We start from the raw sequence: 56397 nt of genomic DNA, 5'->3' as shown, positions 1-56397 counted from the left end.
CGCCGACTTCGCCACGCGCGGCTGGCTCCGGCTCGAGGCCCGCGCCGTGCTCCTGCTCGACGTCGAGCGCCTCAAGCGTCGCGCTCGCTGAGCACTCTCGACCTGCACCGAGCGGCCTTGAGCCGCAAGCACATTCGGCTGCATCGACGGCCTGCGGACCATCGCCCTTGGTGTGGTGCCTGCCCTCGCGCCGTCGCGGCCTCCTCCTCTCGGCCGTGGTGAGACTCGTCGCGCGCGACATCGGGGGACCCCTTAAAAACTTACGTGTTCTTTACCCTCGGCTCCGGGGCGCCGCCGAGCCGAGCACTTGAACCCGTCCCTAGTCTTCGGTCACCTCGCACACTGGCGTGCGAGCGAACGACAGGGAGACACATGTCAATGAAGACACGCGCCATGGCTGTGACCGTGGCGCTCATCGCGACGACGGGCGGAACGGCCCTCGTCGCCGGGCCGGCCCACGCAGCCTGCCCGTCCGAGATCCTCTACTCGCTCACCTCGACCGCCAACCGCATGCCCTTCAGCGGCGTGCCCACCTTCAAGAACGGCCCGGGCGGCACGATGTCGGTGGCGCGCTCCTACTCGGGCAGCGTCTCCTTCCAGGTGACCGCAGGAGCGGAGAGCGAGGTGGGCGCCGTCCTCGCGAAGGCCAAGGTCAGCATCAGCGCCTCGCTGAGCACCTCGAACTCCACCTCGACGACGAACACGTACACGCGCAAGATCACGTCCGGCATGTACGGCCACGCCCAGTACGTCAGCTGGGGCGAGACGGTCAGCTACCGCAAGTCCCGCGTCAACGCGAACTGCACGACGTCGCTGCTCGCGACGGGGACCATCAAGTTCCCGTCCACGTCGGAGGGCTGGTACTACTGGGAGACCTCCAGCTGATCGACATGAGGACGGCGGATGTGGGGGCGGCGCCCTCGCATCCGCCGTTCTTCACGCGGCCGTATACCGTCTGCGCACCTCGGGTGCCCGCGTGCCGCCTCGCGGTCACCGACGGACGAAGGACCACCCTGCTGGGCCGTTGAGCACCAAGCGGTCTGCACTGTCGGCTGCGGCCGCGATGAGCACCGCGTTGGCCTCGTCGGTCTGCTCGACCCAGGCTTCTGCGGCGTCGGGCTCCTTCCCGAAGGTGACGTGGCGCTGGACCAGGCGTGAGCGCCGCAGGTCGTCGTCGCCGGTGACGAACCACACCTGCGCGAGCGCCGCCCGCGCCCGCCGCCACCGATCCTCCGGCAGGAGAAGGTAGTTGCCCTCCGTGACGACGAGCCGCGCTGCGGGTGACACGACCATCGCTGCGGCGATGGGCTGCTCGAGGGTCCGCTCGAAGCCGGGGGCGTAGATCCACGACTCGGGGTCGTCGACGAGCCGACGCAACAGGGCGGCATACCCCTCGGCGTCGAAGGTGTCGGGGGCACCCTTGCGGCCGCGGGAGCCGAGCCGGTCGAGCTGCACGTCGGCGAGGTGAAAGCCGTCCATCGGGACGTGCGCGACCCAGTCGGCACCCTGCGCCCGGGCGACGCCATCGACGAGTGCCTCGGTGAGGGTCGTCTTGCCCGCCCCTGGGGCGCCGGCCACGCCGAGCACGACCCGGCGGCGGTCACCGACGAGGGCGACCGCCGCCGCGACGAGCGCCTCGATGCCCGGCTGGTCGGTCATGCCGAGGGGTTCAGTCCGGAGTCGATGAAGCTGCGGGCCTGGCGGGCGAGGTCGTCGCCGTCGTCCCAGAGGTTGCGCCAGATCGCGAGGTCGTTGGACAGGCCCGGTGCGAGGACCGCCGACGAGAAGGACTCGAACGTCAGGGCGCCGCGGTAGTCGATCTGTCGCAGGGCCCCGAAGAACGACGCGAAGTCGAGGTGTCCGGAGCCGAGGTAGCCACGATGGTTCTCACCGATGTGGACGTAGCCGAGCCGGTCGCCGACCTCGAGGACGGGTGTCACGAAGTCATCCTCCTCGATGTTCATGTGGTACGTGTCGAGGTGCACCATGACGTTGTCGGCTCCGATGTCGTCCGCGAGGGCGAGCGCCTCGCGGCCGGTGTTGACGACGTTGGTCTCGTAGCGGTTGCACACCTCGAGGCCGAGGGTGACCCCGAGTGGCGCTGCCTCCTCGGCCAGCTCGCGCAGCACCCCGACGACGTGGTCGCGGCCCGTCTTCGTCAGCGGCGCCGCAGCCTTGCCGAAGGCGCTGTAGAGCGCCCCGGTGAGGACCGTCGCCCCGATGTCGGCCGTCAGCTGCAGCGACTGACGCAGCAGCTCCTGCCCGCGGGCGACGACGGCCGGGTCCTCGCTCGAGACGTCGGCGTCGGGCGCGAGGCCGCGGGAGCAGGCAGCCCCGAGACCGTGCTGCTCGAGCAGCGCCCGGGTCGCGGCACGGTCGAGGTTGATCGAGTCGTGCAGCGAGAACTCCAGCAGGTCGTAGCCGGCCGCTGCCGTGCGGGCGACGGCGGACTCGACGCTCTCGGGCGAGGTGTCGCCGACGAAGACGAGGGCGTGGACGCCGATCGGGTTGCGTACCCGGGCTTCGCCATTGGCGATCCCGGACGTCGCCGGAGCGGGGGCGGTGGTGTCGGTGGTCTCGGTGGTGTTGACGGTCATGGCTGGTCCTTGGAGAGGTCGGGCACGCGGACCGCGCGGCGGCGGTCCGGGTGCCGAGACGGCATACGGAAAGGGATGAACGGGCAGGTGGCTCAGGCGGGCTCGTCGGCGAGGTCGCCCGCACGGGCACCCGTGATGAGCGCGACGATCTCGTCGCCGTCGGTCTCGGCCGTGCGACGGCCCGCGACGCAGCGACCGGCCCGCATGACCCACACCGCGTCGCTCAACTTGAGCACCTGGGCGAAGTTGTGGCTGATGAGCACGATCGCGTGACCCTCGTCGCGCAGTCGCTGGATGAGCTCCTCGACGCGTGCGGTCTCCTGCACACCGAGCGCCGCGGTGGGCTCGTCCATGATGATGAGCTTGGACGTGAATCCCGCTGCGCGACAGATGGATACAGCCTGGCGCTGACCGCCGCTGAGGCGACGGACACGGGCGCCGACGGCCGGCACGTTGACCGCGAGGCTCGACACCATGCGCTCGGCCTCCTTGCGCATCGCACCGCGGTCGAGGAGCTTCACCGGGCCGATGCCGCGCACGATCTCGCGGTTGAGGAAGAGGTTCTGCCAGACCGTGAGGTCCTCGACGAGGGCGAGGTTCTGGTGCACCGTCTCGATGCCGGCCGAGCGGGCCTCCTCGGGCGAGCGGAAGTGCACCCGCTCGCCGTCGAAGTCGATGCTGCCCTCGTCGGCCTTGTGGATGCCGCTGATGCAGCGGATGAGGGTCGACTTGCCGGCTCCGTTGTCGCCGACGATCGCGGTGACCTCGCCACGGCGGGCGTGCATCGACACGTCGCGCAGCGCCCGCACCTGGCCGAAGGCGAGCGACACTCCCCGCACGTCGAGGAGGGCGTCGGAGGGCACGTCCTGCCAGAGCGGGATCGTGGGGGTGGGGGTGGTCTCGGTCATTTCTGGAACCTCGTGAGGAATGCGGCGAGCACGACGACGATGCCGACCGACAGGGGCTGGTAGAACTGCGAGACGCCGAGCAGCGTGAGGCCGTTGACGAGGGCCGTGAGCAGCAGCGCGCCGATGACGGGCCCGATGATCGTGGCGCGGCCACCGAAGAGGCTCACGCCTCCGAGCACGACGGCCGCCACCGAGTTGAGCAGGAAGGCGGTGTTGGCCGCCGGCTCGGCCGCGCCGACGCGAGCGACGAGCAGGATCGAGCCGATGCCCGCGAGCACGCCCGAGATGACGTAGACCCAGGTCTTGACGCGCTTGGTGCGCACGCCGGTCGCGTTCGCCGCCTCGGCGTTGCCTCCGGTCGCGAGCACGTGGGTGCCGAAGCGGGTGCGGAAGAGCACGATGTGGGCGATGAGCGCGATGACGAGGGCCACGATGACGCTGTAGCCGAAGATCCCGATCGAGCCGGTCGACAGCTTGAGCAGCGGAGCGCTGATGATCGTCGCCGGCTTGCCGTCCGAGAGGATGAGCGCGAGCCCCGAAGCGGCAGAGAGGGTTCCGAGCGTGACGATGAAGTCGGTGATCCGACCCCGCGCCACGAGCAGGCCGTTGACGAGGCCGACCATCGCGCCGGCGACGACCGCCGCCGCCATCGACAGCGGCAGGCCGTGCCCAGCGGTGAAGACCATCCCGAAGACGACGGCCGCGAGGGTCATCGTCGAGGCGACCGACAGGTCGATGCCCGCCGTGGCGACGACGAACGTCTGGCCGATCGCGAGGACGATGAGAATGGCCGAGGCCACCAGCATCGACTGGATGTTGCCGGGGCTGAGGAAGGTCGAGTTGAGCGACTGGAAGATGACGACGAGGACGATGAGCCCGACGAGCGCTGCCCAGTCGGCCCAGTTGCTGAGGTCACGCAGGCCGGCCGCCCGGCTCGGTCGCGCCGGGGTGTGCGGCGCCGCGCCGGCTCCGCGTGAGGTGGAGCCGCCGGAGGCGGTCTCACGGGTTGAGGTCTCGGTCATGGCGATCACTTGAGGAGAGCCGCGAACGGGTCGTCGTACGACTCGCCGGGCTTCGGAGCGGAGGCCAGCGCCTTGTCGACGGTGTCCTTGGTGACGACCTGGACCGGGGCCTTGACGCTGGTCGGCAGGGTCTTGCCGGCCATCGCGGCGCGGCACGCCTCGACACCCATCGCGCCGATGACGTAGGGGTACTGCGCGACGACCGCGTCGACTCCACCGGCCTTGATCGCCTCGAAGGCGTCCTTGTTGCCGTCGACGCTGATCACCTTGATCTGGCCGGTCTTGCCGGCGTTGGCGATGGCTCGCGCGATGCCGAGACCCATGTCGTCGTTGGCGGCGAAGAAGCCCTTGAGGGCAGGCTGGGCGCGCATGATGTCGGTGGCCTTGGTCAGCGCCGTCTGGCGGTCCCAGTCGGCGGCGACGGTCTGCACGACCTTGACGTTCGCCGGGATGCCCTTCTGGAAGCCGTCGAGTCGGGCGCCGCTCGTCACGTCACCGGAGATGCCGCCGATGAGCGCGACGTCGCCGCCGCTCGGGAGCAGCTCGCCCATCGTCTTGCCCGCCATCGTGCCGGCCTCGACGTTGTCGGTGCCGATGTAGGTGGCGATCTTGGCGCTCGCAGCCTGGGCGGCCGCGGCGTCGATCGGGCTGTCGATGTTGACGATCGGCACGTTCTTGGCGGACAGCTGGGCCACGCCCTGGATGAGGTTGGTGCCCGAGATCGGGTTGATGACGAAGCAGCCGAAGTCCTGACCGGCGAGGCCGCTCAGCTTGTCGGCCTGGCCGCTCGTGTCGGTGATCGCCGTGGCGGCCTGGACGGTGACGTCGGACGAGGAGTCGGCGGCGGCGCCCTTGATGCCGGCCTCCATCGTCTGGAAGAACGGGTTGTCGAGACCCTTGATGACGGCGGCGATCTTGCCGCCGCCCGCGCCACCGGTCGCGCTCGCAGCGCCGCCGGCCCCCGTGGAGCCGCCGGTCGCGGCCGGCGAGGACCCGCCACAGGCGGCGAGGCCGATGACGAGGCCACCGGCACCGAGAGCGAGGGCGAGACGGCGGGGCTTGCTGACTGGTGCCATGAGAGGCCTCTCTTCGTTGAGCGGGAACCGAGGATCGGTTCGACTTCTGCACAATGGAAGGCCTATTTCTGTCAACTGTCAAGCAAAAAGAGCGAAATCTCTGATAGAACTGCTCTGGGACGCCCCACCGAGGGCGTCTCGCACGGCCCCACGAGGTCCCGCGAGGTCCCACGGGAGCCCGCGAATGCCAACGAATGCCCACGAGGAGGTGGCGATGACCGACCCGACCGACCTGTCCGGAGCGCTGCCCGGCCCGCCCTACGAGTCGTTCCCCACGCCGCCGCAGGGCAACCCGGGCCAGGTGCTCGCCCTCGTGCGCTCCCACGGCGACGTCACCCGCGCCGAGCTCGTCGAGCGCACGGGCCTGTCGCGAGCCACCGTCGGCGCCCGGCTCGAGGCCCTCCAGCAGGCGGGGCTCATCACGGCAGCCGAGATCACCTCGACCTCACGCGGGCGCCCGCCGAGCCGCTTCCGCTTCCGTCACGAGGGCGGGGCGCTGCTCATCGCCGACTCCGGCGCGACCGGCGTGCGTCTGGCCGTCACCGACCTCGCTGGCGCCGTCCTCGACCAGAGCCGCCTCACGCTCGACATCGCCTCCGGCCCGGAGCACTGGCTGAGCGAGGTGGTCGGCGCCTTCGGGCCCATGCTGACCGAGCTGGGCCTCGGCAGCTCCGACGTCCGCGGCATCGGCCTCGCCCTCCCGGGTCCCGTCGACAGCGTCGCCGGCATGGTCGTGAGCCCGCCGATCATGACGGGGTGGGACCGCTACCCGATCCGCAGCCACCTCGCTGCGCACTTCGCCTGCCCCGTCGTCGTCGAGAACGACGCCAACGCCATGGCCATCGGCGAGCACCGGCTCGCCCACCCGCACGTCTCGTCCATGCTCATGCTCAAGCTCGCGACCGGCATCGGCGCGGGCCTCATCGCCGGTGGCCAGCTCTACCGGGGTGCTGACGGAGCGGCCGGCGACATCGGCCACATCCAGGTCGTCGTGCCCGAGGAGGGTGAGCCCCCGCAGTGCCGCTGCGGCAACCAGGGCTGCATCGAGGCGTATGCCGGGGGCTGGGCGATCGTCCGTGACCTCCGCGCCGCTGGGGAACCGGTCACGTCCGTCCACGACGCGGTGCAGCTCATCGCCACGGGCGACCCGACGGCGACCCGCCTCCTGCGCCGCGCCGGTCGGATCATCGGCATCGCCCTGTCCGACGCGGTGAGCCTGCTCAACCCCGAGGTCGTCGTCATCGGCGGTGAGCTCGCCGCCGCCGAGAACCACCTCTTCGCCGGCATCCGCGAGTCCGTCTATGCGCGCTCGCTGCCCCTCGCGACGCGGCGGCTCCAGATCGTGCCCGCGGCGCAGCGTGACATGGCCGGCGTGAGCGGGCTCGTGACCGCGCTCTGCGACCACCTCTACGAGCCCACCCGCGTCGACGCGCTCGTCGCCGCGTCTGCGACGTCCTGAGCGCGGACGGGGCTGGGCCCGCTCTTCAGGCGTGGGTGCGGAGGTACTCGAGCTGGGCGTTCACCGAGAGCTCGGCCGCCGGCCACACGCTGCGCGGCACGTCCGCATAGACCGTCTCCACGACGTCGTATGCCGTCTTCGCACCTCGGGCGACCGCCTCGCGCACCTGCGCGAGCCGTTCGGCCCGGTGCCGGAGGTAGAAGCTCACGGTGGCGGCCGCATCGCTGACGGCCGGTCCGTGACCCGGCAGCAGACTCGTCACCGTGCCCGCTCGGGTGAGCGCCTCGATGTGAGAGAGGGATTCGAGGTAGGCCTCAAGGTTGCCGTCCGGCCACGCGACGACCGTCGTGCCACGGCCGAGCACCGTGTCACCGGTGAGGAGCGTGTTGTCGGCCGGGAGGACGAAGGAGAAGGAGTCGCTCGTGTGGCCCGGCGTCGGCACGGCGAGGATCTCGAGCCCGCCGACGGTGATCGTCTCGCCCGCGCGCACGTCGTCGTGGCCGCGCCCGAAGCCGCGCACCGGCGCACCGGTCAGCTCATGGAAGCGGTCGGCGCTCTCTGCATGGTCGAGATGGCCATGAGTCAACAGGGTCAAGGCGATTCGCTGGCCCGACTCCCTCACCTGGTCGATGACAGCAGCCAGGTGCTCCTCGTCGAGTGGCCCGGGGTCGACGACGACGACCTCGTCCGAGCCCGGCTCGGCGAGCAGCCACGTGTTCGTGCCGTCGAGCGTCATGGGCGACGGGTTCGGGCAGAGCACGCAGACGGCACGCTCCCCCACCGAGCCGCCGGCCCAACTCGGGTCCGCAGCGGCGCCCTTCATCGTTCGACGACCTCCATCGCGGGCCCGAGCTCGCTGTGGACGACCTCGGGCATGATCAGCGGCAGGTGCGGGGCGTGTGCGACGAACTCGCTTGCGCTGGAAGCCTGCAGGATCTCCTCCACCCACATGACAGTGGGCGGCAGCATGGAAGCCTGCCCGGCGGCATACGCGGAGAGGAGCTCGCGGGGGGCCACCCACGCGGCGTGGTCGGCCTCGCTCGTGTCACCGTCGGCGATCTGTCCACGGGGCATGTGGGCCGCGAAGAACCACGTGTCGAAACGACGCGGCTCGAAGACCGGGGTCAGCCAATGTGCTTTGGCGACAACGAGATCGGAGCGCAGCACGAGACCCTCGTCACGCAGCAGCTCGCCGAGCGACACGTCGCGGGCGACGAGCGCGTCGCGCACGCCACGCCACCGTTCGGGCTCGACCCGCGCGAGCGGCCCGCTTGCCGAGGGGCCGGCGAGCAGCACGCCGCACTCCTCGAAGACCTCGCGGATCGCGGCTGCGACATACATCTGGGCGTCGGTCGGCGAGCAGCCGAGCCGGGCACCCCACTGCACCGGCGAGGGGCCCGCCCACGGCAGGTCCTGCTCGCCGTCGCGGTCGTCGACGCCGCCGCCCGGGAAGACCATGGTGCTCGGCGCGAACGCCATCTGCGACACCCGGCGGAGCATGAAGACCTCGACGGTCGGGGTCCGGACGGCCCCGTCGACGACAGCGTCGGCTCCGACTGCGGCGTCGCGCACGAGCATGACGGTGCTGGCCCGACGCGGCCGGGCCACCTCCCACCGCTCACCGGCCAGCCAGCGCCGCCCGGCATCAGAGATGCCCGGCGTCGTCGTCAGCGGGAAGAGGCGACCCAAGGCGTTCTCGCGATCAGTCCCGCACCGAGACGATGACCTCGACCTCGACCGGTGCGTCGAGCGGCAGCGCAGCGACGCCCACGGCCGAGCGGGCGTGAATCCCCTTGTCGCCGAAGGCCTTCACGAAGAGCTCACTCGCGCCGTTGATGACGCCCGGCTGCCCGGTGAAGCCGGGGTCCGAGGCGACGAAGCCGACGACCTTGACGACGCGCGACACCTTGTCGAGGTCGCCGATCTCCGACTTGATCGCGGCGATCGCGTTGAGCGCGCACGTCTCGGCGAGCGCCTTCGCAGCGTCGGCGTCGACCTCGGCACCGACCTTGCCGGTCGCGGCGAGCGCGCCGGCGACCATCGGCAGCTGGCCGGAGGTGAAGACGAGGTCACCGTCGCGCACGACGGGGACGTAGGCCGCGACGGGCGGCACGACGTCGGGCACGGTGAGCCCCAGCTCGGACAGGCGGTCCTCCACGGCACCCATGGTCAGTTCCCCCCAGACTTGGGACGCTTGAAGTAGGCGACGAGGCTCGAGCCGTCCGGCCCGTTGACGATCTGGACGAGCTCCCAGCCGTCCGCCCCGAAGTTGTCGAGGATCGCCTTGGTGTTGTGGATCAGAAGAGGTGCGGTGAGGTACTCCCACGTGGTCATGAGGCTCACCCTACTCAGTGCTGCGCTCGCTCTCTGCGCCGTCGCCGGGTGCACGCCGGCGCCCGGTGGCAGCATGGCGCCCATGTCGACGACCCCCCGCTCGGAGCCCGCGCCCCTCCCCCCGTCGTCGCCGCCCGCGGCGACGCGTGCCTACGGCGCCGACCCCGCCCAGGTCTACGACGTGCGTCTCCCGCCCGCGGGGGTGACACCCCGCCACGTGACGGTGCTCGTCGTGCACGGCGGCTTCTGGCGGGCGGCATACGACCGCGCGCACGCAGAGCCCGAGGCGCAGGCCTTCGCCGGGGCCGGCTACACCGTCGCGGTGGCCGAGTACCGCCGCGTCGGTATGCCGGGTGGCGGCGTCCCCGGCACCCTCGACGACGTGCGCGGCCTCGTCACCGCGGTGCTGGCCGATCCCGAGCTGCCCCAGCCCATCGTCCTCGTCGGCCACTCCGCGGGAGGCCACCTGGTCACGTGGGCGGCCGCCCAGCCGTGGCTGACCGAGGGGCACCCCGGCGCCGTGGCCGGTGTCGTGTCCCTCGCCGGGGTCGTCGACCTCGGCGCGGCTGACCGGATGCAGCTGGGCGACGGCGCCGCCCGGGCCTTCGTCGGCTCCGACGCGGGGAGCGCCGCGTGGGCGGAGGCCGACCCGATGTCGACGCAACCGAGCGTGCCGGTGCGTCTGATCTGGGGAGATGCGGACGACGTCGTGCCCACATCTGTCGGTGACGCCTACCTGGCGAAGGCCCGAGCCGCCGGGGCCGACGTGACGAGCGAGGTCATCGCCGGGGCCGACCACTTCGCCCTCATCGACCCGACCGCCCCAGCGTTCCGGTCCGTCCTCGCCGCAGTGCACTCCCTCACCCCCACCACCCCCTGATCCGAGCCCACCCACCCCGATTCGAGGTGATCCTGCACCCCACGTCAGTGTCGAGATCACCCCCATTCAAAGGTGGGGTGGAGGTGATCCCGGGCCCCACGTCAGTGTCGAGATCACCTCCATTCAAAGGTGGGGTGGAGGTGATCCCGGGCCCCACGTGGGTGGCGGCATCACCTCGAATCGTCTGTCCACAGCTCCCTGCCTGCGCCTCACCCTCGTCCACAGGCGCCGGATTGGGGGTGGAGCTCGCCTCGGGGCGCCACGACCGTCGATGCATGAGAGGACCCGAACGACGTCACGTGGCCCGCCAGCTCGCCGACGCAAACGACGGGGTGGTGTCCCGCTCCATGCTCCGCAGGGCCGGCATCACCCGCCGACACGTCGCGTTCGAGGTGGCAGCCGAACGCTGGACCGTGCACGGAGACGTGACGGTGGCGGTTCACACCCGGCCCCTGTCCCGACCTGAGCAGCTGTGGCACGCGGTGTGGGAGGTGGGCGACAAGGTCGCCGCGCTGGACGGCGTCACCGCGCTGCACCACGCCGGGCTGACCGGCTACCAGGACGACGCCATCCACCTGTCCGTCGTCCACACGGCACGGGTCAAGGCGCCCTCGAGCGTCACCCTGCACAAGGTGATCCGTCGTATTGACGGCGAGCTCGCAGGCGGGGGTATGCCGCATACGCGCCCTTCCGTCGCCGCGATCCGGGGCGCCCAGTGGGCCGTCAGCGACCGGCAGGCGGCGCTGATTCTTCTCCTGACGGTCCAGCAACGCCTCACCACTCCCGAACTGCTGCTCGAGGCCTCACGGCAAATCCGGGGTCGGCGCAGGCGCGGGTTCGTCAGGCAGGTCGTGCGTGACATCGCCCTCGGCGTCCAGTCCCTCGGCGAGCTGGACTTCGCCGTGCTCTGTCGCGAGCGCGGTCTGCCCGAGCCTGACCGCCAGGTGGTCGTGGAGACGAACAACGGACGCATCTACCTCGACGTCCGCTGGCGGAATGGGCTCTGCGTCGAGATCGACGGTGTCCAGCATCGCGAGGCCCTGATGGTCTCGACGGACAACCTGCGCACGAACGACCTCGTGCTCGGTGGCGACCGGGCGCTGCGCATCGACCTCGTCGGACTGCGCGTCTTCACCGACCAGTTCCTGGCGCAGGTGGCTCGAGGCCTGACCCAGTACGGCTGGCAAGCAGCCTGACCGCACCAGCCCTCGCCCCGGGTCAGGATCAGGCTCACCCTCAACTCCTCGATTCAAGGTGATCTCGGACCCCACGTCAGGGCCCGGATCACCTCGAATCGGGAGGTGGGTCGAGGTGATCTCGGACCCCACGTCAGGGCCAGGATCACCTCCAATCGGGAGGCCACGCGGCGGCATACCCTGCGGGTCGAGGTGATCCCGGACCCCACGTCAGGGTCGGGATCACCTCGAATTGGGGGTGGGTGGAGGTGAAGTCGGGCCCCACGTCGGGGGCAGGATCACCTCGAATCGGGGGTGTCGGACCGTGGGTCATAGGGTGGACGGGTGACGAACGACTGGGCGAAGGCGCGTCTGCACGTCGTCACGGGCAAGGGGGGCACCGGCAAGACGACCGTCGCCTCCGCGCTCGCGCTCGCCCTCGCCGCCCGCCCCGGTCGCGTCCTGCTCAGCGAGGTCGAGGGCCGCCAGGGCATCAGCCAGACCTTCGACGTGCCGCCGCTCGGCACCGAGGAGACGCGCATCCTGCGTCTCGCGACCGGCGGCGAGGTCATCGGCCTGTCGGTCGACGCCAAGGCCGCCCTGCTCGAGTACCTCCAGCTCTTCTACAAGCTCGGCCGCGCCGGCAAGCTGCTCGAGAAGTTCGGCGCGATCGACTTCGCGACGACCATCGCCCCCGGGGTGCGAGACGTGCTCCTCATCGGCAAGATCTACGAGGCCAACCGCCGGCGCCGCGACGGCCGGCACAAGGGCGAGGGACCGCTCGCCTACGACGCGCTGGTGCTCGACGCCCCGCCGACGGGGCGCATCGGCCGCTTCCTGTCGGTCAACTCCGAGGTCGCCGACCTCGCGCGGATGGGGCCGATCCACTCCCAGGCCGGCGCGATCACGCAGCTGCTCGAGTCCGAGCGCACCGTCGTGCACTTCGTGACCCTGCTCGAGGAGATGCCGGTCCAGGAGACGCTCGAGTCGATCGCGGAACTGCGAGCCAAGGGCCTGCACCCCGGGGCGATCGTCGTCAACATGGTGCGCGCGCCGCTGCTCGATGACGCCGCGCTCGAGCAGGCGCGTGCCGGCCGCCTGCACAAACCGTCGCTGCGCACGCAGCTGACCGAGGCCGGTGTGACCGTGACGCCCGAGCTCGTCGACGGGCTCGTCGCCGAGGCGCGCGACCACGCTCTGCGGGTCGACCTCGAGCGCGAGCAGCTCGCGCTCCTCGAGGGCACGGGCCTGCCGATCGTGACCCTGCCCGCGCTCGCAGAGGGGGTCGACTCGGGCTCGGTGCACGAGCTGGCCGGCATGCTCGTCGACCAGGGGATGACGTCATGACCGCACAGACCGCTCAGACGTCACCGTCGCCGCGCCACCCCCCGCAGCTCGACATCGACGCCGTCATCGCCGACCCGAAGACCGAGATCATCGTCTGCTGCGGCTCCGGCGGCGTCGGCAAGACGACGACCGCAGCGGCGCTCGGCCTGCGCGCCGCCGAGTCCGGCCGGCGCGTCGTCGTGCTGACGATCGACCCCGCGCGCCGCCTCGCCCAGTCGCTCGGCCTCACCGAGCTCGACAACACGCCCCGCCCCGTCACCGGCATCGACACGTCGGCGGGCGGCAGCCTGCACGCGATGATGCTCGACATGAAGCGGACCTTCGACGAGGTCGTCATCGCCCACTCCGAGCCCGGCAAGGCCGAGCAGATCCTCGCGAACCCCTTCTACCAGGCAGTCAGCAGCTCCTTCGCCGGCACGCAGGAGTACATGGCGATGGAGAAGCTCGGCCAGCTCAAGGCGAGCGCCGGCACCCCGGACGCACCGTGGGACCTCATCATCGTCGACACCCCACCGTCGCGCTCGGCCCTCGACTTCCTCGACGCGCCCAACCGCCTCGGCAGCTTCCTCGACGGCCGCTTCATCCGCCTGCTCACCGCTCCCGCCAAGGCCGGTGGCCGCGCGGGTCTCAAGGTCTTCGGCATGGGGGTGCAGCTCGTCACGAGCACGATGACCAAGATCCTCGGCGGGCAGATGCTGAGCGACGTGCAGACCTTCGTCAACGCCCTCGACACGATGTTCGGCGGCTTCCGCGAGCGCGCCGACGAGACCTACCGCCTCCTCTCCGAGGAGGGCACCGCCTTCCTCGTCGTCGCCGCACCCGAGCGCGACGCCCTCCGCGAGGCGTCCTACTTCGTCGAACGCCTCGAGGCCGACGGTATGCCGCTCGCCGGGCTCGTCGTCAACCGCATCGGTCGCGTCTCGGCGCCGGGCCTGACCCCGAGCAAGTCGCTCGCCGTGGCCGAGTCGCTCGAGGACGGCAACGGGCCGCGCTCCGCCACGACGGCGGCGGGTGTGCTGCGCCTGCATGCCGATCTCGTGCGCACCGCGGAGCGGCAGCGCGACCTGGCCGACCGGTTCTCGAGGTCGCACCCCACCATCCCGGTCGTGCAGGTGCCGGCTCTCGGCCGCGACGTGCACGATCTCGAGAGCCTGCGCGAGGTCGGCTCCTCGCTCGCCGGCGCCTGAAGGCACACCGACTCACGTCGAGGCCAGGCACACACTGTCTTCGAGGTGCAGACGACCTCGAGGTGTGCGGCTGTCACACGCGGCGGGCAGCCGAGAAGACCCGTCCTCGAACGGGCCCACTCGATGCCCCCCCGACACCCCCCGGCGTCAGATTGCGTCAGTCCCTCATCGGACTGGTCGAACTGGTCGAACTGTTCGGCCCTGGTCGGACCTGGTCGAGCGTCAGTGGGTCGGGTGCGAGGCCATACCGGCTCGCAGCGCCGACTTCCACGACGTGATGTCCGGACGGCGACGGAGCAGGGCCCGGCGCTCACGCTCGGTCATCCCGCCCCACACCCCGAACTCGGTGCGGTTGTCGAGGGCCTCGGCGAGGCACTGGGCCAGCACCGGGCACGCCTTGCACACCGCTTTCGCGTCGTGCTGGGCCTTGCCCCGCACGAACAGTGCGTCCGGGTCCTGGCTGGAGCAACGAGCCTGGCTCGCCCACTCCTGCGTCCACTCTTCTGTGACCGCGGCAATGCTCATGACACTTACCCCTCCCCGCCCGGGCCTCCCACGACTCCGAGCTGACTGAGACCGTCCCACCGATCTCGGCTTGGGCCACCCCCCGGCTGACCCAAAACAGACATTACGAGCGTCGGGCCCGGCCCGACATAGGCTCTATGGACCATTTAGTGAGACGGGTGACTAGTCACCTGATACGTCGGAGACCCCCGCGTGCCGCATACGGGAGGGGTGGTGTATTGGAGCCACGTCGCTCAAGTCAGGTCGAGACAGTCTCAGCAGTTACCCTTGGGCCCATGTCTTCACGCACCACGTCGATCGGTGGCGTCATCAGCCTGCTCGGAGCCTTCCTCGCGTCGGCCCTCGTGCTGGGGCTGCTCGCCGCCGGCCTCGTCATGCCGGCCGTCGGTGCCACGGGCGCCCTCGCGCGCAGCGGCGTGGACGTCTTCAACGAGCTGCCGAGCGAGTTCCGCACCGACCCGCTCGCCCAGACGTCGCGGATCCTCGCCTCCGACGGCAGCGTCATCGCGACGCCGCAGGAGCAGAACCGCACCATCGTGCCGCTCGACAAGATCGCGCCGATCATGCGTGAGGCCCAGGTCGCGATCGAGGACCACCGCTTCTACGAGCACGGCGGCATCGACCTGCAGGGCACGGTCCGCGCCGTCGTCTCCAACCTGCGCAATGGCTCGTCGGTCGGCGCGTCGTCGCTGACGCAGCAGTACGTGAAGATCTCGCTGCAGTACTCCGCCCTCAGCGCCGGCAACGAGGAGGCCGCCGCCGACGCGGTGAAGAAGGACTACATGCGCAAGCTCAAGGAGCTGAAGTACGCGATCACCCTCGAGAAGAAGCTGAGCAAGGACGAGATCCTCGAGGGCTACCTCAACCTCGTCTACTACGGCGACCGCGCCTACGGCGTCGAGGCCGCGTCGCAGCACTACTTCAGCGTCCACGCCTCGCAGCTCAGCCTCTCGCAGGCGGCCCTGCTCGCGGGGCTCACGCAGAACCCCGGCACGACCGACCCGGTGAACTTCCCGGAGCGGGCGCTCGCGCGCCGCAACGTCGTGCTCGACCGCATGCACGAGCTCAACCGGATCACCGACAAGCAGTGGACCGACGCCCGCAAGCGCACGCTCAAGCAGGACATGAAGGTCACCAACCCGAAGAGCACCTGCCTGGCCTCGCCGTACCCCTACTGGTGCGAGTTCATCATCAACTACGCGATGACGATGCCCCAGCTCGGCAAGACGGTCGAGGAGCGCAAGCGCACCCTCTACCGCGGCGGCATCACCATCAAGACGACGCTCGACCCGCGGGTGCAGCGCCTCTCGCAGGCCGCGATCAACAAGAAGGTGCCGATCGGCAACGACGCCCGCATCGGCGCCGCCTCCTACACCGCTGACCCCAACACCGGTCAGGTGCTCGCCTTCGCCCAGAACACGAAGTACACCGTCGACACCGAGTCCCGGGGCAAGACCGGCATCGGCTGGGCGCTCGACAAGAAGTACGGCGGCTCCGGCGGCTTCCAGTTCGGCTCGACGGCCAAGGCCTTCGCCCTCGTCACCGCGATGGAGTCGGGCATGAACGTCAACTCCAGCGTCGACGCCAAGGCTGCCGGCGGCAACCAGCAGGCCACCTACACCCCGAAGGACTGGCCGGGCGGCATCGCCAACTGCGGCCCCGGCGGCCCGTGGAAGGTCTTCAACGACTCACCCTTCGCCGGCGGCCAGATCTCCCTCAAGGAGGCGACGGCCAAGTCGACGAACACCGCCTTCATCGCCCTCGCCGAGCAGCTCGGCGGCTGCAAGGTGCGCAGCACGATGCTCCGCCTCGGGCTGCACCAGGCCGACGGTCAGCCCGTCGGCCGCTACGCCCCCCAGTACATCCTTGGCGCCTCCGACGTCTCGCCCCAGGGCGTCGCCCACGCCTACGGCGTCCTCGCGGCCGACGGCAAGAAGTGCCCCATGGTCGTCGTCACGAAGGTGACCAAGGACGGCAAGGACATCGCGCTGCCGAAGACGAAGTGCGACCAGGTCGTCGACCCGGACGTCGTCCGCGCCACCGACAAGTTCCTCGAGTACAACATGACCAACGGCTCCGGCATCCGCAACCAGCTCTCGGGCGGTGACCGCGAGTCGGCCGGCAAGACCGGCACGGCCAACAACAACAACGAGTCGTGGTTCGTCGGCTACACCCCGCAGCTCGTGACGGCCGTCTGGGTCGGCACCCCCTACGACCCGATCAGCCGCGTCATGAAGAACGTCCGGGTCGGCGGTCAGTTCTACCCCGTCATGCACGGTGCAGCCATCGCCGCTCCGATCTGGAAGCAGATCATGAACGGCGCCCTGCAGGACGCGCCGATCGTCAAGTTCAAGGAGCCGTCCGACAAGTACCTCAAGGGCAGCGGCACCGACATCCCCGGTGTCGTCGGCATGAGCGTCGCCGACGCCATCGCCACCCTCTCGGCCGCGGGCTACCCCTCGACCGTCGGCGGCACGATGAGCTCCGGGGTCCCGAGCGGCCTCGTCGCGGGCACCAGCCCCTACGGCAAGGCGCCGGCCGGCACCCAGATCACCATCTACACCTCGCGCGGAGGGTCGCGGCAGGCCCCGGCCGGCACGAGCCCGCAGCCGACGGCACAGCCGACCGTCTACACGCCACCGGCTCCTGGCCCCGGCACGCCGGGAAAGCCTGGCAAACCCGGCAAGCCGCCGAAGCCTCGAGGCTGACCGAGGGCTGACGTGACGAAGGGCCGACGCGCACCGCGTCGGCCCTTCGTCGTTCCCCGTCAGACCCGTCGTTCCCCGGCAGACCCGAGAGACCCGTCAGACCCCGACGAGCAGGTATGCCGTCCGGTCGGCTCAGCCGGCGAGGACCGTGCGCACGACGGCGGCGACCCGCCCACCCTCGGCGCGCCCCGCCACAGCGGCGTTGGCAGCCTTCATCGCGAGGCCCATCTGCGGCATACCGGAGGCGCCGGACGACGCGACGGCCTCGCGGACGATGTCGTCGAGCTCCTCGTCGGTGAGCTGCTTGGGCAGGTAGCCCTCGAGGACCGCGAGCTCGGCCTCCTCCTGGGCGGCGAGCTCGGCGCGGCCGGCGCCGGTGTAGGCCGTGGCGGCCTCGCGGCGCTTCTTGGCCTCCTTCGTGAGCACCTTGAGCACGTCGTCGTCGGTGAGCTCGCGGTGCTCCGTGCCGGAGACCTCCTCGGTGGTGACGGCGGTCAGGGCCATGCGCAGCGTGCTGGCGCCGACCTGGTCTCGCGCGCGCATCGCGGCGGTGAGGTCGGACTGCAGCTGCTCCTTGAGGGTGCTCATGGGGCCAGTCTCTCAGGCGAGCCACCCACCGCTCGCACGGATTCTCGGCGGTGCCGCGCAGGGTGCGAGGATGTGCCCCATGCGTGCCGTGACGAAGACCGTGCTCGGCCTCGGTGCCGCCGGGGCCGGCGTGCTCGGGTGGGCCTCCCTCGTGGAGCGAAACGCCTTCGTGCTGCGGCGATTCGAGGTGCCGGTGCTACCCGAGGGCGCGCAGCCGCTGCGGGTGCTGCACCTGTCTGACATCCACCTCCTGCCGCGCCAGCGGGCCAAGGCCGCGTGGGTCAAGAGCCTCGGGTCGCTCGATGCCGACCTCGTCATCAACACGGGCGACAACATCGCCGGGCCCCACTCCGTGCCGGGCCTGCTCGACTCCTTCGAGTGGCTCCTCGACGTGCCGGGCGTCTTCGTCTTCGGCTCCAACGACTACTTCGCGCCGAAGCTGAAGAACCCCTTCAAGTACCTCACGCGCGACCACGCCAAGTCGGTCGGCTCGACGCCCCGGCTGCCCACCGCCGAGCTGATGCACGCCTTCCGCTCCGCCGGCTGGGTCGACCTGACGAACCGCCGCGACACCCTCGAGGTCCGCGGCCTGCGGCTCGACTTCGTCGGCGTCGACGACCCCCACCTGGGCTACGACCGCCTCGACCTCGTGCGCGGCGCCGCGTCGCCCGACGCCGACCTCACGATCGGCGTCACGCACGCGCCCTACCAGCGGGTGCTCGACGCGTATGCCGCCGACGGCGCCTCGCTCATCATCGCGGGCCACACGCACGGCGGGCAGGTCTGCGTGCCGGGCTACGGCGCTCTCGTGACGAACTGCGACCTCGACACCCGGCGCGCCAAGGGCCTCTCGCGGTGGTGGCCCGGAGCTGGCCACACGCCGTCGTCGGAGGCCCCCGAGGGCGCCGCCTGGCTCGAGGTGTCGGCCGGCCTCGGCACCGCCCCGACGGCGCCGGTGCGGCTCGCCTGCCGCCCCGAGGCGACCCTGCTGACCCTCGTCCCCCGCTCGTAGCCGCCGGCGCTGACGGCTGGTCGCCGTCCGATTCGGAGATGGGCAGGGGCCTGCGCTAGCATCTCTGCTTGCTGCCTCCGGTGCATTCCGAGGGCAGGTGCAGCACCGGGGTGTGGCGCAGTTTGGTAGCGCGCTTCGTTCGGGACGAAGAGGTCGCAGGTTCAAATCCTGTCACCCCGACCAGTGTGATGTCTGAGGACATCGGCGACAGTGGCCCTACGGAAACGTAGGGCCGCTGTTGTTCCTCGGTGGCGGTCCGGGTGGCCGTCCGGTGGGTTGGTAGTCGCTGGTGGGGTCGAGGGCGAGCTCTCGCAGGATCTCGCCGGCAGCGAGGTCGGCGATGGTGATGTCGAGGTCCTGGACGAGCAGCCGAACCTAGGTTCCGGCGTGGGTTCGTCCGACCTGACTCGTGCCACTTTTGGCGATCTCGGCGATTGGCCGAGCGTTTGTGCTGGTCAAGGCGGTGCGCTGAGTCGCGTTGACACACTAAGCGGGCCGGTAGGGTCGCGCTCGTGGTGTTCGTGCGGAAGGTCCGAACGGCTTCCGGGGCGACGGCGGTGCAGATCGCTGAGCGTCTGGACGGACGAGACCGGGTACTCGAGCACCTCGGCTCGGCGCACACCGAGGCCGAGCTCGCCGCCCTCGTCGCGGCCGCCCGCCGCAAGGTGTACCCGGGACAGGGCGAGCTGGACCTGAGCGCAGGCGCGGTCCCGGCCGGGCACGCGGTGATCACCTCCAAGTCCAGCGCGGTGCTGTGGCAGGTCCTGGCGGGCGCGTACACGCGGCTCGGGTTCGATGCCATCGACGATGTGGCGTTCCAGCAGCTGGTGCTCGCCCGGATCATCGAGCCGACGTCCAAGGCCGACTCGCTGCGCGTGCTTGAGGAGGTCGGGGTCGCCCACGCGTCGTTGCGCACCATGTTCCGGTCGCTGGCCCGTGCCCAGGAGCGCGGCTACCGCGACGTGCTCGCGGGCGCGTGCTTCACCCACGCCACCGCGAGCGGGGATGTGTCGCTGTGCCTGTACGACGTCACGACGTTGTACTTCGAGGCAGAGAACGAGGACGAGCTGCGCAAGGTCGGCTACTCCAAGGAACGCCGCGTCGACCCGCAGATCGTCGTCGGCCTCCTCGTCGACCGGGGCGGCTTCCCGTTGGAGATCGGCTGCTGGGAAGGCAACACCGCAGAGACGACCACGATGATCCCGATCATCCGTCAGTTCCAGCAGCGCCACTCCCTGTCGGACATGGTCGTCGTCGCCGACGCCGGGATGCTGTCCGCGTCGAACCTGAGAGATCTGGACTCGGCGGGGCTGCGGTTCATCGTCGGCTCCCGGGTGACGAAGGCGCCGGCGGACCTGGCGTCGCACTTCCGGTGGCACGGGGACGCGTTCACCGACGGGCAAGTCATCGACACCATCACCCCACGCGTCGCCACCACCGCCGCCCGGGGCGTCAACGACGTCAACAAGAAGACGGAGCCGACCTGGGACCCGGCCGTGCACGACCGGTCCTGGCGGGCCGTGTGGGCCTACTCCCGCAAGAGGGCCGCCCGCGACGGGAAGACCCTGACCCTGCAGGAGAACCGCGCCCGTGCCGTCGTGGCCGGGGAGAAAGCCGCCCGCACACCGCGGTTCGTCACCACGAAGCACGGCACCCAGTCACTGGACGAAGCGTCCCTCGCCCGAGCGCGGCGCCTAGCCGGCCTCAAGGGCTACGTGACGAACATCCCCGCGGACGTGATGCCCGCCGGTGAGGTGATCGCGAGCTACCACGACCTGTGGCAGGTCGAGGCCTCGTTCCGGATGAGCAAGAGCGACCTGCGGGCTCGGCCGATCTTCCACCACACCCGCGAGTCGATCGAGGCCCACCTGACCATCGTCTTCGCGGCTCTTGCCGTCGCCCGCTACCTGCAGGACGCGACCGGGATGAGCATCAAGAAGCTCGTGCGCACGCTCCGGCCGCTGCAACTGATGACCCTGACCATCGCCGGGCACGAGCACACCGCAGCCGACCCCCTCACCGACACTGGCCGCGACATCATCATCGCTACCGGCACGAACTGGCCGACACACTAAAGCGGCACGACTCGGGTCCTGGACGAGCAGCCGAACCTAGGTTCCGGCGTGGGTTCGTCCGATGCCGACGTGGTACAGGCGGCCCTAGTGGCGCAGGATCAGGTTGCCGTTCTTGGAGACTCGGTCCTCGCGGACCCGGTCGACCTGTTAGGCATCAAGGCACGGCTTCGCCGCAAATCGGCCTGCGGGCGGCTGGCCTTCCCGCCCTCGGCCCGCCTTTGGTTTAGCGGAACTAGAGCGACTTCCAATGTTTCCGAGCAGCCAGGCGAACGGAGCTTCGTCGCTGAGCGTCGCCCAGCAGACTCTGTCGAGTGGGTCCACCCTCTTGGTCCGACACCCGCAGCCACTCGTGGCATTCCTCCCAGGCTCGACGACGATCCACCGCTTGGGACTCGCGCGCCTCCGCCCAGTCCTCGGTAAGGTCGCACTCCTCATAGGGACCATGAGTCACGTCGTCGAAGTCGAATGTTGGCACGACCACGCGGCTGTTGTGGTGGACCCAACGCTGAAGCAAGAGATTGACACCAAGTGGCGATAGGCACGCGTCCCTGCGCCCCAGTCCATCTGGGTCAATCACATGCACCTTTTCGAAGAACACCGCCTGATCGCGCCTACGCGATGCTACGTCCGGATATAGATCCGGCAAAGGCATCATCCTCGCGTACCCCCGCCAGTCGGCCGGCGGAAGCGGCTTGTGAGGACGCACCTCGGCCACGAGAAGCCGTCCGACGAGGTCGACACCGTTCGACCTGAGAGCGCAGGGATGCTGAAGCACGATAACGGTCTTGACTTGCACCTCTGCGCCAACGGAGACGTTCGTTTCGGCGAACACATCGCCCGTCAAGACAGGGCGCGATTCGACGACCTCATCGCCCCGAGCCCGGTACAACGCATCCCAAGCAGGCGCATCCTCCGGGCACGGAGCCTCGAGGTCGTGCGCCACTAGTCCCCCTTCACACGCAACGATCGGTTGCCGTCGGCCGCAACGAAGGACTCAAACCTCGAGCGGTAGTTGTCACGCCAGTCCGGCTGGAACTCAGTGAGTATGGACTCTGGGTCCGCGTGACCGCTGGCGTAATCGAATACTAAATCCACCTGCTGCTCTGCGTACAACACCGCCGGCGTCACCGGAGCGCCATCCACGAGGGGCATCTCGAACCAAGACGCCGCCTCCGAAACCAGGTAGTCATCCGCCACCTGGTCACAAGCGGCAACCAGGCCTGCCAGGTTCCTACGATTCTCACCAGTCAGCTTTTCCCCACGACGCCACTTTTGGACAGCAGGGACGCTAACCCCGAGCATTTGCGCTACGTCACGCCAGGCGAAGCCCAAGTCGTCGAGGACCCCAAGGAGGTCTGTGGGAGCCTGCTTTCCCCTTGTGGCCGTACGGGCACGCCACTCGGTCATTTGCGTGCTTCGGTGAAGGTCGCCAGACTTACTGCTGAGGTCCTTGGCGACGCTTCGCAACATGCCAACATCCTCGGTGAGAATCTTGGCAGATGTCTGGGTAGAGGTCGGCGTTGGCACAATCGTCAGTTCGGCTGCGAACGTGCCGGTGTGGTAACGGCTATCTACTGACATCACGTAGGACGTCCTCTCTCAGTCGGTCAGTAATGAGGGATTCGAATAGCGCCCTTACTGGGACGTGAAGTTCACTAAAGATTTGATGGATTTCAGCCGGTTCGAACGCCGGAATGACGTCAGAGGCCGTCCAATAACTGTCGATATCTACGAGGAAGAAGGGGCCAGAAGGTGGCGTCGGCCTTCGCAGATCCGCAGAAGGATCAACCGCATACCCTTCTCCTGGGCCGTACCGCAAAGAAACCGCTTGACCGGCACGGGACGCATCAGGGGTGAAGGTCCCGATCGCCTGCCACGGTCCAACGTTCAGCCCGACCTCCTTCGCGACCGGGGCAAGACCCATCATCGTGGGATTCACCCACGCACCCCAGTCCTCGAGCGATTCACTCAGGTCGGGCACCCGAATCTCGTCGATATACCGAATGCCAACGCGTTCCACTCCATCGACGGCGGCAATCTCCTGGCGGATGGCGGTCGCGCGATCGATCACCTCAAGAAGCGCCTCGAAGTGGAGGTATGAAGTTGTCTCCACAACTACAGCTTCGGGACGCATGGTGACACTGACCGTCCGGTCCCGACTCATCATTCGAGGATGTGTCGTTTGAGTCATCTGAGTCGGTCCGCCCATGCTGGCCACCACATTGGTCGTCACCAACGGGCGTGAGATCGGGAAATCCGGCCGGAGGGCCCGCTTGAAGGCAGCCTCCATGGCCCCACTCATCGCCGACGCTTCGCTGTGTCGGATCTCAGCTGCAACCAGCACCAAAGGTGCATTTGGATAGATCTCGCGGTCGATCACACCGGAAACTTACCGCAACTACGCGGTCGATGATACCAAAACGACAACCAGACTGATACTCACAGGAGAACGGGACCGACTCACAGGATCCATCGCCCCGGGCGGCTGGCAAGGGATGGCCAAGGCTGCTCTTCGGTAGTGCTCACTCCCCGTCCGCTCGGAAGAAGTCGCCGAGCCCCTCCGACGGGCTCCGCGGGGCCGTCACCGTGGGCCTCTAGATGACGAGGTGTCGCGACCGAATGGGGGCTGCGTGGCGTCGAGCACATCGACGGTGGACACAGAACAGAGGTACAGCAGTGGTGCAAGGCGGCAACATCCGTCATCGACCGTTCAACCACGAGCAGGAGGCGATCCCATACGGCAACTGTGCGCGGAGTTCGGGACGAAGAGGTCGCAGGTTCAAATCCTGTCACCCCGACCAGCTGACTGAGGGCTCTGAACTGCGCACGCGCGGTCAGGGCCCTTCGTCATCTCCCGGGGACTCGGCCCGGCCCCCTCGGCCGGCCGGACGGCATGCGCCCTCGGTCGCGGGCACGCTCGCGCTCACCCCGTCGGGGGGATGCCGCGCCCACGAGGGGCGCCTACCGTTGCACAGATCGGAGGGCGACCACGGCCCCGACCCCTGTCGTGAGGAGTGCCCGTGACCACGAACCCGGACAGCACCCAGCCGCAGCCCGGCAGCCGGCGGCTCATGGTGCTCCTCGCGATGGCGATGTTCGTCCTCGTCGTCGACACCTCGCTGATGAACGTGTCGATCTCGGCGGTCGTCCGAGACCTCGACACGACCGCCAGCGGCGTGCAGTCCGCCATCGCCCTCGAGGCGCTCGTGTCGGCCGCGTTCATCCTCATCAACAGCAAGGTCGGCGACCTCATCGGGCGCAGGCGGGCCTACGTCCTCGGCCTGCTCGCGTATGCCGTGGGCGCCCTCGCGATGACGCTCGCGCAGAGCCTCACCGCCATCGTCATTTTCTGGGCGATCATCGGCGGGCTCGGCGCATCGCTGCTGCTGCCCGCGATGCAGTCGCTCATCCACGGCAACTTCGCCGGCGCCGCGCAGAAGCAGGCCTACGCCCTCATCGGCGCCGCGGCCGCCATCGCCGCCGCGGTGGGCCCGCTCATTGGCGGCTTCGTGACGACCTACCTCTCGTGGCGCGTCGGCTTCGCGCTCGAGGTCGTCATCATCGCGGTCGTGCTGAGCCAGATCCGGCTCGTCAAGGACGTCGCCTACACCGGCTCGCGCGAGGTCGACGTCGTCGGGGCGGCTCTCTCGGTGGTCGGCATGGGCGGCGTCGTGCTCGGCATCCTCGTGTGGCAGGAGGGCGGGGAGTTCGTCCTGCTGCTCATGGCGGTCGGCGCCGTCGCGCTCGGCTCGCTCGCGTGGTGGCTCGTCCGCCGCAAGCGGAGCAACCAGGTCACGCTGCTCGACCCCGGCCTCTTCGCCTCGGCGAACTTCACGACGGGCGTCCAGGGTCAGATGCTCCAGCAGATCGCCCTCGGCGGCGCGATGATCGTCCTGCCGCTCTTCCTCCAGATGACGCTCGAGTACAACGCCATGCAGGCCGGGCTGTCGCTGGCGCCCTTGTCGCTGACGATGTTCGCCGTCGCCCTGGTCGCCGGCAAGAAGGCGGGCGACCGGCGCCCTGCGGCCCTCATCCGCACCGGCTTCCTGCTCGCGGCGATCGGCACCGCCGTCATCATCCCGATCGTGCCGCGGGTCGACAGCGGGTGGTACCTCGTCGTCCCGCTCATCATCACCGGCAGCGGCCTGGGCCTGCTCGTCTCGCAGCTCAACAACTACACGCTGGCGCCGATCGAGGAGGAGCGGATCAGCGAGGCCGCGGGGGTCAACTCAGCAGCCGGCTCGTTCGGGTTGTCCTTCGGGCTCGCGGTCGCCGGTGGGCTCATGCTCGCCGTGCTGGCCCTCAGCTTCACCAACCTCACGGCCAGCAGCACCGTCATCCCGCCGGCGCAGCAGCAGCAGATCGCCCAAACCCTCGAGCAGGACGCCGAGATCATGAGCACGAGCGCGCTCGACGAGCAGATCACCGGTCAGCCACCCGAGATCGAGGCCGCGGTCCTGGCCATCAACGACGAGGCCCGGAGCCGCTCGCTCCAGGCCGCGCTGCTCATCCCGCTGCTCGCGAGCCTGCTCGGCCTCGCCAACTCGTTCCGGATGCTGCGGCTGCCCGACATCAAGCCCTCCGCCGCGATCGAGGGCCTGGGCGCCGGCTGAGGCCTCACCCGGGCGGGGCCTCGCGGGTGCCGTCGTCGTGCTCCTGCACCATCCGGAGCAGGGCGTCGCGCACGGATCCGGGCCGCTCCCACCACACGAAGTGGCCGGCGCCCTCGACCCGCTCGAGCCGGGCGCCCGGGATGCGCTCCACCGACCGGGCTGCCGCGAGGTCGGCCGGCATCGGACTGCCGGCGCCGGCCACGACGGCGACCGGGGTCCGGATCGCGCCGAGGCCCGCCTCGAGCTCGGGCAGCAGCGCCACGAGGTCGTCCCAGAGCCCGACGTGCGCCTCGGCCGACTGGGTGAGGGTGGGGCGCGGCATGACGTGACCCGGGTCGGCGAAGTAGGCGGGCCAGATGAGGTCCCACTCCTCCTCCTGCTCCTGCGGCGTCGACGTGCCGTCCATGTCCTTGGCGTCGAGCTCCTCGACCCGGGCCCGCGCCTCCGGAGGCAGGCGAGCGACGATCGCGGACCAGAAGGCATCGGCCCCGCCGTCGCCGACCGCGCCGAGCGGGTCGACCGCCAGCACGCCGTGCAGCCGGTCCGGGATCGCCTCCGCGACGTGGAAGCCGAGGTGACCACCCCACGAGTGCCCGACGAACCAGGCCCGCTGCCAGCCGAGGTGGTCGAGCACGGAGACGACGTCGCCCACCGCCTCGGCCACGGTGAACTCGCCGTGCGGGCACGACGGGGCGAGGCCCCGCTGCTGGAAATAGGCGACCTCGAACTCGCTCGCGAGCTCCTCGACGAGCGAGTCCAGGTGGTCGTAGCCCAGGCCCGGCCCGCCGTGGGCGAGCAGCACCGGTCGGCCCGACCCGGTGACATAGCCGACGAGCGTGCCCCCTCGCGCCGGGGCCTCGAACTCGCGTCGTTCCATGCCTCGACCGTATGCCGCCCCGCCGTGCCGCGGCGCCCGTTCCCGACACCGATCGAGAGGGATCGAGACCGATCGACACGGTCGAGACTCATCGCGACCGCTCCGGCGCCGATCGCAAAAGTCCTCCGTACGACGCACGCGAGGGTGACACTGGGAGACGGCCGGGCAGGCGACACCCCGTCGGCTCCGCATCCACAGAGGAGGCCGCATGCCCGACGGCGAGGAACCCCGCCACCCGCTCGACGCCGCAGCCCCGGGCCTGCCCGTCTACCTCTCCACCGAGCACTGGAGCCTGCTCGGCACGCGCTCGCTGACGTGGAGCGAGGTGATGAGCCGCATCACGATCCACCTGACCGTCGTGTCGGCCTTCCTCGTCGTGCTCGCGCTGACGGCCCAGGCCACCGGCTTCGGAACGGCGTTCAGGGTCATGTCGATCGGCTTCGCCTCGGCCGCCCTCGTCATGGGCACCCTGACCGCCATCCGCGTCAACACCGCGAGCCGCGAGGACGCCGACCTCGTCCGGGCGATGAACCGCCTCCGCCACGCCTACCTCGAGCTGGTGCCCGAGCTCGCTCCCTACTTCACTGCGTCGATCCACGACGATGCCGCCGGGCTCATGCACACCTACGCGTTGGGTCGCCCCCGCCACCGCGTCCTGCACGTCATCGGTGGCACGTCGATCTTCCTCATGGTCGTCAACGCGCTCGTCGCGGGCACCCTCGGCGCGCTCGTCGCGAACGCCGCCGGAGGCGGTGCCGCCCTCGTCACGCTGGCGGGCGTCCTGCTCGGCGCCGGCTACACCCTCGCCCACCTCCTGCTCGCCCGCCGGGTCTTCGCGAGCGCAGGCCCCGACGTCCGCTTCCCCACGCCCGGCACCCCGTGAGCTGAGCCGCGAGCAGGCGTATGCCGTCCGGCCGGCTCCCCCAGCCGGCTCAGCCGGCCCAGCCGGCTCAGCCGGCTCAGCCGACTCAGCCGGCTCAGTCGACTCAGCCGGCTCAGTCGGCGCCGTGGGCCGTCGAGCGCACCGACTCGGCGACGACGTCGACGAGCTGACCCGTGCGCTCGACCATCCGTCGCTGGCGGATCGCGCCGTTGCCCTCCTCGCGCAGCCGGGCGAGCCCCTCCCGCACCGGCTCGAGGTCGCCGACCGCCTCGAGGGCGGGCCGGACGTGCTCGACGAGGTGGTGGACGACGTCCCAGCACGGCTTCGGGCGCCCGGTGAAGGGGTCGAGCAGCTGGCCCGACAGCCCCTCGCGCGCGGCCTGCCACGTCGCGAGCCGCAGCATCGCCGTCGACACGTCGGGAGGCTCAGCGCCGGAAGCCCACTCCTGCGCAGCGGTCTCCACGAGGCCGCGACAGATGGCCGCGAGCACGATCGCCTCGTCGACGCTGAAGCACACGTCGGCGGCCCGGATCTCGACCGTGGGGTAGTGCTGCGCCAGACGCGCGTCGAAGTAGACCATGCCCTCGTCGAGGATGACCGAGGTCAGCACCATCTCGCGCACGAGCCGGTGGTAGGCCTCCGGCGACCCGAAGCGGTCGGTCGGGCCCCAGGACGGCCAGCGCACGAGCGACTGCGTGCGATAGCTGGCGAAGCCCGTGTCCTCACCGTCCCAGAAGGGCGAGTTCGCCGACAGCGCGAGCAGGACGGGCATCCAGACGCGGATCCGGTCGAGCACCGCGACACCCTCCTCGTCGCTCTCGACCGACACGTGCACGTGGCAGCCGCAGGTCAGGTGCTCGCGGGCGGTGCGCTGGTAGCGGTCCTCCATCCACGCATACCGCGTCGACTTCGCCGCGATCGGGGTGACGGGCAACGGTGACGTGCCGAGGGCGGCGACGCTCGAGCCGCTGTCGCGGGCGGCGGCGAACGCCTCACGGCGCCAGCGCAGCACCTCGGTGCGCAGGGTCTCGAGGTCGGCGGCCGGAGCCGTGTGCGTCTCGATCTGCTGCTGCTGGAACTCCCCCTCGACCGCGCCGTGCACCCCGAGACCCGCGACGGGCGGCGGCTGGCCCTCGGCCCGCACCAGCAGCTGTCCCGAGACGGAGCGGGGCCGCCCGTTCCTCACGTCGACGAGGAGCATCTCCTCCTCGACTCCCATGGTGCGGGCCACTCGCGCTCCTCTCTCTACGACTCTCAAAGAGACGTATGCCGCCGGACTGGGTGGTGTTCCGGACGAACCGGAGCGAGCCCGGCGGCATACGCCGACTGTGGCGTGCGCGACCGCGAGCGGCCGGCACGGCGGGTGCAGACGGTGGTGCTGGCGTTGCTTGCCAGGGCACGTACCCACCCGCTGCGGATTCCGCACCACCTCGCTCGCGCAGGCCGCGTCGGGAATGAATGCCGTCCCGTGACGTTGCACACGAGTATCGCGCGGGCCTCGCCGACCCTGCCGTCCTGGAGCCAGACGAATTTGCATCAGAGATGCAGCCGAACCCCGAGGAGCACCGTGTCCACCTCGACGACCGTGGGACTGCGGTCCGAACGCGGCCCCATCCTGCTCGCCCTGATGCTCGCCACGGCGCTCATCGCGCTCGACGCCACCATCCTCGCGACCGCAGTGCCGTCCATCGTCAACGACCTCGGGGGCCTCACGCAGTTCCCGTGGCTCTTCTCCGTCTACCTGCTCGCGCAGGCCGTGTCGGTGCCCGTCTATGCCAAGCTCGCCGACACGGTCGGGCGCAAGCCCGTCATCCTCTTCGGCATCGGGCTCTTCCTCGTCGGATCAATCCTGTGCGGATTCGCTTGGAGCATGGGCTCGCTCATCGCCATGCGCGCCCTGCAGGGCCTCGGCGCCGGCGCGGTGCTGCCGCTGACGACGACGATCGCCGGTGACATCTACACCGTCGCCGAGCGCGCCAAGACGCAGGGCTACATCGCGAGCGTCTGGGCCGTCTCGTCCGTCGTCGGTCCGACGCTGGGCGGGGTCTTCTCGCAGTTCGGCTCGTGGCGGTGGATCTTCTTCCTCAACATCCCCTTCTGCCTGCTGGCCGCCGGCATGCTCTGGCGCAACTACGACGAGTCGGTCGAGCGTCGCAAGCACCACATCGACTACGCCGGCGCCGTCGTGCTCACCGTCTCACTGACCCTGCTCATCCTTGCCGTCCTCGAAGGTGGGCAGGCGTGGGCGTGGGGGTCATGGCAGAGCATCGGCGCCTTCGTGGTCGGCGGCGCGCTGCTCGTCGTCTTCGGATTCATCGAGCGCCGCGCAGCTGAGCCGATCCTGCCCCTCGAAGTCTTCTCGCGGCGGCTCATCGTGGCCACCTGCCTCATCTCGATCGGAGTCGGCGCGGTGCTCGTCGGCCTCACGTCCTACGTGCCGACCTTCCTCGAGCGCTCCACCGGCGTCACGCCGATCGTCGCCGGCCTCGCGGTCGCCGCCCTGACGATCGGGTGGCCGATCTCGGCAGCGCAGTCGGGCCGGCTCTACCTGCGCATCGGCTTCCGCCCGACGGCCCTCATCGGGCTCGTCATCGCCGCGCTCGGCGCCCTCGCGCTGTGGCTGGCCTCGGCGACGCCGACGGTCTGGGCGACAGCCGGGTCGGCCTTCGTCGTCGGCCTCGGGCTCGGCCTCGTCGCGACGCCGACCCTCATCGCGGCCCAGGCCTCGGTGCCGTGGAGCGAGCGCGCGGTCGTGACCGGCACGAACATGTTCATGCGCTCGGTCGGCTCGGCCGTCGGCGTCGCCATCTTCGGCGCGGTCGCCAACGCGATCATCGCGGCCAACGGCGGCCCGTCGTCGGCCAGTGCCGTGCAGGCCGGCTCGACGGCGGTCTTCCTCGCCGTCTTCATCACGGCCGTGATCGCCATCTTCGCGGGGCTGCTGATGCCCGCCGTGCGCGCCGAGGGTCTCGAGCACGACGCCGCCGAAGCCGAGGCCGCAGCCGCCGAGCCCGCCCCCGCCTGAGCCTCCCCCCAATCGAAAGAGCACTTCGTCGGCACGCTCCCCGACCTGAGGCCGCCCCGCCGAGCACTCCATCGGCACCCCGCCCCGCCGGGCACTCCGTCGGCACGCTCCGCAATCCAAAGAGCGTTCCGTCGGCACCCTGCCCACTCGCTTGCCCACTCCCTCGTCAGGGCAGCCGAGACCGGTTTGGGTACGACGACATGGTCGCGATCCTCGTGACGAACCGAGACGGACCACGTCGACTGACGAAGGAGAGCGCCATGAGCCATGACGACGACACCCGCAAGGTGGCCGAGCTCATCAAGGACATCCGGGTGGCCATGCTCACCCACACCGACGCGACGGGTCGCCTCGTGAGCCACCCGATGGCCACCCAGGAGGTGGAGTTCGACGGCGACGTCCTCTTCATCGCCGAGCGCGACAGCCACAAGTGCCAGGACATCGCCGCGCAGTCGCCGGCGAAGGTCAACGTCGCCTACAGCTCAGGCGGCTCATGGGTCTCGCTGTCGGGCACTGCCGAGATCGTCGACGACAACGCCAAGCTCGAGGAGCTGTGGAACACCTTCACCGACGCGTGGATGGAGGGCGGCCCGGAGAACCCGAACAACGTCCTCATCAGGGTCAACGCCGACTCCGCGGAGTTCTGGGACACCCCCGGCTCCAAGGCGACCCAGGTCCTCAACTTCGTCAAGGCGAAGGTCACCGGCGAGCGCCTCGACGACGGCGACCTCGTCGACAACAAGGTCGTCGACCTCTGACGCCAGGCTGATCGGCGGGCTACCAGCCCGTCCGACACGCCGGTATGCCGGTGGGTCACCTTCCACGAGAAGGCAACCCACCGGCATACCTCGTTGGGAGCACTCAGGAAGCGGAGCCCTTGACGAGCCGCATCACGGCACGCTCGAGGGCGTCACGATCGCGCACACGCACGAGGTCGCCGTTGCGGAGGCGCTCACGGTCGGCCCTGGTCATCTTGCGCAGGCTCGGGGCGATGGTGCGACCCACGGCGTACTCGTCGAGCACCCGGGGGTCGACGTAGGAGCGGCGCGCCACGGCGGGCGTGTTGCCGAGGTGCTCGGAGACGACCTTCATGGTGTCCTTCTCGGCGCGCTTCAGCTCGCGCTCGGTCTGCGACGGACCGATCTGGGCCAGTGACACCGCTGCCGTCACCGTCGCGGCCCAGGTGCGGAGGTCCTTGACGGTGAACTCCTCGCCGACGATGTCCTTGAAGGCCGCGTTGAGGTCGCTCGAGTGCAGCTCGTGCCAGCCGAGCTTGTCGCGGTAGGCGAGCAGCCGCTCTCCCGGGTAGTGGGATCGCTTGAGGGAGAGCACGATTCGTGCCAGCAGCTGGTCGCTCATCACTGCCTCGCGCAGCTGGCCGGACTTGGCGGGGAACTCGAAGCTGATGTCCTCGCCGCTGACCGATACGTGGCTGCGGAGCAGCGTGGCGACGCCGTGCGAGCCGTGCTCGGTCTCGTACTCGTCGCCGCCGCTGCGGAAGAGGCCGGCATCGAGCATGCGCAGACCAGCCGCGGTGACCCGGCGACGGGTGAAGCCTGACTCGCGCAGCTCGGAGGCCACATGCTTGCGAGCGGCCGGCAGTCGTTTGGCGAGCTGGAGCACACGGTCGTGCTTCTCGCGGCCACGGGCCTCGTGCCAGGCGTCGTGGTAGAGGTACTGCCTGCGGCCCGCGTCGTCGGTGCCGACGGCCTGGATGTGGCCGTTGCGATAGGGGCTGATCCAGACGTCCTGCCACGCGGGTGGGATGACGAGCGTCTTGGCACGCTCGCGGTCCTCGGGGCTGATGGCCTCGCCGTTCGCCCCCACGTAGCCGAACCCCTTGCCCCGACGCACGCGCCGGATGCCGGGCCCATCGATGTCGCTCCGTCGCAGTCTCACGACTCATCCGTACCCGGAAGGCGGCTGGGAGCAGCCGGGGAGCCGCCGGGAGGGCGCAGGCAGCCGTGCTCAGTCGCGCTCAGTCGTCGGACACGCGGGGCGGCGCGGCTACTCCTCCGCGTGGTCCGGACCGTCGGGGTCCGTCACCGGAACGATCTCGGGGACGAAGATCTCGTCCAGGCCGGGCGGCCGCGGCGGGTCGGGGGTGACGGGCGGGAAGACCGATCCGTCGTCCTGGAGGTGCGACTCGTACGTGCTCATAGCGTCATTGCCAATCCCCCCGAGCGAGGAATCTCTTGCACTGGCCCCTTACCCATCCTCCGGGTCGATGTACCCGCGCGTTTCATGGCGCGCGAAGATACATCGACCCGATGGTGGGTCAGCGGGTCAGGGTGGCGACCCGGCCCTGCTCGCCCGAGGCCCAGCAGGCGCCGTCGTTCGTGCACTCGACCGAGTCGAAGCTGCCGGTGTCGAACGGGGCCCACGACCGACCGCCGTCCGTGGACACGTCGGAGCCGGTGGGCCCGACGGCCAGCACGGTGGCCCGGGTGCCCAACACCCAGTCGGAGCCGGAGCGGTAGCCGCCGGGGTTGCTCGTCGGCTTGCTCCACGTCGCGCCGCCGTCGGCGGTCCATGCCGCGTTGTCGACCGACTTGGTCGGGTCGGTGTAGTCGCCGCCGATGAGCACACCGCGCCGCGCGTCGCGGAAGGCGACGGAGAAGATGCCGGCCGCTCCGCCACCGGCGACGGGAGTGTCGGCGACGGTCCACGTGTGGCCGCGGTCGGTCGAGGTGAACAGGCGCGCCGGGTCGACGCCGCCGCTCGCGAGGTAGGTGCGGTTGCCCGGGCCCGTCGCGAGGCACGTGCCCGAGGCGGCGAAGGCGAACTCACCGGGCAGCGCGTCCGGCATGCCCGCGGGGTCGACGAGCGACCACGTGTGGCCGCCGTCCGCCGTCTCGACGAGCCGGAAGCGCCCGTCGACCGGGTCGCTCATGGCGAGCCCGCGCTGCGGCGAGCTGAAGGCCATGCAGTCGTAGAACGCGGCCGGGTCGGTGTTGCGGAAGGTCTCGGTCCAGCTCGCGCCGCCGTCGTCGGTGACGAGGATGCGCGAGTCCTCACCCTCGCCGATCGAGAGGATGACGGCACGCCGGGCGTCGAACGCCTCGATGTCGCGGAACTGCAGCGTCTCGGTGCCCAGCCCCTCGGGGCTGACGTCGCTCCACGTGGCGCCGCCGTCGGTCGTGCGCAGCACCGTCCCGTTCGTGCCGCTCACCCACGCCACCCGCGACGAGACGGGAGCCAGGCCGCGGAAGCGCTCCGTCGTGCCCGTCGGCGTCAGGTTCCAGCTGTATGCCGTCGGCTCAGCCCCGCTGGGAGCCTGACCTCGGGCGGGCGCTGAGCTCGCGGCATACGCGCCGGCGGCCCCAGCGAGGAGTGCGATCGTGGTGGCGGCGACGAAGAGGGTGCGGGTGGGTGGCTTCATGCCTCCTCAACCTAGGGTGCCCGACCCGCGCTCGCTCGCTGAAGGGACGTCCTCGGCCGTGGACCACGGCGCGCCCTCGATGGGAGTCCAGTCGTCGACGACGAAGTCGAGGTAGGTGAAGCTGCCTTCGGGCTCGGGGGCGTGCCAGCGTGCCTCGCCCTCACGGCATACCCGGTGACCCGACCACTCGCCCTCGGAGCGGACGGGCGTCGACCAGCGCTGCGGGACGAAGCTGCGCCCGTCGGGCGAGGCCCGCAGCCTGTCGTCGGAGACGAAGTCGGTGACCCGGCCCTCCGCATCGATGGTCAGGGTAGCGGAGACGACCTGACGGCCCACGGTGAACTCGGCTGTGGCAGTGGAGGTTTCGCTCTCGGGCGGAGCCCACACGATCGGCGCGCCGACGAGCGCCGCGGGAGCGAGGAGACAGAGGTCGTTGAGCACGGTCACCGTCTCGGCGCGGTCCATCTCGGCCCCGGCTGCGCTGACGATGGGCACGACCGACGCGAGACGGACGCGCATCGTGGCACCCTGCCGGTCGAAGACGTGCAGCACGTCGACCGGCAGGCCGAACATCGTGGCGTCCATGAAGAAGACGCGACAGGGCTCGGGGCCGTAGACGTTGACCTGCTCGCCGGTGAAGGGCATCCACGGCTTCGCGGGGCCGCCACGGATGCGGCCGTGGATGGTCGCTCGGAAGCCGATGACGGCGGGGCGGTTGACGGCGCCTGCGTGACGCAGGAGCCGCGCGACCGGGGCGGGGAGGGTAGCGAGGTGGTCCTCGGTGACGAACCCCGACTGCCGGGTCTGCGCGAGCGCCGCCTCGACGTGGTGGGCGTAGCCGGCGCGGAGGCTCCGAGGGCCCGTGCGAGCCCACGCATGGGCGGCCACGACGAGCAGCAGCACGTTGACGGCGGTGCCGGCACTCGCGTCCTGCCACGCCGAGACGATGAGTGCCTGTGACGCGACGGCGGCAGCGAGCGCCAGCCACCAGGGGCAGCGGCGTCGGGCGAGCAGGACGGCCACCGCCAGCATGAGCATCGCGACGACGAGCCAGGCGAGGCCCAGCCACGGTCCGATCGGCGTGCTCAACGCGGGCACGACCGCCCAGCCGAAGCCCTTGACCGCCCCGAGCAGGTGCAGCAGCCCATGGACGGCCACGACGACGATGACGAACCACCGGATGACACGCCGAAGGAGCATGGCGGTCACCTCCCCTCCCACCCCATGCTCCTCCTGCGAGCGAGGCCCGCCCCGGAGTCGTCGCCAAGGTCACGTGCGGACGACAGAGGGGCCACGCCCGCGGTGGGCGTGACCCCTCAGGGAGGACGGGAGGCTCAGCGGCCGGTTCCGCCGTAGACGATGGCGTCCTCGGTCGAGTCGAGGCCGAAGGCGGTGTGCACCGCGCGCACGGCCTCGTCGAGGTCCTCGGCGCGGGTCACGGCTGAGACGCGGATCTCGGAGGTCGAGATCATCTCGATGTTGATGCCGGCCTCGGCGAGGGCGCCGAAGAACTTCGCGGAGACGCCCGGGTGGCTCTTCATCCCGGCGCCGACGAGGGCGATCTTGCCGACGCCGTCGTCGAAGCGCAGGTCGGCGTACTCGACGTCGCTCTTGATCGACTGGAGCACCGACATCGCCTTGGGACCGTCGGCCTTGGGGAGGGTGAAGGAGATGTCGGTCTTGGCCGTCTCGGCGGCCGACACGTTCTGCACGATCATGTCGATGTTGAGGCCGGCCTCGGCGATGGCCCCGAAGATCTTGGCCGCGATGCCGACGCGGTCGGGCACCCCGACGATCGTGATCTTGGCCTCGCTGCGGTCGTGGGCGATGCCGGCGATGATCGGTGCCTCCACGGCGCCTTCTCCTTCGTAGGGGTTGTCCTTGATCCAGGTGCCGGGCTTCCGCGACCACGACGAGCGCACGTGGATCGGGATGCCGTAGCGGCGGGCGTACTCGACGCAGCGCAGGTGCAGGATCTTGCTGCCGTTGGCGGCGAGGTCGAGCATCTCCTCCATCGAGAGCACGTCGAGCTTGCGGGCGTTGGGCAGCACGCGGGGGTCGGCGGTGAAGACGCCGTCGACGTCGGTGTAGATCTCGCACACGTCGGCGCCGAGCGCAGCCGCGAGCGCGACCGCGGTCGTGTCGGACCCGCCGCGACCGAGCGTCGTGATGTCCTTCGAGGTCTGGCTCACGCCCTGGAAGCCGGCGACGATCGCGATGTGACCGGCGTCGAGGGCGCTCTGGATGCGCCCGGGCGTCACGTCGATGATCCGGGCTGCGCCGTGCGCGTCGTCGGTGATGACTCCGGCCTGGCTGCCCGTGAAGGAGCGCGCCTCGGCACCGAGCTGGGCGATCGCCATCGCCACGAGCGCCATCGAGATGCGCTCACCCGAGGTGAGCAGCATGTCGAGCTCGCGGGCCGGCGGGGCGGGCGTGACCTGCTCGGCGAGGTCCATCAGCTCGTCGGTCGTGTCGCCCATCGCGGACACGACGACGCAGACCGAGTGGCCCGCGCGCTGCGTCTCGACGATGCGCCGAGCCACGCGCTTGATGGCCTCGGCGTCGGAGACGGACGACCCGCCGTACTTCTGGACGACGATGCTCACACTGGCTCCGAATCTGGTCACGGGGGCGGTTTCGTGCGGGTCGAGTCTAGGCTCGCCGCCCGGACGCCCACGGGGGAGGTCACCATGCTGAGACGTCCGGCGACGGGCGCGCGCGGGCGCAAATCCTGCGGGCGTTCAGGGGTGCAGGGCGTCGAACTCCGCCTCGCCGACGGCCTCCTCGTCGGCGTCGAGCCGCAGGTGGCCGAGGATCGAGTGCAGCGCCCGCAGTGACGCGAGGGCGCGGTCGCCCCACTCGGACAGGTAGCTGAACTGCCACCACCACAGGGCCTCGAGCCGCCGGCCGGCCGAGTAGTGCTTGAGCCCGTGCGAGAGCGCGAGGGCGACGTCGGCGAGGTCGCCCGAGATCGAGCCGTCGGCCCGCTCCCCGGAGGTCACCGGGTCGATGACGTAGATGTAGTCGTCGATGCCGGCCAGGGCGTTGGCGAGGCCGTCGCGCAGCGGGTCGGCGTCGTCGTCGACCCCCGGGTCGGGCTCGAAGCGCTCGGTCGGCACGACGTCCTGGATGGCCCCGAGGCGGGCGCCGGCGACGAGCACCTGCGAGAGCGCCAGCGTCAGCAGCGGAAGGGCCGTGTCGGGCGAGCTGCCCGAGGCCACCTCGGTGACAGAGGTGAGGAAGGCGCTCGCCTCCGCAGCGGTCAGGTCGGCGAGCCCACCGAGGTCACCCACGTCATGGGCGCCCTCGACATCCGTCGCGTGCGTGGACATTGCTCAACCCTTCGTCGTATGCCGCAGCGCCTGCTTCGCTGCCCACCACAGTCTGCCGCGTGGCCGGTGCACCCGTCGACCGGGACCCACCCCGACCCAGTCGAGTGGCCCCGCAGTCACACTCGAGTGGCCCCGGAGTCACAGTCGAGTGGCCCCGCAGTCACACGAGCCCCGTCTCAGGTGTGACGACGGGGCCACTCGACTGTGGGAGGACGCGGCGGCATACGGCGGCGGTGTGACGACGGGGCCACTCGACGGTGGCAGGGCCGGTCAGGCGTTGACCTGGCGGCGGCCTTCGAAGGCGCGGCCGAGGGTGACCTCGTCGGCGTACTCGAGGTCGCCACCGACCGGCAGCCCCGACGCGAGCCGGGTCACGGTGACTCCGACGTCGCGCAGCAGGCGGGAGAGGTAGGTCGCGGTCGCCTCGCCCTCGAGGTTGGGGTCGGTCGCGATGATGACCTCCTGCACCTCGCCCGATGCGAGTCGCGGCATGAGCTCGCGCACCCGCAGGTCGTCGGGGCCGATGCCGTCGATCGGGCTGATCGCGCCGCCGAGCACGTGGTAGGTGCCGCGGAACTCGCGGGTGCGCTCGATGGCGACGACGTCCTTGGGCTCCTCGACGACGCAGATCGAGGTCTGGTCGCGCCGCGGGTCGGCACAGATGCGACACCGCTCCGCCTGGGCGACGTTGCCGCAGACCTCGCAGAAGCGCACCTTGGCCTTGACCTCGGTCAGGGCGGTGACGAGCCGGTTCACGTCTTCGGAGTCCTGCTGGAGCAGGTGGAAGGCGATGCGCTGCGCGCTCTTGGGACCGACCCCGGGGAGTCGGCCGAGCTCGTCGATCAGGTCCTGCACTGCGCCTTCGTACACACGACCACCCTAAGCCCGGCCACCGACGCCCAAAGCGGTGACGCGGTCGCCGCGCCCAACTACCGTGGAGAGACTGGCGCGAGGAGGGTTCATGGACGAGCAGGTGGCGTCGCGGCGCAGCGCACTCATCGGGGGCGCCGGCCCGTTCCGGATGCTCGTCGACTTCCTGAGCCGCTCGGGCTACGACACGAGGCGCCGCGAGCCCGGCGTGCTCGACTTCACCTTCGGCGACCCGCACGAGATGCAGATGCCGGCCTACGTCGACGCGCTGCGCGAGGCCGCCGTGCCGCGGGACGAGCTGTGGTTCGCCTACAAGCAGAGCGAGCAGCCGGCGCAGGACGCCGCCGCCGCGTCGTTGCGCCGTGTCGTCCCCCTGCCCTGGACCGGTGACGACCTGCGCATGACGACCGGCGGATTCGGGGCGATCACCGTCACGATGAAGGCGCTTGCCGACCCGGGCGACGAGGTCGTCTACGCCCTGCCGCCGTGGTTCCTCTACGAGGCGCTCGCCCTCGAGGCGGGACTCGTGCCCGTCAAGGTGGCCGCGATCGCGCCGAGCTTCGACCTCGACCTCGACGCCATCGCGGCCGTGCTCACTCCGCGCACCCGCATCGTCGTGGTCAACACCCCGAACAACCCCAGCGGCCGCATCTACCCACCCGAGATGCTGACCGCCCTCGCACACCTGCTCGAGGAGGCGTCGGCGCGCTTCGGCCGACGCATCTGGATCGTCTCCGACGAGCCCTACAACCGCATCGTCTTCGACGGCATCACCTTCCACAGCCCGGCGCAGTTCTACCCCTGCACGGTCATCTGCTACTCCTACGGCAAGACGCTGCTCGCGCCCGGGCAGCGGGTCGGCTACGTCGCCGTCCCGCCCGGCGTGCCGGGGCACGACGAGCTGCTCGACGCCGTCGACACGATGCAGATCGCCGGCGGCTGGCTCTTCCCCAACGCGGTGATGCAGTATGCCGTCCCCGACCTCGAGGCGCTCTCGCTCGACATCGCGGGGCTGACCGCCAAACGCGACCGCCTCGTCGGCGCACTGAGAGCGCTGGGCTACGAGGTCAGCTCGCCCGAGGGCACCTTCTACCTCTGGCCGCGCTCACCGATCCCCGACGACGAGGCCTTCGTCGCGGCGCTGTCGCGGCGAGGCGTGCTCGTCATGCCCGGCACCCTCTTCGAGACCCCGGGGTGGTTCCGCATCTGCCTCACCGCGACCGCCGAGTCGATCGAGGCGGCCATCCCGCACTTCGCCGGCGCCCTCGATGACGTCGCAGCGGCCGACGGTCAGGCCGAGATGTCGCCGCTCGGGACCTCGTTGTAGTAGTCGACACGCTCCTGGCCGCTCAGCTCGGCGATGGCCGTCATCACCTCGTCGGTCAGGAGGCGACGTGCCTTGCCGGCCGGCATACCGGCATACGGCTCGACGGAGATGGGGGTGCCGAAGCGAACCGTCACCTTCGCGAGGCGGGGGAAGCTGGCCCCCACCGGCTGGATGTCCTCGGTGCCGATGAGCCCGACGGGCACGATCGGCACCTGGGCCGTCAGCGCGAGCCAGGCGACACCCGTGCGACCGCGATAGAGCTTGCCGTCGCGCGAGCGCGTGCCCTCCGGGTAGATGCCGAAGGCGTCTCCCGCCTTGAGCACCTCGAGCGCCGTGTCGAGGCTCTCCTGGGCCGCCGTCGGCGAGTGCCGGTTGACGGGGACCATGCCGACCGCCGTGAAGAAGCCCTTGCGCAGCGCCCCGCCGACGCCGGCGCCGGTCCAGTACTCCTCCTTGGCGAGGAACCGCACCTGCCGGGGGGAGGCGAGCGGGATCGCGAAGGAGTCGATGAAGGAGAGGTGGTTGCTCGCGACGATGACCCCGCCCTCGCGCGGCACGTTCTCCTTGCCCTCGATCGTCGGGCGGTAGAGGGCGTGGGACAACGGATAGAGGACTCCGCGCCCCAGGCTGTACATCATGGGGCCAGCCTAGAGGCGCTGTGGCCGGCATGGCGGTCGGCGTCTCACGCCGGGGAACGCCTCAGGCGCGGGCACGCACCGCCCACACCTGGGCCGTGACGTCGAACGAACCTTCGGGCAGCAGCTCGCGGCAGTGGTCGCGCAAGGCGGTCCGCTGCTCCTCGTCGAGCCCCACGACGTAGGCGCCGGCGGGGCCCACGCCGAGGGTGTAGGGCTCCCACCACTGCTCGAACCCCTCGTGGTGGACCGACACCGTCAGCTCCCCCCGCTCGACGCGGGCGAGGCCTGCGGCGTGGAAGAGCCGCTCGAGGTCGCCCTCGCGGGCACCGGGCAGGTCGTTCTCGTCGACGACACCCGGGTCGAGGTCGCGCGCCGCCCGCCACAGCAGGCTGATCGGACCGCGCTCGCCCCCGAAGTCCCACACGCAGGCCGAGACCGTGCCACCGGGGAGCGTCACCCTGCCCATCTCCTGCAGCCCGCCCACGGGGTCGGTCATGAAGTGGACGACGAGCTGCGCCAGCGTGTGGTCGAAGAGGTCGTCGGGGTAGGGCAGCCGCTCGGCGACCGCCTGCTGCACGTCGAGGGTCGGGAACGCCTGCCTCAGCGCCGCGACGAAGGGCGGGGACGGGTCGACCGCCGACACCGCATCGACGCCGAGCCGCTCGATGAGCACGCGCGTCAGGGCTCCTGGGCCGCAACCGACATCCAGGGCTCGCTCTCCGGCACGCACGCCCGCCCAGTCGGCGAAGTCGCTGGAGAGCGGCCCCGAGTAGCGCCCCATGAAGCGGTTGTACGCGTCCGCCGCAACCTCGAAGGACACGCTCCGACCGTACTGCCGCCGCGTCGTCGCGAGGACCGTTATCCCCAACCCCGCTGACAGCCGTATGCCGTCCGGCGGGGGCCCGCGACATCACCGGCTCACGTGCGGCATCGGCCCGGTCGCGGGACTCGCTGGTGCGGCGGGGGTACTGTCGCGCTCACCGAGGGAGGGACGGTCACGTGGGGTTCACCGAGATCATCGAGATCGCCGTCAAGGGCTTCGACACCGCCGGCGTCGCAACGATGGTCGTCGGCGCGCTGCTCGCCTGCGTCGCTGCCGCGAGGACGGTGCGCACGGACCGGACGGGGACCTACAGCCGCTTCCGGCAGCAGCTCGGCCGGTCGATCCTGCTCGGCCTCGAGCTGCTCGTCGCGGCCGACATCATCCGCACGGTGGCCATCACCCCAACCCTCGACAGCGTCCTCGTCCTCGGCCTCATCGTCATCATCCGCACGTTCCTCAGCTTCTCGCTCGAGCTCGAGATCACCGGCCGCTGGCCGTGGCAGACCGCGAAGAAGGCAGCAGCCGACACCCCCAACTGACAACCCAGTCGAGAGGCCACACCTGGCCGCCCCCACCCAGTCGAGAGGCCACACCTGGCCGCCCCCACCCAGTCGAGAGGCCACACCTGGCCGCCTCCACCCAGTCGAGAGGCCACACCTGGCCGCCTCCACCCAGTCGAGAGGCCACACCTGGCCGCCTCCACCCAGTCGAGAGGCCACACCTGGCCGCTCAACCTCAAGTGGTCGGTGCCCTGACGACGGGCACGACCTCGGTGCGGACCGGCGTCAGTCGACCGTCTCGGAGACGACGCGACCGCCCAGCACCTTCTCGATGACGGTGCGCCCGACGTCGCCGGACTGCTCGATGTCCTCGTCGTCGTCGCTGACGGCCGAGTCATCGGTGACCGGGGCCATCGGTGCGGCGTCCTGGCGGTTGCCGCCCTGGCCTGCGACTCCCCCGGCCTCGCGGCGAGCCGATGCCGAGCGGGCAGCGGCAAAGGACTCACGCACCGCGCTGGCACCCCGGGCGTGCCGCGCGTCGGCGCCGGCACTCGAGGCGGTGGCTGCGGTGTCGGGAGCTGCGGCAGGAGCCGGCGGCGCGGCGGCGAAACCCGCAGTCGACGGTACGCCGCCGGCCACGGGTCCGGACGATGCGGCCGGTGACTGCGAGGAGGTGTCGGCAGGCGCGGTCGCCCAGTCGGGAGCCGGCCCGGCAGGGCTGCCCCACCCGGCGTTGTCCTGGAGTGACCGCGACGAGACGGGGCTCAGACCGGCCTCGGCGAGGGCCATTCCGCCCGAGCCGGGTCCAGCGCTGTCGCGGCTCGCGCCGCGCGGATCATGCCCGGCGCCCGCATCACCCCACGACCCGCCACCGCCGCCAGAAGCCCTTGCTGCCGAATCGCCTTGTGAGACAGGCGCTTCCGGCTGCGCCGGCTGAGGCGCCTGACCCTGGCCACCTGCGTGGTCCGGCGGCGAGTCGATCTCGGACGGCACCGCGCCCGCGGGCGGCGCAACGGCCGGCTGCTGGGCGATGTCCTCCACATGCACCCCGTCGACGACGGCGTCGACGCCGAGCTCGTCGATGAGGGCCTGCCGCACGACCTCGGAGTGGTTGCCGGAACGGAAGGTCGTCGTGAGGCCGGCCGTCGCGATGCCGAGCGTGAGGGTGCGCCCGTCGAAGCCCATCACCTGGGCGTTCTGCGAGACGAAGGTCCACGTGAGACGTCGCATGGTGAAGATTCGCCCGAGCACCGTCGGCCACGCGCGCCGGATGGCATCGGTGTCGAGGCCGCCCGAGGGGGCAACGGGGGCAGAGCCTGCCCCGCCCGCCGACGTCGCGTGACCCGCCGGCGAGTCGACGACGTCACCGACCGAGTCGACGCCAGTCTCGACGACGGATGGCCCTCCGACCGACTCGTCGGGCACCGCGACCACCGGGGCTCCGGCGGAGGCTCGCGCCGCCTCGGCCTCGGCTCCGGGCGTCGACGGATACCCACCCCGAGCAGAGCCTCCCGAACCTCCCGAACCTCCCGAACCTCCCGAACCTCCCGAGCCTCCAGAGGCGTCGGCTCCGAGGGTGTGCGACAGGTCGCGATCGCGGCCACCACCCATGCCGCCGGCAGCGTGCGACGAGCCGCTCGATGCGCTCTCGCGTGACGGCGCCGACGCCCCCGACCTCGGCGGGGTGTAGTCCGACACGGTGCGGCCGGGCGCTTGGACCGCCGCAGGCTCGGCGCCAACGGCAGGAGTCGAAGAAGTCGCTGCGCCCGGGCCACCGAGGGCACCCGCCTGGCCGGACGGCATACCGCTGGGGGGTGCGACGGGAGCCGGGCCACGCGCAGCGCTCGGGACGCCCCCGACGTCGAGGCGGCGCTCGAGACGGTCGAGGCGGGCGGCATACCCCTGCTCACCCGACGCGGCGGGCAGCAGGATGCGGGCACAGATGAGCTCGAGCTGGAGGCGGGGCGCCGTGGCGCCCGTCATCTCGGTGAGCCCGGAGTTGACGATGTCGGCGGCGCGCGACAGAGCACCCGGCCCGAAGGCGGCCTGCTGCACGCGCATGCGCTCGAGCTGGTCCTCGGGGACGCCGCGCAGCACCTGGCCCGCGCCCTCCTGCACCGCGGCGACGATGATGAGGTCACGCAGGCGCTCGAGGAGGTCCTCGATGAAGCGGCGCGGGTCGTGACCGGACTCGATGACCTTGTCGATCTGGCGGAACGTCGCGGCGCCGTCGGCAGCGGCGAGCGCGTCGACGGTCGCGTCGAGCAGCTCGCCGTCGGTGAAGCCGAGCAGCGACACGGCACTGTCGTAGGTGAGGCCCTCTGGCCCCGACCCCGCGATGAGCTGGTCGAGCACCGACAGCGAGTCGCGCACGGAGCCACCGCCGGCGCGCGTGACGAAGGACAGCACTCCGGGCTGGACCGCGACGTGCTCGGACTCGAGCAGGCGCTCCATGTAGGCCGACAGCTTGAGCGGCGGCACGAGCCGGAAGGGGTAGTGGTGCGTGCGCGAGCGGATCGTGCCGATGACCTTCTCGGGCTCGGTCGTCGCGAAGACGAACTTCACGTGCTCCGGCGGCTCCTCGACGATCTTGAGCAGCGCGTTGAAGCCCTGCGGCGTCACCATGTGCGCCTCGTCGATGATGTAGATCTTGAAGCGGCTCTGCGCGGGGCCGTAGCTCGCGCGTTCGCGCAGGTCACGCGCATCGTCGACGCCACCGTGGCTGGCCGCGTCGATCTCGATGACGTCGACGCTGCCGGCTCCCCCGCGCGCGAGCGCGACGCACGAGTCACACACCCCGCACGGCGTCGGCGTCGGGCCCTGCTCGCAGTTGAGGCAGCGCGCGAGGATGCGCGCGCTCGTCGTCTTTCCGCAGCCACGCGGGCCGCTGAAGAGGTAGGCGTGGTTGACCCGGCCCGTGCGCAGCGCCTGCATGAGCGGCTCCGTCACGTGCTCCTGGCCGATGACGTCGGCGAAGCTCTCGGGCCGGTAGCGGCGGTACAGGGCGGTGGCCATCCCCGAACCCTAACCGCCGGGACCGACGACGAGGTATGCCGCTTGCCACCCTGGGGACGGACGCCGGGAGGTGGGGGGTGGGGCGCTGTGGTGGGGAGCGGTGGCTGGTGCCGTGGTGGGTGCCGGCGGCGGGGACGGGGGGTTAACAGCTGCTTACGAGTCGCGCGCGGACAGGCGGTTGTCAGTGCCAGTGCCTAGGGTCGAGAGAACCGGTCCGGGGCACCGTGCCCATGGGCCGCACGGAGGAGGTCACCATGCCCGACCCGACCCGGCAGGACCAGTGGGACGCCGACACGCTCGTCGCCCGGTACGACGAGGTGCGCGCCCACACCGAGACGCTCGCCGCGCCGCTGTCCCCTGAGGACCAGACCGTCCAGTCCATGCCCGACGTCTCACCGACGAAGTGGCACCGCGCGCACGTCACGTGGTTCTTCGAGACCTTCGTGCTCGCCGGCCACGAGCCGTCCTTCAAGCCCTACCAGGACCAGTACTGGTTCCTCTTCAACAGCTACTACGAGGGCGTCGGTCCACGCTACGCACGAGCCGAGCGCGGCTTCATCACCCGGCCCGGGGCGAGCGACGTGGGGCTCTACCGCGCCGACGTCGACGCGCGCATGCGCGAGCTCGTCACGACGCTCGACGGGGGCTCGCTCGAGAAGCTCGCCTCGACCATCGAGCTCGGCTTCCACCATGAGCAGCAGCACCAGGAGCTGCTCCTCATGGACATCAAGCACGTCCTCTCGGTCAACCCCCTCCAGCCGACGTATGCCGGCCGGCCCCTCGCGCCGTCCGAGCCCGACCCGTTGGGCTGGGTCGACGTCGAGGGCGGGCTGGTCGAGGTCGGGCACCGCGGCGGCGGGTTCGGCTTCGACAACGAGCTGCCGCTGCACCAGCAGTGGCTCGAGCCCTACCGCCTTGCCGACCGCCTCGTCACCAACGGCGAGTGGCTGGAGTTCATGACCGACCGCGGCTACGAGCGGCACGAGCTGTGGCTCTCGGACGGCTGGGCACGGGTGCGCGGCGAGGGGTGGCGAGCGCCGTTCTACTGGACCGAGGTCAACGGCGCCTGGTTCGAGCACACCCTGAGCGGCACGCGTCCGGTCGACCCCGGCCTGCCGGTGAGCCACGTCAGCCACTACGAGGCCGATGCCTACGCCACCTGGGCTGGCAAGCGGCTGCCGACCGAGGGCGAGTGGGAGCACGCCGTCGTCGCCGACGGCCAGGCCGACGTGTCTGCAGCCACTGGCAGCAACCTCGCCGACACGGAGACGTTCCACCCGCGGGCTGCGGGGCCGAGCACCGGTCACCTGCGCCAGGTCTACGGCGACTGCTGGGAGTGGACGAGCTCGGCCTACCTCGCCTACCCGGGCTACCACCCACCGGCAGGAGCCATCGGCGAGTACAACGGCAAGTTCATGTCCGGCCAGATGGTGCTCCGAGGTGGGTGCGCGCTCACTCCCCCGGGTCACGCGCGGCTGAGCTATCGCAACTTCTTCCCACCGGGGGCACGCTGGGCCCTCTCGGGCGTGCGGCTCGCCGACGGGGGTGCGCGCTCGTGACGGGCCGGGAGCCGGTGGTGACCGTGGCTCTTGACCCCGAGCGGGCCTCGGGCGCTCTCGTCGACGACGTGCGCCGCGGCCTCGGCTCGCAACCCCGCTCGCTGTCGCCGAAGTGGCTCTACGACGACGTGGGCTCCGAGCTGTTCGACGAGATCACGCGCCTGCCCGAGTACTACCCAACCGAGCGCGAGCGCGCGATCCTGCTCGACCACGCCGGCGACATCGTGCGCGCCTGCGACGCCACGACGGTCGTCGAGCTCGGCAGCGGCACCAGTGACAAGACGCGAACCCTGCTCGACGCCTTCACCTCTGCCGGCACCCTCGAGCGCTTTGTGCCGGTCGACGTCTCCGAGCAGACGCTGCGCGACGCAGCGGTGATGCTCTCCGAGCGCTATCCGTCGTTGCAGGTCGAGGCGCTCGTCGGCGACTTCACCCTCCACCTCGGCCACCTCCCTCGCGGTGGCCGGCGGCTTGTCGCCTTCCTCGGTGGCACGATCGGCAACTTCTACGTCGAGGAGCGGGCGGCCTTCCTCGGGGCGCTTCACGACAGCCTCGAGCCCGGCGACTGGTTCCTGCTCGGCACCGACCTCGTCAAGAGCAGCGACCGGCTCATCTCCGCCTACGACGACAGCCGTGGTGTCACCGCCGCCTTCGTGACGAACTGCCTCCACGTGCTCAACCGCGAGCTCGGGGCCGACTTCGACATCGAGGCCTTCTCCTACGTGCCCTTCTGGGATCCGCGGCAGGAGCGGATGGACCTGCGCCTGCGGGCCGACATGCCGCAGCGGGTGACGATCCCGGGCGCCGGCCTGACCTTCGACCTCGCGCACGGTGAGGAGATCCGCGTCGAGATCTCGACGAAGTTCCGGCCCGAGCGCCTGCGCGATGAGCTGGCTGCGGCCGGCTTCGCCGTTGAGCGCGCGTGGACCGACGACGACGGCGACTTCGCCCTGACCCTCGCCCGGCGCAACCCCTGACGCGTCGACACCGCAAGGTCGGTCGCCCCGGTCGGATCGGGCTCCCGACCCGGTCACCGATCGCGAACACACCGAGTAGTCGTCAACTCCCTGCGGTATGCCGCACCGAGTTGGCGATTGCTCGGTGGGTTGCGCAGGATGGGGGCTCGCCGTCGTACGACAGTCCGTAGGAGTCACCATGTCACCCCGCACCCTCTACCGCCGGATCGCTGCCGCGGAGGTGGTGACCTGGGCGCTGCTGCTGCTCGGGATGTTCCTCAAGTACGTCACGCGGACGACCGACCTGGCCGTCACGGTGTTCGGTCTCGTGCACGGCGTGGTCTTCATCGCGTTCTGCCTCGTCACCCTGCTGCTCTGGGTCAACCAGCGGTGGACCCTGCGCGAGGCCGCGCTCGGCCTGCTCAGCGCTGTGCCGCCCTTCCTCACCGTCTGGTGGGAGCGCCGTCTCGAGCGGCGCGGGCGCCTCGAGGGCGGCTGGCGCCTCGGTCGGGGCGGCGACGCCCCCGAGAACCCGGCCGAGCGAGTGGTCGCCGCCCTGCTGGCCCGGCCTGCCGTCGCCGTCGCCGTCGGGCTCGTCGCCGTCGCGGGGCTCACCGGCCTCGCGCTCGTCCTGGGCCCGCCCGTCAGCACCCAGGGCTGACCCGCCTCCGGCATCCTCGTGGCGTGTCCCACCCGACCTCGATCGGCCACTCGACGCGGTGGAGGCGACCAAGAGCGGCCACTCGACCGGGTAGAGGCGACCACGAGTGGCCACTCGACGAGGTGGAAGCGACCACGAGTGGCCACTCGACGTGACGGAGGCGACCACGAGTGGCCACTCGACGCGGCGGAGGCGACCACGAGTGGCCACTCGACGCTGATCTCAGGCGGGCGGCATACGGTGGCTCCCGAGTGACTCACGGTGTGGTCGAGGAAGGGTGGGGCGGATGAGCGCGGTCGCGACTCTGACGGGTGAGGTGCGCGCCGACGGCGTCGGCAAGACGATCGACGAGACGACGCTGCTGCTGCCGACCGACGTGCACGCCGACCCGGGCGAGTGCATCGTGCTGCGCGGCCCGAACGGCTCGGGCAAGACGACGCTGCTGCGCATCATCGGCGGCCTGCTCGTGCCGAGCGTCGGCACCGCTCAGATCGGAGGCCGCGAGGCCGACGAGCGCGACCGAGCGGTGCGGGCCGCCGTCGCCGGCCTCCTCGGCGCTCCCACGACCTACCGCGACCTCACGCTCATCGACCACCTGGTGCTCGTCGACTCGACCTGGGGCGGCGAGCCGGCGACGTCCGACGACCGCGCGCAGGCACTTCTCGGGCGGCTCGGCATCGCGGCCCTGCACGACCGCTTCCCGCACGAGCTCTCCTCGGGCCAGCAGCAGCTTTTCCGCCTCGCCCTCACCCTCGCGCGCCCGGCCAGCGTACTGCTGCTCGACGAGCCAGAGCAGCGCCTCGACACGGCGAAGCGCCAGGTCGTAGCCGGCATCATCGGCGAGCGAGCGCAGTCGGGTGTCACCGTCGTCATGGCCTGCCACGACCCCGACCTCACAGCGGCCCTCGCCACCCGCATCGTCGACATCGTGCCCGCCCGCTGAACGATGGCTGAACGATGACCACCCCACCCTCCCCGCAGCCGGACGACGACGCCCTGCCGACCTTCGAGGTCGACGACCACGAGTGGCTCGGCCAGGCCGACTGGATCATCGGCGGTGAGGCCGCAGCCAAGGCACGCGCCCAGGGCCGGTATGCCGCCTACGTCCTCATGCTCATGGCGGCCGTCTACGGCTTCCCGATCGTGCAGGCGACCTTCAAGACGAGCGACAGCGCGACCCTGCGCGACCAGCTTCACTCGGCCGTGGCATACGGCGTGGGGCTGGCGGCGGTGGGCGCGATCTTTGCAGCGGCGGTCTGGGCGGGCCGCTTCCGGGGGCCGGTCGTGCCGCCGATGCCCTGGATCGACCTCGTGCTCGCTGCTCCCGTCGACCGCGCGCTCGCCGTGCGTCGGTGGTGGCGGTATGCCGTCGTCGGCGCCCTCTTCGTCGGCGGCCTCGGGGGGCTGACCCTGTCGGCCGGCCTCGCCTACGCGGGGGTCGTCGGCCCCCTCGTCATCCCCATCGCGCTCGTCGGTGGGCTCGTGCTCGGGCTCGCCGTCGCGCGTGTGTGGCTGTGGGCCCAGGTGCGTTCGTGGCCCGGCCCCGACCGCGGGCTCTCGCTGCTCTGGCGCGTCGACGACGCCCTGCGCGAGCTGCACGGGGAGTCGCTGCGCCAGCACTCCGCCAACACCTCGACCCTCGCGGGCTCGGCGATGACCGGCAACCTGCGCACCGCACGCCTCACGTTCGCGCGCCCCGTCCGGCGCGCGCGGACTCGACGTCTGCGCCCGGGGCGGCCCTTCCCCGTCCTCGTGCGCCGCGACGTCCTCGGGCTGCGGCGCCAGCCCTCCTCGATGCTCACCGGGCTCGGCCTCTTCCTGCTCGGCTCCGTCGTGCTCGCCTGGGCGCTCACCCAGCCCGCGGCACCCGGCATCGCGGTGCCCCTCGCGATCGTCCCCCTCTATCTCGGCTACGGCGCCTGGGCCGAGGGGCTACGGCTGCAGGCCGACAACATCGGCACCCCTTCGCTCATCGGTTCGGGGCCGCTCGAGGAGGCGGGCGCCCACCTCGTCGTGCCGACCGCCCTCGCGACCCTCGTGCTCGGCGGGTCGTATGCCGTCGCCGTCGCTCTCAGCTCCGGCGGAGTCGGCGTGGGGGCTGTCGCATCGATCGTCTGCGCCCTCGGGGCCCTCGCGGGTGGGCACCTGCTCGCAGCCTTCCGCGGTCAGCCGGCGCTCGTGTCCGGGCCGCAGATCCTCATCGCGTGGTACCTCATGCCGTCGGTCGTCGTCCTCATCGTCGGCTCGCTGCTGCCGCTGCTGCTGCGCGCCGGCAAGGAGGGCGGCGCCGGGATCGCGGTCTGGCTCGTCGTCGGCGTCGTCGCCTGGGGCCTGCACCGGGTGCGACGGCTCACCCACCTGCACCGGACCTGACCGAGGACCCTGCAGAACGGTCAAGCCCCCACCGCGCTCGGCGCGATGGGGGCTTGCTCGGTGGCGGAGGATGGGGGATTTGAACCCCCGAGGGTTTTATCCCAACACGATTTCCAATCGTGCGCACTAGGCCACTATGCGAATCCTCCGTGGGGGAGGCTACCGGAGGACCGGCGTCCTCAAGAAATCCGGGAGGCCGGTTTCGGCCGGAGGGGGCTTGCGGCATACACTCGTCGTCGGCACCCCGCGTGGTGGTACCTCTCCGAACTCCCCCAGGGCAGGAATGCAGCAAGGGTAGGAGAGCTCTTCCAGGTACGTGGGGTGTCCTCTTTTGCCCCGGCCCCTCCCGGACGAAGTGCTCTCTCGACTGCACTCTGGGACGCGGTCGCCGACCTCCTGAGCGCGAGCGCTGTTGCCGCCCCGACGAAGTGCTCTCTCGATTGCGTCCCGATCGAGAGAGCAGTTCGTCGGCCGCTGCGCTGCGGTATGCCGTCCGGCGCGGTCGGCAGGGCCGGCTCAGCCGCGCGGTGGCGCGGTCGTCGTGCCCTCGCGCAGCGTGACCGGCTGGGTGATGCTGCGCGGCCGGCCTCCGGCGAGGGTGCGTCGCACGAGGGTGCCGAGGATGCGGCCCTTCTCGCGGCCCTGCTGGTCCATCGTCGTCAGGCGGTGCGGCAGCCACGGCAGGTCGACCCCGTCGAAGCCGGTGACAGACAGATCGGCCGGAACCGTGAGGCCCAGCTCCTCGGCCGCGATGACGACGCCTGCGGCGATGACGTCGGACTGAGCGACGATGGCGGTCGGCCGCTCGGCGACCGGCACGTCGAGCAGGGCCCGACCGGCCGCGATGCCGCCCTCGACCGACGAGCCGTCGCCCGTCTGCAACGCCGCCCCGTCAGGGAAGACGTCGCGGAAGCCGAGCAGCCGGCCGACCGACGGCACGCTGGCGCTGCGGTGCGAGACCTCGCCCTCGGGCACCGGGCCGGCCACGCTGCTCGGGAGCATCGGCATCGCAACCGTCGCGACCCGGCGGTGACCCAGCCGGTGCAGATAGCGGGCGATCTCGGCGGCCGCGCCGCGCTCGTCGACCCGTACCTGGGTGATGCGCCGGTCGGCGGGCACCCCGGTGCTGAACATCGGGATGCCGCGGGCAGCGAGGTGCTCGACCGCGGGGTGGTCGCCCGGACCGCACAGCGAGAAGACGACAGCGTCGAGGGCGAGCCCGGCCAGCCGCGGCACGGTGGACTCAGGCGACCCGGAGGGCTGCCCGATGAGGAGCATGCCGGTCGGGATCGACTCGAGCTCCTCGGCGAGCCCGTCGAGCACGGCGATGGCGAAGGGGTCACGGAAGGCCATCTGCAACCGGCCGTCGACGAGCACCCCGACGGCTCCGGCGCGGCCCTGACGCAGCGACGAGGCGAGCGGGTTCGGCCCGGCGAACCCGAGCTCGGCCGCCGCCTCCTTGACCCGCTCGGCAGTGGCCGTCGCGACCGGGCCCTTGCCGCTGAAGACGAGAGAGGCCGTTGACACCGACACCCCGGCCCGCTCGGCCACGGTGCGCAGGGTCGGCCGGGCTTGACCTCGGGACACCATGGGAGGCATCCTATCGAAACGGTTCGGTCGAATCGATTCGAGCAGACGCCGACCACGCATCGACCCCACCGAAACACCCCCGACTCACCAGCAAGGCGCGAGAGGCTTCACCCATGGACACCGCCGTCACCACCCCACCCCAGTCGGTCGTGCGGACCGCACGCGCTGCGGTGTTCACGGCCTTTGCCATCAACGGCGCGGCGTTCGCGGCCTTCGCATCGCGCGTGCCCGACCTCAAGCACGAGCTGTCGTTGTCCGCCGGCGAGCTCGGGCTGACGCTGCTCGCGGCGTCGCTCGGCTCCGTCATCGGTCTGCCCATCTCCGGCTTCATCGTCCACCGGCTCGGTGCGGCCCGAACCCTCATGGGCGCGGCCGTCGTCCAGAGCGCGGGTCTCGTCGGTCTCGGCCTGGCGGTCTCGGTGGCCCACAGCCGTCCGCTCGCGATGGCGGGCCTCTTCCTCGTCGGGCTGGGCACCGGCATCTTCGACGTCGGCATGAACCTCGAGGGCACCCAGGTCGAGCAGCACCTCGGGCGCGCGATCATGCCGCACTTCCACGCAGCCTTCAGCGGCGGCACGGTGGTGAGCGCGCTTGTGGGAGCGGGACTTTCGGCCCTGCACGTGCCCATCGCCGTGCACCTCGGTGGCGTCGTCATCATCCTGCTGTCGGTCACACCGTGGTTCCTCCGCGCCTTCCTGCCCCGCACGGTCGAGCTCGACGAGCACGGCACGCAGGTGCACGAGAAGGCCGGCATCGGCCGGGCCTGGCTCGAGCCGCGGACGCTGCTCATCGGCATCGTCGTCTTCGCTGCGGCCTTCACCGAGGGCACGGCCAACGACTGGATCGGCGTCGCGCTCTCCGACGGCTACGGCATGCCTCGCTGGGCCGGGGTGCTGGGCTTCGCGGTGTTCCTCACTGCCATGACGGCGGGCCGCCTGCTCGGCACCCGCGTGCTCGACCGCCGGGGCCGCGTGCCCGTCCTGCGCGTGCTCTTCGTCGCCGCCGTGGTCGGGTGCCTGCTCGTCGTCTTCGGCGGGCCGGCCCTCGCCTTCGTCGGTGCCGCAGTCTGGGGCATCGGCGCCAGCCTCGGCTTCCCGGTCGGCATGAGCGCAGCGGCCGACGAGCCCCTGCGGGCCGCCGCGCGCATCAGCGTCGTGACGACGATCGGCTACACCGCCTTCCTCGCCGGGCCCCCGCTGCTCGGCTTCCTCGGCGACCACGTCGGCGTGCTCCACTCGCTGCTCGTCGTCGGCGGCCTCGCCCTCGTCGCGATCTTCGCGGTGCCGGCCGTGCGCCCACCCCGCACCCCCTCGAGTGGCCCCGTCGTCACTCCTGCCCCGTGACACCTGGGACCACGCGGCCACTCGAGCGATAACAGACCGCCTCCGCCCGTCGAGTGGCCTCGTCGTCACTCCTGCACCGTGGCGCGTGGGACGACGCCACTACGGTCGACGCATGACCCTGCACCTGCGCGACATCACGGAAGCCGACCTGCCGGCGGTGCTCTCCCTCCGCAACAGGGCCTTCGGCCGCCTTCAGTCGGGAGACGGCGGCACGTGGTGGGAGCGCGTCGCCGCCGAGACGCTCGGCGGCCGATGGCTCGGCGTGACCGACGAGGGCGGCCAGCTCGTCGGGGCGGGGCGGATCCGCCCCTACGAGCAGGCGTGGGGAGGCCGCCAACTGCAGATGGGGGGCATCGCCGGCGTCTACGTCGAGCCGAGCGCTCGGGGGCAGGGCGTCGCGACGACCGTGACGCGCGGGCTCATCGCCCGGATGGGCGAGCTCGGTGACGTCGTGTCGTGCCTCTTCCCCACGACCGTGAGCCTCTACCGCCGGTCGGGCTACGAGGTGGGCGGGGTGCAACAGCGCACGACGTATGCCGGCCCGACCCTCCGCGACCTCGGCTCGCGCCCGATGGGGCGGGGTCAAACACCGTCCCCCGCGCCTCGGCCACGCCGAGCCCGTCCCGACGACGCGGAGGCGATCCACCGGATGCTGCGCGACGACGCCGCGACACACGGCCGAAGCGGACCGATGCCGCCCAGCGTCGAGAAGGTGCGGCGCATGATCGAGCTCGACCAGCTCATCACCTACGTCCTGCCCGACGGTCTCGTCATCTACGACCTGGCCACCGAGGCCCTCACCGTCGAGCACCTCGTCGCGGCGACGCCCGAGTCTGCCGCAGCCCTCTGGGGTCTCGTCGGATCGGGCTCGGCCGCGGTGCAGACCGTGCACACCTACCTCGACCCGCGCGATCCGCTCACCCTGGTGCTCGGTGGCCTGCCCTCCGAGGAGGTGCACCAGGTGCCGTGGATGGCCCGCGTCATCGACCTCGAAGCCGCCTTCGGGGCCAGGGGTTTCGCCCCTGTCGTGCGCGCCGGGGTCGACCTCGTCGTCCACGACGACGAGGCTCCCCGCAACAGCGGCCGGTGGCGGCTGTCTGTGCGCGACGGCTCCGGCCGTGCCGAGCGAGCCGACGCTGACCCGACCGACGACGGGCGCCCCGCGCGAGTGGGGGCCCGCGGCCTGGCCGCGCTCTGGTGCGGCTGGTCCGCGTCACGGCTGAGGCTCGCGGGTCTGCTCACCGACGGCTCGCCCGACGACGACGCCGCCCTCGACCTGGTCTTCGCGGCCTCGCCCTACATCACGGAGTACTTCTGACCGACCCAGACCTGCAGCCCCCGACGGGTCGGCATGAGATCGCGTTGCCGCTCGCGAGCGGCACCTGACAGCATCGGGCGATGACTGCCGGCAGCATCCTCTCCGCCCTGCACCAGCGCAGCCTCCTGCGCGAGACCGACCTCTCGGTCGACGAGCTGCGAGCCCTGCTCGACCTCGCCGCCGACCTCAAGGCGGCCAAGCGCGAGGGGCGTGAGGAGCGCCGGCTCGTCGGTCGCAACATCGCGCTCATCTTCGAGAAGACCTCGACCCGCACCCGCTGCGCCTTCGAGGTCGCGGCCGCCGACCAGGGCGCGAGCACGACCTACCTCGACCCGAGCGGCTCGCAGATCGGCCACAAGGAGTCCGCAAAGGACACCGCGCGCGTCCTCGGCCGCCTCTACGACGGCATCGAGTACCGCGGCACGCGCCAGGACGTCGTCGAGACCCTCGCCGCCCACGCCGGTGTTCCGGTCTGGAACGGCCTCACCGACGACTGGCACCCGACGCAGTCGCTCTGCGACGCCCTGACGATGCGCGAGCACGCCGGCAAGCCCGACGACGAGATCGCCTACGCCTACGTCGGCGACGCCCGCTTCAACGTCGGCAACTCCCTCCTCGTCACTGGTGCCATGCTCGGCATGGATGTGCGCATCGTCGCCCCGCGCTCGCTGTGGCCCACCGACGACGTCGTCGCCGTCGCGAGGCGGTATGCCGCCCAGACCGGTGCGCGCGTGACGCTCACCGACGACGTGGCGAAGGGGGTGCGCGGCGTCGACTTCGTGCACACCGACGTCTGGGTGTCGATGGGCGAGCCCAAGGAGGTGTGGGCCGAGCGCATCGAGCTGCTCACGCCCTACCAGGTCAACGCCGATCTCCTTGCGCTGTCAGGCAATCCGCGTGTGAAGTTCATGCACTGCCTGCCTGCCTTCCACGACCTCGAGACGCAGGTCGGGCAGGACGTGCACGAGCAGTTCGGACTCAAGGAGCTCGAGGTCACCGACGACGTCTTCGAGTCGGAGGCCTCGATCGTCTTCGACCAGGCCGAGAACCGCATGCACACGATCAAGGCCCTCATCGTCGCCACCCTGGTGCGTCTCGACGCCTGACGTTCACGCGTTGGTGGTGGCGCCGTTCCACCACGGTGCGAGAGAACGGGGGTCATGCAGATCTCTCGCACCTCCGCCCTCGCGGCCGCCGCCGCGCTCGCCGTCCTTCCGGCTCTCGCCTCGGTTGCGTCGGCCGCCACCGACGCCCCCGGACAGTCCAAGGACGGCCACTACCAGTTCGCCGTCATCGGTGACGTGCCGTACGGCGATGCCCAGGTCGCGGCCTTCCCGAAGTGGGTCGACCAGATCAACGCGACGCCGAACCTGTCGTTCACGATCCACGTCGGTGACATCAAGAACGGCTCCTCGAAGTGCACAAACGAGTACTTCGGGATGATCCGCGCCCAGTTCGACCGGTTCACCATGCCGCTCGTCTACACGCCCGGTGACAACGAGTGGACCGACTGCCACCGCACCAACAACGGCACCTACGACCCGCTGGAGCGCCTCGCGGCCATCCGCTCGACGTTCTTCACCCGACCCGGCCACACCCTCGGCGCTGACATAACCGTCGCGTCGCAGCAGTCCGCCGGCTTCCCGGAGAACGTCTCCTTCCGCAGGCAGGGCATCGACATCGCGACACTCCACGTCGTGGGTAGCAACAACGGCCTGCTCCCCTGGCCCGAGCTGGGCCACCCGACCCCGACTCCCGAGCAGGTCGCAGAGGAGACGGCACGGATGGACAACGCTGTGGCACAGGTGCGCTCGACCTTTGCCGACGCGCGTCAGCGGCATGACCGCGCCGTCGCGCTCTTCCTCCAGGCCGACATGTTCGACCCGACGTATGCCGTGTCGTGGGCCGACGACTCGGCCTTCCAGCCGCTCGTGCGAGAGCTCGTCGCGCAGTCCACGGCGTTCGACGGCGAGGTCTACCTCTTCAACGGTGACAGCCACGTCTACAACTCCGACAAGCCGCTCGCGGCCGGGTCGAAGTGGCTCGACTTCTACGACGTGCAGGGCTCGGCCGACAACCTGACTCGCGTCACGGTCGACGGCTCGAGCAACAACAAGGACTTCCTCGAGGTCACGGTCAACCGGCCGGGCGCCGACCACGTGCTGTCCTGGGAGCGCATCCCCTACACGTCCTGAGCCCCACCCCACGACGACGTATGCCGTCCGGCGCGGTCCGCGCCGGACGGCATACGTGCGCCCGGGTCCCGCTCAGGCGCGACGCGGCACGTAGCGGTGCTCCGGACGGCCCGTCGACCCGTAGGTGAGGTCGAGGTCGAGCAGCTGCTTCGTGACGAGCCCCGCGAGGTAACGCTGGGCGGTGGGCCGACTGGCGCCGAGGATCTCGGCGACCTCGGCGGCCC

The 56397-nt window shown here is 70.8% G+C and carries 52 protein-coding genes, 2 tRNA genes and 1 other RNA gene (2 of these 55 cut by a window edge); 27 read left to right on the top strand and 28 right to left on the bottom strand.

The window, feature by feature from the left end:
- Both FHX52_RS21925 and FHX52_RS21920 read left to right on the top strand, forming a co-directional pair.
- Positions 1-91: the 3' portion of a Crp/Fnr family transcriptional regulator gene (locus FHX52_RS21925; RefSeq protein WP_141824458.1), read on the top strand. It extends 587 nt beyond the left edge of the window; 91 of the gene's 678 nt are visible here — the last part of the coding sequence; its start codon lies beyond the left edge, outside the window; the stop codon is at positions 89-91.
- 281 nt (positions 92-372) lie between these two features.
- Positions 373-885: a hypothetical protein gene (locus FHX52_RS21920; RefSeq protein WP_141824457.1), complete on the top strand. Its 513-nt coding sequence runs from the start codon at positions 373-375 to the stop codon at positions 883-885.
- Positions 886-990: 105 nt separating this feature from the next.
- On the opposite strand, the gene FHX52_RS21915 is transcribed toward FHX52_RS21920, so the two are convergent.
- From FHX52_RS21915 to FHX52_RS21895, 5 genes are all read right to left on the bottom strand, one after another.
- Positions 991-1659: a nucleoside/nucleotide kinase family protein gene (locus tag FHX52_RS21915; RefSeq protein ID WP_141824456.1), complete on the bottom strand. Its 669-nt coding sequence runs from the start codon at positions 1657-1659 to the stop codon at positions 991-993.
- Positions 1656-2597 carry a sugar phosphate isomerase/epimerase family protein gene (locus FHX52_RS21910; RefSeq protein WP_141824455.1) on the bottom strand — a complete coding sequence of 314 codons (942 nt, stop codon included), beginning with the start codon at positions 2595-2597 and terminating at the stop codon, positions 1656-1658. The genes FHX52_RS21915 and FHX52_RS21910 overlap by 4 nt, the downstream gene beginning before the upstream one ends.
- Before the next feature lie 92 nt (positions 2598-2689).
- Entirely contained in the window at positions 2690-3505 is an 816-nt protein-coding gene (locus FHX52_RS21905; RefSeq protein ID WP_141824454.1) for an ATP-binding cassette domain-containing protein, read from the bottom strand.
- A complete protein-coding gene (locus tag FHX52_RS21900; RefSeq protein WP_141824453.1) occupies positions 3502-4527 on the bottom strand; it encodes an ABC transporter permease in 1026 nt (341 codons plus the stop codon). The genes FHX52_RS21905 and FHX52_RS21900 overlap by 4 nt, the downstream gene beginning before the upstream one ends.
- 5 nt (positions 4528-4532) lie before the next feature.
- Positions 4533-5603: a substrate-binding domain-containing protein gene (locus FHX52_RS21895; protein WP_141824452.1), complete on the bottom strand. Its 1071-nt coding sequence runs from the start codon at positions 5601-5603 to the stop codon at positions 4533-4535.
- A 214-nt stretch (positions 5604-5817) separates the two neighbouring features.
- Between FHX52_RS21895 and FHX52_RS21890 the strand changes: the two genes are divergently transcribed.
- The gene (locus FHX52_RS21890; protein ID WP_185747427.1) at positions 5818-7062 is read left to right on the top strand and encodes an ROK family transcriptional regulator; all 1245 of its coding nucleotides are present in this window, start codon (positions 5818-5820) and stop codon (positions 7060-7062) included.
- A gap of 25 nt (positions 7063-7087) precedes the next feature.
- Here FHX52_RS21890 and FHX52_RS21885 read toward each other — a convergent pair whose 3' ends face one another.
- The 4 genes from FHX52_RS21885 to sp36 are packed head-to-tail and all read right to left on the bottom strand — an operon-like array spanning position 7088 to position 9396.
- Positions 7088-7885: an MBL fold metallo-hydrolase gene (locus FHX52_RS21885; RefSeq protein ID WP_141824450.1), complete on the bottom strand. Its 798-nt coding sequence runs from the start codon at positions 7883-7885 to the stop codon at positions 7088-7090.
- On the bottom strand, positions 7882-8751 hold the full coding sequence (locus FHX52_RS21880) for an NUDIX hydrolase (protein WP_141824449.1): 870 nt from the start codon (positions 8749-8751) through the stop codon (positions 7882-7884). Before FHX52_RS21880 ends, FHX52_RS21885 begins: the two co-directional genes overlap by 4 nt.
- 13 nt (positions 8752-8764) lie before the next feature.
- The gene (locus FHX52_RS21875; RefSeq protein ID WP_141824448.1) at positions 8765-9229 is read right to left on the bottom strand and encodes a RidA family protein; all 465 of its coding nucleotides are present in this window, start codon (positions 9227-9229) and stop codon (positions 8765-8767) included.
- Between the two features lie 2 nt (positions 9230-9231).
- The gene (gene sp36 / locus FHX52_RS21870) at positions 9232-9396 is read right to left on the bottom strand and encodes a Sp36 family protein (RefSeq protein WP_141824447.1); all 165 of its coding nucleotides are present in this window, start codon (positions 9394-9396) and stop codon (positions 9232-9234) included.
- A gap of 82 nt (positions 9397-9478) precedes the next feature.
- Here sp36 and FHX52_RS21865 point away from each other — a divergent pair, with 82 nt between their 5' ends.
- From FHX52_RS21865 to bagB, 4 genes are all read left to right on the top strand, one after another.
- On the top strand, positions 9479-10276 hold the full coding sequence (locus FHX52_RS21865) for an alpha/beta hydrolase family protein (protein WP_141824446.1): 798 nt from the start codon (positions 9479-9481) through the stop codon (positions 10274-10276).
- A gap of 299 nt (positions 10277-10575) precedes the next feature.
- A complete protein-coding gene (locus tag FHX52_RS21860) occupies positions 10576-11472 on the top strand; it encodes a hypothetical protein (protein ID WP_246070320.1) in 897 nt (298 codons plus the stop codon).
- Between the two features lie 324 nt (positions 11473-11796).
- Entirely contained in the window at positions 11797-12798 is a 1002-nt protein-coding gene (gene bagA, locus FHX52_RS21855) for an ATPase BagA (RefSeq protein WP_141824444.1), read from the top strand.
- Complete coding sequence (gene bagB, locus FHX52_RS21850) at positions 12795-13985, top strand: ArsA family ATPase (protein ID WP_141824443.1); 1191 nt, start codon at positions 12795-12797, stop codon at positions 13983-13985. Before bagA ends, bagB begins: the two co-directional genes overlap by 4 nt.
- A 222-nt stretch (positions 13986-14207) precedes the next feature.
- On the opposite strand, the gene FHX52_RS21845 is transcribed toward bagB, so the two are convergent.
- Entirely contained in the window at positions 14208-14510 is a 303-nt protein-coding gene (locus FHX52_RS21845) for a WhiB family transcriptional regulator (protein ID WP_141824442.1), read from the bottom strand.
- Between the two features lie 275 nt (positions 14511-14785).
- Here FHX52_RS21845 and FHX52_RS21840 point away from each other — a divergent pair, with 275 nt between their 5' ends.
- Entirely contained in the window at positions 14786-17218 is a 2433-nt protein-coding gene (locus FHX52_RS21840; protein WP_141824441.1) for a penicillin-binding protein, read from the top strand.
- Positions 17219-17350: 132 nt separating this feature from the next.
- Here FHX52_RS21840 and FHX52_RS21835 read toward each other — a convergent pair whose 3' ends face one another.
- Positions 17351-17806 (bottom strand): GatB/YqeY domain-containing protein, encoded by a 456-nt coding sequence (locus tag FHX52_RS21835; RefSeq protein ID WP_141824440.1) that lies wholly within the window; start codon positions 17804-17806, stop codon positions 17351-17353.
- A 79-nt stretch (positions 17807-17885) separates the two neighbouring features.
- On the opposite strand from FHX52_RS21835, the gene FHX52_RS21830 reads away from it, so the two are divergent.
- The 3 genes from FHX52_RS21830 to FHX52_RS21820 all read left to right on the top strand — a co-directional run bounded on the left by FHX52_RS21830 (position 17886) and on the right by FHX52_RS21820 (position 20893).
- The gene (locus FHX52_RS21830) at positions 17886-18818 is read left to right on the top strand and encodes a metallophosphoesterase (protein ID WP_141824439.1); all 933 of its coding nucleotides are present in this window, start codon (positions 17886-17888) and stop codon (positions 18816-18818) included.
- Positions 18819-18924: 106 nt separating this feature from the next.
- Positions 18925-19001: transfer RNA gene (locus FHX52_RS21825), tRNA-Pro, on the top strand.
- 329 nt (positions 19002-19330) lie between these two features.
- On the top strand, positions 19331-20893 hold the full coding sequence (locus FHX52_RS21820) for an IS1634 family transposase (RefSeq protein WP_141820155.1): 1563 nt from the start codon (positions 19331-19333) through the stop codon (positions 20891-20893).
- Between the two features lie 942 nt (positions 20894-21835).
- On the opposite strand, the gene FHX52_RS21815 is transcribed toward FHX52_RS21820, so the two are convergent.
- Together FHX52_RS21815 and FHX52_RS21810 are read right to left on the bottom strand one after the other, a co-directional pair.
- Complete coding sequence (locus FHX52_RS21815) at positions 21836-22477, bottom strand: hypothetical protein (protein ID WP_221630681.1); 642 nt, start codon at positions 22475-22477, stop codon at positions 21836-21838.
- Complete coding sequence (locus FHX52_RS21810) at positions 22461-23273, bottom strand: TIGR04255 family protein (protein ID WP_141824438.1); 813 nt, start codon at positions 23271-23273, stop codon at positions 22461-22463. The genes FHX52_RS21815 and FHX52_RS21810 overlap by 17 nt, the downstream gene beginning before the upstream one ends.
- Positions 23274-23964: 691 nt before the next feature.
- Here FHX52_RS21810 and FHX52_RS21805 point away from each other — a divergent pair.
- Complete coding sequence (locus tag FHX52_RS21805; protein ID WP_141824829.1) at positions 23965-25506, top strand: MFS transporter; 1542 nt, start codon at positions 23965-23967, stop codon at positions 25504-25506.
- Positions 25507-25510: 4 nt separating this feature from the next.
- Here the strand turns inward: FHX52_RS21805 and FHX52_RS21800 are convergent, their stop codons facing one another.
- On the bottom strand, positions 25511-26383 hold the full coding sequence (locus tag FHX52_RS21800) for an alpha/beta fold hydrolase (protein WP_185747426.1): 873 nt from the start codon (positions 26381-26383) through the stop codon (positions 25511-25513).
- A 208-nt stretch (positions 26384-26591) separates the two neighbouring features.
- Here FHX52_RS21800 and FHX52_RS21795 point away from each other — a divergent pair, with 208 nt between their 5' ends.
- Positions 26592-27266, top strand: coding sequence for a hypothetical protein (locus FHX52_RS21795; RefSeq protein WP_185747425.1), 675 nt, complete (start codon positions 26592-26594; stop codon positions 27264-27266).
- A 112-nt stretch (positions 27267-27378) separates the two neighbouring features.
- Here the strand turns inward: FHX52_RS21795 and FHX52_RS21790 are convergent, their stop codons facing one another.
- Entirely contained in the window at positions 27379-28497 is a 1119-nt protein-coding gene (locus FHX52_RS21790; RefSeq protein WP_246070319.1) for a carboxylate-amine ligase, read from the bottom strand.
- Positions 28498-28893: 396 nt separating this feature from the next.
- Between FHX52_RS21790 and FHX52_RS21785 the strand changes: the two genes are divergently transcribed.
- Positions 28894-30291: an MFS transporter gene (locus FHX52_RS21785; RefSeq protein WP_141824827.1), complete on the top strand. Its 1398-nt coding sequence runs from the start codon at positions 28894-28896 to the stop codon at positions 30289-30291.
- A 260-nt stretch (positions 30292-30551) separates the two neighbouring features.
- Positions 30552-31049: a pyridoxamine 5'-phosphate oxidase family protein gene (locus FHX52_RS21780; RefSeq protein ID WP_141824436.1), complete on the top strand. Its 498-nt coding sequence runs from the start codon at positions 30552-30554 to the stop codon at positions 31047-31049.
- A 103-nt stretch (positions 31050-31152) separates the two neighbouring features.
- Here FHX52_RS21780 and FHX52_RS21775 read toward each other — a convergent pair whose 3' ends face one another.
- The 7 genes from FHX52_RS21775 to recR all read right to left on the bottom strand — a co-directional run bounded on the left by FHX52_RS21775 (position 31153) and on the right by recR (position 37875).
- A complete protein-coding gene (locus FHX52_RS21775) occupies positions 31153-32190 on the bottom strand; it encodes a DNA topoisomerase IB (protein ID WP_246070318.1) in 1038 nt (345 codons plus the stop codon).
- A gap of 108 nt (positions 32191-32298) precedes the next feature.
- A complete protein-coding gene (locus FHX52_RS24020) occupies positions 32299-32451 on the bottom strand; it encodes a hypothetical protein (protein ID WP_185747424.1) in 153 nt (50 codons plus the stop codon).
- A gap of 118 nt (positions 32452-32569) precedes the next feature.
- Entirely contained in the window at positions 32570-33673 is a 1104-nt protein-coding gene (locus FHX52_RS21770; RefSeq protein ID WP_141824435.1) for a WD40/YVTN/BNR-like repeat-containing protein, read from the bottom strand.
- 6 nt (positions 33674-33679) lie between these two features.
- Positions 33680-34873, bottom strand: a complete 1194-nt coding sequence (locus FHX52_RS21765; RefSeq protein WP_141824434.1) for a DUF6544 family protein — start codon at positions 34871-34873, stop codon at positions 33680-33682.
- Positions 34874-35007: 134 nt separating this feature from the next.
- A complete protein-coding gene (locus FHX52_RS21760; protein ID WP_141824433.1) occupies positions 35008-36279 on the bottom strand; it encodes an aspartate kinase in 1272 nt (423 codons plus the stop codon).
- Between the two features lie 135 nt (positions 36280-36414).
- Entirely contained in the window at positions 36415-37005 is a 591-nt protein-coding gene (locus FHX52_RS21755) for a DUF5063 domain-containing protein (protein WP_141824432.1), read from the bottom strand.
- Between the two features lie 270 nt (positions 37006-37275).
- Positions 37276-37875 (bottom strand): recombination mediator RecR, encoded by a 600-nt coding sequence (recR, locus tag FHX52_RS21750; protein ID WP_141824431.1) that lies wholly within the window; start codon positions 37873-37875, stop codon positions 37276-37278.
- A gap of 91 nt (positions 37876-37966) precedes the next feature.
- Between recR and FHX52_RS21745 the strand changes: the two genes are divergently transcribed.
- Positions 37967-39202, top strand: coding sequence for an aminotransferase class I/II-fold pyridoxal phosphate-dependent enzyme (locus FHX52_RS21745; RefSeq protein WP_141824430.1), 1236 nt, complete (start codon positions 37967-37969; stop codon positions 39200-39202).
- On the opposite strand, the gene FHX52_RS21740 is transcribed toward FHX52_RS21745, so the two are convergent.
- Both FHX52_RS21740 and FHX52_RS21735 read right to left on the bottom strand, forming a co-directional pair.
- The gene (locus tag FHX52_RS21740) at positions 39166-39840 is read right to left on the bottom strand and encodes a lysophospholipid acyltransferase family protein (protein ID WP_141824429.1); all 675 of its coding nucleotides are present in this window, start codon (positions 39838-39840) and stop codon (positions 39166-39168) included. The genes FHX52_RS21745 and FHX52_RS21740 overlap by 37 nt on opposite strands.
- A gap of 61 nt (positions 39841-39901) precedes the next feature.
- On the bottom strand, positions 39902-40660 hold the full coding sequence (locus FHX52_RS21735) for a class I SAM-dependent methyltransferase (protein WP_141824428.1): 759 nt from the start codon (positions 40658-40660) through the stop codon (positions 39902-39904).
- Between the two features lie 179 nt (positions 40661-40839).
- Here FHX52_RS21735 and FHX52_RS21730 point away from each other — a divergent pair, with 179 nt between their 5' ends.
- Complete coding sequence (locus tag FHX52_RS21730; protein ID WP_246070317.1) at positions 40840-41202, top strand: DUF1622 domain-containing protein; 363 nt, start codon at positions 40840-40842, stop codon at positions 41200-41202.
- A 246-nt stretch (positions 41203-41448) separates the two neighbouring features.
- Here FHX52_RS21730 and FHX52_RS21725 read toward each other — a convergent pair whose 3' ends face one another.
- Complete coding sequence (locus FHX52_RS21725) at positions 41449-44178, bottom strand: DNA polymerase III subunit gamma and tau (RefSeq protein WP_141824427.1); 2730 nt, start codon at positions 44176-44178, stop codon at positions 41449-41451.
- Positions 44179-44432: 254 nt separating this feature from the next.
- Here FHX52_RS21725 and egtB point away from each other — a divergent pair, with 254 nt between their 5' ends.
- From egtB to FHX52_RS21700, 5 genes are all read left to right on the top strand, one after another.
- The gene (gene egtB, locus FHX52_RS21720) at positions 44433-45737 is read left to right on the top strand and encodes an ergothioneine biosynthesis protein EgtB (protein WP_141824426.1); all 1305 of its coding nucleotides are present in this window, start codon (positions 44433-44435) and stop codon (positions 45735-45737) included.
- 17 nt (positions 45738-45754) lie between these two features.
- A complete protein-coding gene (gene egtD, locus FHX52_RS21715) occupies positions 45755-46714 on the top strand; it encodes an L-histidine N(alpha)-methyltransferase (protein ID WP_246070316.1) in 960 nt (319 codons plus the stop codon).
- Positions 46715-46892: 178 nt separating this feature from the next.
- Positions 46893-47354 carry a DUF3817 domain-containing protein gene (locus FHX52_RS21710; protein WP_141824424.1) on the top strand — a complete coding sequence of 154 codons (462 nt, stop codon included), beginning with the start codon at positions 46893-46895 and terminating at the stop codon, positions 47352-47354.
- A 286-nt stretch (positions 47355-47640) separates the two neighbouring features.
- Positions 47641-48297: an ABC transporter ATP-binding protein gene (locus FHX52_RS21705; RefSeq protein WP_141824423.1), complete on the top strand. Its 657-nt coding sequence runs from the start codon at positions 47641-47643 to the stop codon at positions 48295-48297.
- Between the two features lie 14 nt (positions 48298-48311).
- Entirely contained in the window at positions 48312-49727 is a 1416-nt protein-coding gene (locus FHX52_RS21700) for a hypothetical protein (protein WP_141824422.1), read from the top strand.
- Between the two features lie 61 nt (positions 49728-49788).
- On the opposite strand, the gene FHX52_RS21695 is transcribed toward FHX52_RS21700, so the two are convergent.
- Positions 49789-49876, bottom strand: a tRNA-Ser gene (locus FHX52_RS21695).
- Between the two features lie 86 nt (positions 49877-49962).
- Here FHX52_RS21695 and ffs point away from each other — a divergent pair.
- Positions 49963-50059, top strand: an RNA gene (gene ffs / locus FHX52_RS21690) — signal recognition particle sRNA small type.
- Between the two features lie 184 nt (positions 50060-50243).
- On the opposite strand, the gene FHX52_RS21685 is transcribed toward ffs, so the two are convergent.
- Complete coding sequence (locus tag FHX52_RS21685) at positions 50244-51317, bottom strand: LacI family DNA-binding transcriptional regulator (protein ID WP_141824421.1); 1074 nt, start codon at positions 51315-51317, stop codon at positions 50244-50246.
- A 113-nt stretch (positions 51318-51430) separates the two neighbouring features.
- Between FHX52_RS21685 and FHX52_RS21680 the strand changes: the two genes are divergently transcribed.
- The 4 genes from FHX52_RS21680 (at position 51431) to FHX52_RS21665 (ending at position 56173) form a co-directional block, all read left to right on the top strand.
- A complete protein-coding gene (locus FHX52_RS21680) occupies positions 51431-52660 on the top strand; it encodes an MFS transporter (RefSeq protein ID WP_141824420.1) in 1230 nt (409 codons plus the stop codon).
- 112 nt (positions 52661-52772) lie between these two features.
- Positions 52773-53978, top strand: coding sequence for a GNAT family N-acetyltransferase (locus FHX52_RS21675; RefSeq protein ID WP_141824419.1), 1206 nt, complete (start codon positions 52773-52775; stop codon positions 53976-53978).
- 80 nt (positions 53979-54058) lie between these two features.
- The gene (gene argF / locus FHX52_RS21670) at positions 54059-55084 is read left to right on the top strand and encodes an ornithine carbamoyltransferase (protein ID WP_141824418.1); all 1026 of its coding nucleotides are present in this window, start codon (positions 54059-54061) and stop codon (positions 55082-55084) included.
- A gap of 54 nt (positions 55085-55138) precedes the next feature.
- The gene (locus tag FHX52_RS21665) at positions 55139-56173 is read left to right on the top strand and encodes a metallophosphoesterase (protein WP_141824417.1); all 1035 of its coding nucleotides are present in this window, start codon (positions 55139-55141) and stop codon (positions 56171-56173) included.
- 72 nt (positions 56174-56245) lie between these two features.
- Here FHX52_RS21665 and FHX52_RS21660 read toward each other — a convergent pair whose 3' ends face one another.
- Positions 56246-56397, bottom strand: the 3' portion of a protein-coding gene (locus FHX52_RS21660) for a response regulator (protein ID WP_141824416.1). It continues 526 nt past the right edge of the window; only the last 152 of its 678 coding nucleotides appear in the window; its start codon lies off the right edge, out of view; it ends in the stop codon at positions 56246-56248.

Source organism: Humibacillus xanthopallidus (assembly GCF_006717145.1).
Classification (GTDB): domain Bacteria; phylum Actinomycetota; class Actinomycetes; order Actinomycetales; family Dermatophilaceae; genus Humibacillus; species Humibacillus xanthopallidus.
The sequence above is the reverse complement of the archived record's forward strand: the minus strand, read 5'-3'. Positions and strand labels throughout refer to the sequence as shown.

What these genes read in the sequence shown, in the direction of transcription:
- FHX52_RS21920 (WP_141824457.1), top strand. Translation starts at nt 373, where the DNA reads ATGTCAATGAAGACACGCGCCATGGCTGTGACCGTGGCGCTCATCGCG.
- FHX52_RS21915 (WP_141824456.1), bottom strand. Translation starts at nt 1,659, where the DNA reads ATGACCGACCAGCCGGGCATCGAGGCGCTCGTCGCGGCGGCGGTCGCC.
- FHX52_RS21910 (WP_141824455.1), bottom strand. Translation starts at nt 2,597, where the DNA reads ATGACCGTCAACACCACCGAGACCACCGACACCACCGCCCCCGCTCCG.
- FHX52_RS21905 (WP_141824454.1), bottom strand. Translation starts at nt 3,505, where the DNA reads ATGACCGAGACCACCCCCACCCCCACGATCCCGCTCTGGCAGGACGTG.
- FHX52_RS21900 (WP_141824453.1), bottom strand. Translation starts at nt 4,527, where the DNA reads ATGACCGAGACCTCAACCCGTGAGACCGCCTCCGGCGGCTCCACCTCA.
- FHX52_RS21895 (WP_141824452.1), bottom strand. Translation starts at nt 5,603, where the DNA reads ATGGCACCAGTCAGCAAGCCCCGCCGTCTCGCCCTCGCTCTCGGTGCC.
- FHX52_RS21890 (WP_185747427.1), top strand. Translation starts at nt 5,818, where the DNA reads ATGACCGACCCGACCGACCTGTCCGGAGCGCTGCCCGGCCCGCCCTAC.
- FHX52_RS21885 (WP_141824450.1), bottom strand. Translation starts at nt 7,885, where the DNA reads ATGAAGGGCGCCGCTGCGGACCCGAGTTGGGCCGGCGGCTCGGTGGGG.
- FHX52_RS21875 (WP_141824448.1), bottom strand. Translation starts at nt 9,229, where the DNA reads ATGGGTGCCGTGGAGGACCGCCTGTCCGAGCTGGGGCTCACCGTGCCC.
- sp36 (WP_141824447.1), bottom strand. Translation starts at nt 9,396, where the DNA reads ATGACCACGTGGGAGTACCTCACCGCACCTCTTCTGATCCACAACACC.
- FHX52_RS21865 (WP_141824446.1), top strand. Translation starts at nt 9,479, where the DNA reads ATGTCGACGACCCCCCGCTCGGAGCCCGCGCCCCTCCCCCCGTCGTCG.
- bagB (WP_141824443.1), top strand. Translation starts at nt 12,795, where the DNA reads ATGACCGCACAGACCGCTCAGACGTCACCGTCGCCGCGCCACCCCCCG.
- FHX52_RS21845 (WP_141824442.1), bottom strand. Translation starts at nt 14,510, where the DNA reads ATGAGCATTGCCGCGGTCACAGAAGAGTGGACGCAGGAGTGGGCGAGC.
- FHX52_RS21840 (WP_141824441.1), top strand. Translation starts at nt 14,786, where the DNA reads ATGTCTTCACGCACCACGTCGATCGGTGGCGTCATCAGCCTGCTCGGA.
- FHX52_RS21835 (WP_141824440.1), bottom strand. Translation starts at nt 17,806, where the DNA reads ATGAGCACCCTCAAGGAGCAGCTGCAGTCCGACCTCACCGCCGCGATG.
- FHX52_RS21830 (WP_141824439.1), top strand. Translation starts at nt 17,886, where the DNA reads ATGCGTGCCGTGACGAAGACCGTGCTCGGCCTCGGTGCCGCCGGGGCC.
- FHX52_RS21805 (WP_141824829.1), top strand. Translation starts at nt 23,965, where the DNA reads ATGGTGCTCCTCGCGATGGCGATGTTCGTCCTCGTCGTCGACACCTCG.
- FHX52_RS21800 (WP_185747426.1), bottom strand. Translation starts at nt 26,383, where the DNA reads ATGGAACGACGCGAGTTCGAGGCCCCGGCGCGAGGGGGCACGCTCGTC.
- FHX52_RS21795 (WP_185747425.1), top strand. Translation starts at nt 26,592, where the DNA reads ATGCCCGACGGCGAGGAACCCCGCCACCCGCTCGACGCCGCAGCCCCG.
- FHX52_RS21785 (WP_141824827.1), top strand. Translation starts at nt 28,894, where the DNA reads ATGCTCGCCACGGCGCTCATCGCGCTCGACGCCACCATCCTCGCGACC.
- FHX52_RS21780 (WP_141824436.1), top strand. Translation starts at nt 30,552, where the DNA reads ATGAGCCATGACGACGACACCCGCAAGGTGGCCGAGCTCATCAAGGAC.
- FHX52_RS24020 (WP_185747424.1), bottom strand. Translation starts at nt 32,451, where the DNA reads ATGAGCACGTACGAGTCGCACCTCCAGGACGACGGATCGGTCTTCCCG.
- FHX52_RS21770 (WP_141824435.1), bottom strand. Translation starts at nt 33,673, where the DNA reads ATGAAGCCACCCACCCGCACCCTCTTCGTCGCCGCCACCACGATCGCA.
- FHX52_RS21765 (WP_141824434.1), bottom strand. Translation starts at nt 34,873, where the DNA reads ATGCTCCTTCGGCGTGTCATCCGGTGGTTCGTCATCGTCGTCGTGGCC.
- FHX52_RS21755 (WP_141824432.1), bottom strand. Translation starts at nt 37,005, where the DNA reads ATGTCCACGCACGCGACGGATGTCGAGGGCGCCCATGACGTGGGTGAC.
- FHX52_RS21745 (WP_141824430.1), top strand. Translation starts at nt 37,967, where the DNA reads ATGGACGAGCAGGTGGCGTCGCGGCGCAGCGCACTCATCGGGGGCGCC.
- FHX52_RS21740 (WP_141824429.1), bottom strand. Translation starts at nt 39,840, where the DNA reads ATGATGTACAGCCTGGGGCGCGGAGTCCTCTATCCGTTGTCCCACGCC.
- FHX52_RS21725 (WP_141824427.1), bottom strand. Translation starts at nt 44,178, where the DNA reads ATGGCCACCGCCCTGTACCGCCGCTACCGGCCCGAGAGCTTCGCCGAC.
- egtB (WP_141824426.1), top strand. Translation starts at nt 44,433, where the DNA reads ATGCCCGACCCGACCCGGCAGGACCAGTGGGACGCCGACACGCTCGTC.
- FHX52_RS21710 (WP_141824424.1), top strand. Translation starts at nt 46,893, where the DNA reads ATGTCACCCCGCACCCTCTACCGCCGGATCGCTGCCGCGGAGGTGGTG.
- FHX52_RS21705 (WP_141824423.1), top strand. Translation starts at nt 47,641, where the DNA reads ATGAGCGCGGTCGCGACTCTGACGGGTGAGGTGCGCGCCGACGGCGTC.
- FHX52_RS21700 (WP_141824422.1), top strand. Translation starts at nt 48,312, where the DNA reads ATGACCACCCCACCCTCCCCGCAGCCGGACGACGACGCCCTGCCGACC.
- FHX52_RS21685 (WP_141824421.1), bottom strand. Translation starts at nt 51,317, where the DNA reads ATGGTGTCCCGAGGTCAAGCCCGGCCGACCCTGCGCACCGTGGCCGAG.
- FHX52_RS21680 (WP_141824420.1), top strand. Translation starts at nt 51,431, where the DNA reads ATGGACACCGCCGTCACCACCCCACCCCAGTCGGTCGTGCGGACCGCA.
- FHX52_RS21675 (WP_141824419.1), top strand. Translation starts at nt 52,773, where the DNA reads ATGACCCTGCACCTGCGCGACATCACGGAAGCCGACCTGCCGGCGGTG.
- argF (WP_141824418.1), top strand. Translation starts at nt 54,059, where the DNA reads ATGACTGCCGGCAGCATCCTCTCCGCCCTGCACCAGCGCAGCCTCCTG.
- FHX52_RS21665 (WP_141824417.1), top strand. Translation starts at nt 55,139, where the DNA reads ATGCAGATCTCTCGCACCTCCGCCCTCGCGGCCGCCGCCGCGCTCGCC.